51 protein-coding genes and 1 pseudogene (1 of these 52 running past the window's edge) are annotated in these 57671 nt (G+C 59.3%); 46 read left to right on the top strand and 6 right to left on the bottom strand.

What is annotated here, in order from left to right; translation table 11 throughout:
* The 6 genes and pseudogenes from ACIOZM_RS03905 to phhA form a co-directional block, all read right to left on the bottom strand.
* Positions 1-800 (bottom strand): annotated as a pseudogene (locus ACIOZM_RS03905) (MFS transporter) (it extends 387 nt beyond the left edge of the window).
* A gap of 115 nt (positions 801-915) precedes the next feature.
* Positions 916-1098 (bottom strand): hypothetical protein, encoded by a 183-nt coding sequence (locus tag ACIOZM_RS03900; protein ID WP_003222790.1) that lies wholly within the window; start codon positions 1096-1098, stop codon positions 916-918.
* 77 nt (positions 1099-1175) lie between these two features.
* The gene (locus tag ACIOZM_RS03895; protein WP_401209818.1) at positions 1176-1307 is read right to left on the bottom strand and encodes a hypothetical protein; all 132 of its coding nucleotides are present in this window, start codon (positions 1305-1307) and stop codon (positions 1176-1178) included.
* A 259-nt stretch (positions 1308-1566) separates the two neighbouring features.
* Positions 1567-2760: an amino acid aminotransferase gene (locus ACIOZM_RS03890; protein WP_401209815.1), complete on the bottom strand. Its 1194-nt coding sequence runs from the start codon at positions 2758-2760 to the stop codon at positions 1567-1569.
* Positions 2760-3116, bottom strand: a complete 357-nt coding sequence (locus ACIOZM_RS03885) for a 4a-hydroxytetrahydrobiopterin dehydratase (protein ID WP_003222798.1) — start codon at positions 3114-3116, stop codon at positions 2760-2762. Before ACIOZM_RS03885 ends, ACIOZM_RS03890 begins: the two co-directional genes overlap by 1 nt.
* A 69-nt stretch (positions 3117-3185) precedes the next feature.
* Positions 3186-3977, bottom strand: a complete 792-nt coding sequence (gene phhA, locus ACIOZM_RS03880; protein ID WP_401209813.1) for a phenylalanine 4-monooxygenase — start codon at positions 3975-3977, stop codon at positions 3186-3188.
* A 391-nt stretch (positions 3978-4368) separates the two neighbouring features.
* On the opposite strand from phhA, the gene ACIOZM_RS03875 reads away from it, so the two are divergent.
* The 46 genes from ACIOZM_RS03875 to ACIOZM_RS03650 form a co-directional block, all read left to right on the top strand.
* A complete protein-coding gene (locus ACIOZM_RS03875; protein ID WP_401209811.1) occupies positions 4369-5931 on the top strand; it encodes a sigma-54-dependent transcriptional regulator in 1563 nt (520 codons plus the stop codon).
* A gap of 271 nt (positions 5932-6202) precedes the next feature.
* On the top strand, positions 6203-6943 hold the full coding sequence (locus ACIOZM_RS03870; RefSeq protein ID WP_401209808.1) for a flagellar basal body rod protein FlgF: 741 nt from the start codon (positions 6203-6205) through the stop codon (positions 6941-6943).
* A 45-nt stretch (positions 6944-6988) separates the two neighbouring features.
* Positions 6989-7774, top strand: coding sequence for a flagellar basal-body rod protein FlgG (gene flgG / locus ACIOZM_RS03865; protein WP_129390828.1), 786 nt, complete (start codon positions 6989-6991; stop codon positions 7772-7774).
* A gap of 51 nt (positions 7775-7825) precedes the next feature.
* Entirely contained in the window at positions 7826-8521 is a 696-nt protein-coding gene (gene flgH, locus ACIOZM_RS03860) for a flagellar basal body L-ring protein FlgH (RefSeq protein WP_401209805.1), read from the top strand.
* A gap of 27 nt (positions 8522-8548) precedes the next feature.
* Positions 8549-9637: a flagellar basal body P-ring protein FlgI gene (locus ACIOZM_RS03855; RefSeq protein ID WP_401209920.1), complete on the top strand. Its 1089-nt coding sequence runs from the start codon at positions 8549-8551 to the stop codon at positions 9635-9637.
* An 11-nt stretch (positions 9638-9648) separates the two neighbouring features.
* Complete coding sequence (flgJ, locus tag ACIOZM_RS03850) at positions 9649-10926, top strand: flagellar assembly peptidoglycan hydrolase FlgJ (protein ID WP_401209802.1); 1278 nt, start codon at positions 9649-9651, stop codon at positions 10924-10926.
* Between the two features lie 24 nt (positions 10927-10950).
* On the top strand, positions 10951-12996 hold the full coding sequence (gene flgK / locus ACIOZM_RS03845; RefSeq protein WP_401209799.1) for a flagellar hook-associated protein FlgK: 2046 nt from the start codon (positions 10951-10953) through the stop codon (positions 12994-12996).
* A gap of 13 nt (positions 12997-13009) precedes the next feature.
* Entirely contained in the window at positions 13010-14578 is a 1569-nt protein-coding gene (locus ACIOZM_RS03840) for a flagellar hook-associated protein 3 (RefSeq protein ID WP_401209796.1), read from the top strand.
* Between the two features lie 117 nt (positions 14579-14695).
* The gene (locus ACIOZM_RS03835) at positions 14696-18289 is read left to right on the top strand and encodes a glycosyltransferase (protein WP_401209794.1); all 3594 of its coding nucleotides are present in this window, start codon (positions 14696-14698) and stop codon (positions 18287-18289) included.
* A gap of 242 nt (positions 18290-18531) precedes the next feature.
* Positions 18532-20469: a calcium-binding protein gene (locus ACIOZM_RS03830; protein WP_401209792.1), complete on the top strand. Its 1938-nt coding sequence runs from the start codon at positions 18532-18534 to the stop codon at positions 20467-20469.
* Positions 20470-20713: 244 nt separating this feature from the next.
* The gene (gene rfbF / locus ACIOZM_RS03825) at positions 20714-21487 is read left to right on the top strand and encodes a glucose-1-phosphate cytidylyltransferase (RefSeq protein ID WP_401209789.1); all 774 of its coding nucleotides are present in this window, start codon (positions 20714-20716) and stop codon (positions 21485-21487) included.
* A complete protein-coding gene (rfbG, locus tag ACIOZM_RS03820; protein ID WP_401209786.1) occupies positions 21469-22551 on the top strand; it encodes a CDP-glucose 4,6-dehydratase in 1083 nt (360 codons plus the stop codon). The genes rfbF and rfbG overlap by 19 nt, the downstream gene beginning before the upstream one ends.
* Positions 22548-23108 (top strand): dTDP-4-dehydrorhamnose 3,5-epimerase, encoded by a 561-nt coding sequence (rfbC, locus tag ACIOZM_RS03815; protein WP_401209784.1) that lies wholly within the window; start codon positions 22548-22550, stop codon positions 23106-23108. The genes rfbG and rfbC overlap by 4 nt, the downstream gene beginning before the upstream one ends.
* Positions 23105-24331 (top strand): methyltransferase domain-containing protein, encoded by a 1227-nt coding sequence (locus ACIOZM_RS03810; RefSeq protein WP_401209781.1) that lies wholly within the window; start codon positions 23105-23107, stop codon positions 24329-24331. The genes rfbC and ACIOZM_RS03810 overlap by 4 nt, the downstream gene beginning before the upstream one ends.
* Positions 24328-25179, top strand: coding sequence for an NAD-dependent epimerase/dehydratase family protein (locus tag ACIOZM_RS03805; RefSeq protein ID WP_401209779.1), 852 nt, complete (start codon positions 24328-24330; stop codon positions 25177-25179). The genes ACIOZM_RS03810 and ACIOZM_RS03805 overlap by 4 nt, the downstream gene beginning before the upstream one ends.
* Complete coding sequence (locus ACIOZM_RS03800; RefSeq protein ID WP_401209776.1) at positions 25176-26246, top strand: class I SAM-dependent methyltransferase; 1071 nt, start codon at positions 25176-25178, stop codon at positions 26244-26246. Before ACIOZM_RS03805 ends, ACIOZM_RS03800 begins: the two co-directional genes overlap by 4 nt.
* 17 nt (positions 26247-26263) lie before the next feature.
* Positions 26264-27001, top strand: a complete 738-nt coding sequence (locus ACIOZM_RS03795; protein WP_093439633.1) for a cephalosporin hydroxylase family protein — start codon at positions 26264-26266, stop codon at positions 26999-27001.
* A 55-nt stretch (positions 27002-27056) separates the two neighbouring features.
* Complete coding sequence (locus tag ACIOZM_RS03790; RefSeq protein WP_401209773.1) at positions 27057-29972, top strand: TIGR00180 family glycosyltransferase; 2916 nt, start codon at positions 27057-27059, stop codon at positions 29970-29972.
* 30 nt (positions 29973-30002) lie between these two features.
* On the top strand, positions 30003-31004 hold the full coding sequence (gene pseB, locus ACIOZM_RS03785; RefSeq protein ID WP_401209769.1) for a UDP-N-acetylglucosamine 4,6-dehydratase (inverting): 1002 nt from the start codon (positions 30003-30005) through the stop codon (positions 31002-31004).
* Entirely contained in the window at positions 31001-32158 is a 1158-nt protein-coding gene (pseC, locus tag ACIOZM_RS03780; protein WP_401209767.1) for a UDP-4-amino-4,6-dideoxy-N-acetyl-beta-L-altrosamine transaminase, read from the top strand. Before pseB ends, pseC begins: the two co-directional genes overlap by 4 nt.
* A 31-nt stretch (positions 32159-32189) precedes the next feature.
* On the top strand, positions 32190-32810 hold the full coding sequence (locus tag ACIOZM_RS03775; RefSeq protein WP_283437256.1) for a pseudaminic acid biosynthesis-associated methylase: 621 nt from the start codon (positions 32190-32192) through the stop codon (positions 32808-32810).
* Positions 32807-33502 carry a pseudaminic acid cytidylyltransferase gene (gene pseF, locus ACIOZM_RS03770; protein ID WP_401209763.1) on the top strand — a complete coding sequence of 232 codons (696 nt, stop codon included), beginning with the start codon at positions 32807-32809 and terminating at the stop codon, positions 33500-33502. The genes ACIOZM_RS03775 and pseF overlap by 4 nt, the downstream gene beginning before the upstream one ends.
* Positions 33499-35001, top strand: a complete 1503-nt coding sequence (pseG, locus tag ACIOZM_RS03765) for a UDP-2,4-diacetamido-2,4,6-trideoxy-beta-L-altropyranose hydrolase (protein ID WP_401209760.1) — start codon at positions 33499-33501, stop codon at positions 34999-35001. Before pseF ends, pseG begins: the two co-directional genes overlap by 4 nt.
* Positions 34998-36050 (top strand): pseudaminic acid synthase, encoded by a 1053-nt coding sequence (gene pseI / locus ACIOZM_RS03760; RefSeq protein ID WP_401209757.1) that lies wholly within the window; start codon positions 34998-35000, stop codon positions 36048-36050. The genes pseG and pseI overlap by 4 nt, the downstream gene beginning before the upstream one ends.
* 226 nt (positions 36051-36276) lie before the next feature.
* Positions 36277-37203 carry a ketoacyl-ACP synthase III gene (locus tag ACIOZM_RS03755; protein WP_401209754.1) on the top strand — a complete coding sequence of 309 codons (927 nt, stop codon included), beginning with the start codon at positions 36277-36279 and terminating at the stop codon, positions 37201-37203.
* 86 nt (positions 37204-37289) lie between these two features.
* Positions 37290-38582: a motility associated factor glycosyltransferase family protein gene (locus ACIOZM_RS03750; protein WP_401209751.1), complete on the top strand. Its 1293-nt coding sequence runs from the start codon at positions 37290-37292 to the stop codon at positions 38580-38582.
* Positions 38579-38845: a hypothetical protein gene (locus ACIOZM_RS03745; protein ID WP_401209749.1), complete on the top strand. Its 267-nt coding sequence runs from the start codon at positions 38579-38581 to the stop codon at positions 38843-38845. Before ACIOZM_RS03750 ends, ACIOZM_RS03745 begins: the two co-directional genes overlap by 4 nt.
* Positions 38846-39087: 242 nt before the next feature.
* Positions 39088-39948 carry a flagellin domain-containing protein gene (locus ACIOZM_RS03740; RefSeq protein WP_283437249.1) on the top strand — a complete coding sequence of 287 codons (861 nt, stop codon included), beginning with the start codon at positions 39088-39090 and terminating at the stop codon, positions 39946-39948.
* A gap of 74 nt (positions 39949-40022) precedes the next feature.
* On the top strand, positions 40023-40379 hold the full coding sequence (locus ACIOZM_RS03735) for a flagellar protein FlaG (protein ID WP_283437248.1): 357 nt from the start codon (positions 40023-40025) through the stop codon (positions 40377-40379).
* An 82-nt stretch (positions 40380-40461) separates the two neighbouring features.
* The gene (gene fliD, locus ACIOZM_RS03730) at positions 40462-41913 is read left to right on the top strand and encodes a flagellar filament capping protein FliD (RefSeq protein ID WP_401209746.1); all 1452 of its coding nucleotides are present in this window, start codon (positions 40462-40464) and stop codon (positions 41911-41913) included.
* Positions 41914-42043: 130 nt separating this feature from the next.
* Positions 42044-42439 (top strand): flagellar export chaperone FliS, encoded by a 396-nt coding sequence (gene fliS, locus ACIOZM_RS03725; RefSeq protein ID WP_401209743.1) that lies wholly within the window; start codon positions 42044-42046, stop codon positions 42437-42439.
* A gap of 11 nt (positions 42440-42450) precedes the next feature.
* The gene (locus tag ACIOZM_RS03720; protein WP_401209741.1) at positions 42451-42747 is read left to right on the top strand and encodes a flagellar protein FliT; all 297 of its coding nucleotides are present in this window, start codon (positions 42451-42453) and stop codon (positions 42745-42747) included.
* Between the two features lie 172 nt (positions 42748-42919).
* Complete coding sequence (locus ACIOZM_RS03715; protein WP_401209738.1) at positions 42920-44395, top strand: sigma-54 dependent transcriptional regulator; 1476 nt, start codon at positions 42920-42922, stop codon at positions 44393-44395.
* Between the two features lie 110 nt (positions 44396-44505).
* Entirely contained in the window at positions 44506-45717 is a 1212-nt protein-coding gene (locus tag ACIOZM_RS03710; protein ID WP_401209736.1) for a sensor histidine kinase, read from the top strand.
* Positions 45718-45722: 5 nt separating this feature from the next.
* A complete protein-coding gene (locus tag ACIOZM_RS03705; RefSeq protein ID WP_401209917.1) occupies positions 45723-47114 on the top strand; it encodes a sigma-54-dependent transcriptional regulator in 1392 nt (463 codons plus the stop codon).
* A 175-nt stretch (positions 47115-47289) separates the two neighbouring features.
* Positions 47290-47571, top strand: coding sequence for a flagellar hook-basal body complex protein FliE (gene fliE, locus ACIOZM_RS03700; RefSeq protein WP_401209915.1), 282 nt, complete (start codon positions 47290-47292; stop codon positions 47569-47571).
* 15 nt (positions 47572-47586) lie between these two features.
* Positions 47587-49374 carry a flagellar basal-body MS-ring/collar protein FliF gene (gene fliF, locus ACIOZM_RS03695; protein WP_401209733.1) on the top strand — a complete coding sequence of 596 codons (1788 nt, stop codon included), beginning with the start codon at positions 47587-47589 and terminating at the stop codon, positions 49372-49374.
* The gene (fliG, locus tag ACIOZM_RS03690) at positions 49367-50386 is read left to right on the top strand and encodes a flagellar motor switch protein FliG (protein WP_007920042.1); all 1020 of its coding nucleotides are present in this window, start codon (positions 49367-49369) and stop codon (positions 50384-50386) included. The genes fliF and fliG overlap by 8 nt, the downstream gene beginning before the upstream one ends.
* A gap of 4 nt (positions 50387-50390) precedes the next feature.
* Positions 50391-51197, top strand: a complete 807-nt coding sequence (fliH, locus tag ACIOZM_RS03685; RefSeq protein ID WP_401209730.1) for a flagellar assembly protein FliH — start codon at positions 50391-50393, stop codon at positions 51195-51197.
* On the top strand, positions 51187-52545 hold the full coding sequence (gene fliI, locus ACIOZM_RS03680) for a flagellar protein export ATPase FliI (RefSeq protein ID WP_401209727.1): 1359 nt from the start codon (positions 51187-51189) through the stop codon (positions 52543-52545). The genes fliH and fliI overlap by 11 nt, the downstream gene beginning before the upstream one ends.
* 6 nt (positions 52546-52551) lie before the next feature.
* Positions 52552-53001: a flagellar export protein FliJ gene (fliJ, locus tag ACIOZM_RS03675; RefSeq protein ID WP_401209724.1), complete on the top strand. Its 450-nt coding sequence runs from the start codon at positions 52552-52554 to the stop codon at positions 52999-53001.
* Between the two features lie 158 nt (positions 53002-53159).
* Positions 53160-53465, top strand: coding sequence for an STAS domain-containing protein (locus ACIOZM_RS03670; protein WP_401209721.1), 306 nt, complete (start codon positions 53160-53162; stop codon positions 53463-53465).
* A 5-nt stretch (positions 53466-53470) separates the two neighbouring features.
* On the top strand, positions 53471-55174 hold the full coding sequence (locus ACIOZM_RS03665) for a SpoIIE family protein phosphatase (protein WP_401209718.1): 1704 nt from the start codon (positions 53471-53473) through the stop codon (positions 55172-55174).
* Between the two features lie 30 nt (positions 55175-55204).
* Complete coding sequence (locus ACIOZM_RS03660; RefSeq protein WP_401209716.1) at positions 55205-55552, top strand: Hpt domain-containing protein; 348 nt, start codon at positions 55205-55207, stop codon at positions 55550-55552.
* 105 nt (positions 55553-55657) lie between these two features.
* A complete protein-coding gene (locus tag ACIOZM_RS03655) occupies positions 55658-57022 on the top strand; it encodes a flagellar hook-length control protein FliK (protein ID WP_401209714.1) in 1365 nt (454 codons plus the stop codon).
* A gap of 209 nt (positions 57023-57231) precedes the next feature.
* Positions 57232-57671: flagellar basal body-associated protein FliL (locus tag ACIOZM_RS03650; protein ID WP_401209711.1), on the top strand; the 440-nt coding region annotated here is incomplete at its 3' end.

Below are 57671 nucleotides of genomic sequence, written 5' to 3'. Positions count from 1 at the left end.
GCCGAACAACAGCCGCGCACCAATGAAGCTGGCACCGAACAGGCTCAGACAGAGCACGGCGTTTTCCCAGTGCTGCGTGGCGTAATACAGAGTGATGAAGGTCGCGATGGTGCCGAAACCAATCGAGCCCAGCGCCAGCCCGCAGCCGTGCGGGAATACCCGTCCGAGGACGTGCATGAATGGCAGGCGCTCACCGACCACAATCGGCGCGGCGGTTTTCGGCCACGCCAGCAGCAGGCCCAGCACCGCCAGCAGAACAATGCTGACGCCCATGCTCCACAGCCCAGATGGTTGACCAGCAACACACCCAATGGCGCGCCAACGGCCAGTGCGCCGTAGCTGGCGATACCGTTCCAGGAAATCACTTTGGCGGTGTTCGCCGCGCCGACCCGGCCGATGCCCCAGCCGATCGAGCCGGAACCGACCAGACTTTCTGCGCTGCCCAGCACCAGTCGGCCAACCAACAGGCTGATCAGGCTGAGCATCGGCAGGCTCTGGGTGAACGCCGAAATCAGCATGAACACGCCACTCAAACCGCAACCGGCCAGGCCATACATCACCGCCAGTTTGCTGCCCTTGTTGTCGATGATCTTGCCGGCATACGGACGGCTGAGCAGGGTGGCGAGGTATTGCACGCTGATCACTAGCCCGGCGATCACCGCACCGAAACCGAGGTCACTGTGGACATAGCCCGGCAGCACCGCGAGCGGAATGCCGATGTTCAGGTAACCGATAAAGGTGAAAAGGACGATGGAAACGACTTGCAGCGTGACCGCCAGGGGGCGCTGGGATTCTGGCATAGAGGGCGACATGGGCAACGGTCCACGGAAAAGCAGGATTAGATAGGCTGCTTATGATACCGGCGCGGGTGAATCAGGGGAGGTTAAAAGTAAAACTATTTGCTGGATGGCGAATTCAGGGCTTGGCCGGCGCGACCAGTTGGGTGGTGACCAATGCGGCGAGGGCGTTTTCTTCGCTGCCGAAGCGGGCGAGCAGGGCGGCCTGTTTCTCGGGGGAGAGGCGGTTCCAGATCTCGATCATTTTCTCGGTGGCGCCGATCAGTACGGCAGCTTGGCTTTCGGAGAATTCGTCGGTCATGGCGGGCTCGGTTTCAGGCAGTGTGGAAAGCGCATCTTAGCGCTTTCCACACGGTCTGTACGGCGGGGTGTTGCAGGTTACTCGTCGCGGTCGGCCTGGCGGCTGTCAGCGGCTTCTTTCGGCTCGGGCTGTTGGGCGCCGGCTTGTTGCGTGGTCGTCTGCTCAGGTTCGTGCAGGCTTGGGAAGGGGAGATTAGGAATCTCGTGCATGGTTGCGCTCCTCGCTAAGTCTGTTGATAGATCTGGTAGATCCGCGCTTTTACAAAGCTTGCGCAGGATACAGCAGGAAAAATGACAATCAGACTTTTAATTCGAATTATTGCGACAAAAGGCCGCAGGGAGCGCAAAAAGCTAAAGATCACCGCAAAGCAAATGTAGGAGCTGCCGGAGGCTGCGATCTTTTGATTCTGTTTTAAAAACAAGATCAAAAGATCGCAGCCTTCGGCAGCTCCTACAGGGTTTTGTGGTGTTACTTGCAGACGTTGGCGATGGCTTCGGCCAGCAGCGCCAGGCGCGTTGCATCGATGCCGGCGACGTTTGCCCGGCCCGAGCTGACCATGTACACGCCGTGATGATCGCGCAGGTTTTTCAGTTGTTCCGGCGACAGGCCGGTGTAGGAGAACATCCCGCGTTGCTCACCAATGTGCGCAAAACGTTCACGCAAACCGTGCGGCTCCAGCGCTTCAACCAGACCACTGCGCAACTGAGCGATGCGCTGACGCATGGCTTCCACTTCGTCGGCCCAGCGGCGTTTCAGCTCCGGGTCGGCGAGGATGGTGGCGACAACAGCGGCGCCGTGATCCGGTGGCGTTGACCACAGGTTGCGGGCGATGTTGGCCAGTTGGCTGCGGATGTCGATCAGCTTGTCAGCGGTTTTCGCGCAGACAATCAGCGCACCGGTACGGTCGCGATACAGGCCGAAGTTTTTCGAGCAAGAGCTAGTGATCAGCAGTTCCGGCAGTTCAGCCGCGAACAGTCGGGTCGACCACGCATCCTGCTCCAGACCGTCGCCAAAACCCTGGTAGGCAAAGTCGATCAGCGGCAGCAGATCACGCTGGCGGACAACATCCAGCACGCGCTGCCAGTCGTCGTGGCTCAGATCAAAACCGGTCGGGTTGTGGCAGCAGGCGTGCAGCAGCACCACATCACCTTTCGGCGCTTGGTTGAGCACGGCGAGCATCGCTTCGACGTCGAGGCGATTGTCGCTGCCCACGTACGGGTAGTGACTGACCTTGATCCCGGCCGTGGCGAAAATGGTTTCGTGGATCGGCCAGGTCGGATTGCTCAGCCACACGCCTTTGCCCGGCAGGCATTGGGCAATGAAGTCGGCCGCCAGACGCAGGGCGCCAGTGCCGCCCGGCGTCTGGGTAGCGCCGGCGCGTTGTTCGGCGATCAGTTTCGAGTCGGCGCCCAGCACCAGTTCGTTGATGACCTTGCCGAACAGCGGATTGCCGTGGCCACCGATGTAGGTCTTGGTGTCCTGGCTTTCAACCAGTCGCGCCTCGGCGATTTTTACCGCCTCGGGGATCGACGTCAGGCCCTGTGCGTCCTTGTAGACGCCAACGCCCAGGTCGAATTTGCGCGGGTTAGTGTCCTGCGCATAAGCCTCCATCAAGCCGAGGATCGGGTCGCCGGGTACCCGGCCGATGGCGTCGAAGTGCATTACTTGCGTCCTTCTGCGGTCTTGGCCACTTCGTCAGTGCGCGCGGCCATGATGAAGTCGTTGCGGTGCAGGCCTTTGATCGAGTGGCTCCACCAGGTCACGGTGACTTTGCCCCACTCGGTCAGCAGACCCGGGTGGTGACCTTCGGCTTCGGAGATCTCGCCAACGGCGTTGGTGAACGCCAGTGCGTGCTTGAAATTCTTGAACAGGAAGACTTTTTCCAGCTGCATGATGCTGTCGCGAACTTCGATGTTCCAGTCAGGGATCTGCTTGATCAGGATCGGCAGTTCTTCGTCGCTGACTTGCGGGGCATCGGCGCGGCAGGCTTCGCAGTGGGCTTGGTTCAATGTGGACATGGTGTATTCCTGAATTCGATTCTTGTTGGAAATTACTATCTTTGCGCGCAAGTCGCGAGCGGGTTCTGCTCAGGCCGCTTTCGGCTTGGGCGGAAATTTCGGCGCATGCAGACCCAACTGCATGCCTTGTCTGACCATGGCCATGATGTCTTCATGGGCCACATCGAACAGGCGCTTGAGGTTCGGCAGAACAAAGTACAGCGGCTGGAGGATGTCGATGCGGTACGGCGTGCGCATGGCTTCCAGCGGATCGAAGAGCTGATGCTCGGGCTCGTCCGACAGCGAGTAAACGGATTCTTTCGGCGAAGACAGAATGCCGCCACCGTAGATGCGCTTGCCTTGCGGGGTGTCGACCAGACCAAACTCGATGGTCATCCAGTACAGCCGCGCCAGATACACGCGTTCTTCCTTGGTGGCTTGCAGGCCGAGCTTGCCGTAGGTGTGGGTGAATTCGGCAAACCAAGGGTTGGTCAGCAGCGGGCAGTGGCCAAAAATCTCGTGGAAAATGTCCGGCTCTTGCAGATAGTCCAGCTCTTCGCGGGTACGAATGAACGTGGCCACCGGGAAGCGTTTGCTGGCGAGCAACTCAAAGAAGGTTTGAAACGGAATCAGCGCCGGGACGCGAGCGACCTGCCAACCGGTGGTTTCGCCGAGCACCTTGTTGATTTCGCCAAGTTGCGGGATGCGGTCGTGGGGCAGACCGAGTTTTTCGATACCGTCCAGGTATTCCTGGCACGCCCGACCCTCGATCACTTTCAACTGGCGAGTGATCAGCGTGTTCCACACCGCGTGTTCTTCGGCGGGGTAATCGATAAAACCTTGCGCATCGGGCTCGCGGGCCACGTATTGCGTCTGCTTCATGCTGCTCTCCTGCTAAGGGGAATTCGTTCTTGTTATGTCCAGCGATGGACCTAGAAATAACGCAGGACGTTGCCGGTTGCAGCAGGTGATTGCGAGGGGGATGTAGGAAGAATCATTGATATTCGTAAAGTAATCGTTACGGATTTGCCCTTAACTCGGGATTGCGGTGATTTTCGGGTTTGAAAAGGGCTGTAGGTGTCACATAATCTTGACGGTTATCTGCGTGCCTCAGCAGAAAAGTACGGCACGTTCCCCTGTAGGAGTGAGCCTGCTCGCGATAGCAGTGTGTCAGTTCACATCAATTTGCCTGACACACTGCTATCGCCAGCAGGCTGGCTCCCACAGGTAATTCACTGTCTTCAGGTCTCTCTTTGTTTCTCGGGTCTTATATATGCGCATCAAAGTCCATTGTCAGAACCGCATCGGCATCCTGCGCGACATCCTCAATCTGTTGGTCGAGTACGGGATCAACGTCGCGCGCGGTGAGGTCGGCGGCGAGCATGGCAATGCGATCTATCTGCACTGCCCGAACCTGATCAACATCCAGTTCCAGGCGCTGCGTCCCAAGTTCGAGGCGATTGCCGGGGTGTTTGGCGTCAAACGGGTCGGCTTGATGCCGAGCGAGCGGCGACACATGGAGCTGAATGCGTTGCTTGGCGCCCTGGAGTTTCCGGTGCTGTCGATCGACATGGGCGGCTCCATTGTGGCGGCCAACCGTGCGGCGGCGCAGTTGCTCGGGGTGCGGGTTGATGAGGTGCCGGGGATTCCGCTGTCTCGATACGCCGAAGATTTCGATCTGCCGGAGCTGGTGCGCGCCAATAAATCGCGAATCAACGGCATGCGCGTGAAGGTCAAGGGTGACGTCTTTCTGGCTGACATCGCGCCGCTGCAATCGGAACACGACGACAGCGAAGCCATGGCCGGTGCGGTGCTGACGCTGCATCGAGCGGACCGGGTCGGTGAGCGCATCTACAACGTGCGCAAACAGGAGCTGCGCGGCTTCGACAGCATCTTCCAGAGTTCGAAAGTCATGGCCGCAGTGGTGCGCGAAGCGCGACGCATGGCGCCGCTGGATGCGCCGCTATTGATAGAAGGTGAAACCGGCACCGGCAAAGAACTGCTGGCGCGTGCCTGCCACCTCGCCAGTCCGCGTGGGCAGTCGCCGTTGATGGCGCTCAACTGCGCGGGGCTGCCAGAGTCGATGGCCGAGACCGAGTTGTTCGGTTACGGGCCGGGTGCTTTTGAAGGGGCGCGGGCCGAAGGCAAGCTCGGCCTGCTGGAGTTGACGGCGGGCGGCACCTTGTTTCTCGATGGCGTCGGTGAGATGAGCCCGCGCTTGCAGGTGAAGTTGCTGCGCTTTTTGCAGGATGGCTGCTTCCGGCGTGTGGGCAGTGACGAGGAGGTCTATCTGGATGTGCGGGTGATCTGCGCGACTCAGGTTGATCTGTCGGAACTGTGCTCCCGGGGTGAATTTCGTCAGGATTTGTACCATCGCTTGAACGTGCTTTCGCTGCATATTCCGCCGCTGCGTGAATGCCTCGATGGTTTGGCACCACTGGTCGAGCACTTCCTCGATCAGGCCAGTCGACAGATCGGTTGCCCGCTGCCGAAACTGGCGCCGGCAGCGATGGACCGGCTCAGTCATTACCACTGGCCGGGCAACGTGCGGCAATTGGAGAACGTGCTGTTTCAGGCGGTTTCGCTGTGTGAGGGCGGGACGGTCAAAGCTGAACATATTCGCCTGCCGGATTATGGCGTGCGTCAGCCGCTTGGCGATTTTTCGCTGGAGGGCGGGTTGGACGAGATTGTCGGGCGCTTCGAGAAAGCGGTGCTGGAGCGTTTGTACTCAGAGCATCCGAGCAGTCGACAACTGGGCAAGCGACTCGGGGTTTCACATACAACAATCGCCAATAAACTGCGCGAGTATGAGGTGGGTAAAGACACTGAAGCTTAAGATCAAAAGATCGCAGCGTGCCGCAGCTCCTACAGGGGAATGTATTTCAAGGTAGGAGCTGCGGCACGCTGCGATCTTTTGATCTGTTGCCGCCAAGCGGCATTCCACCGCCGGTTTTTCGACTTCGATACATTTCAGATTTCCCCTCGCTTTCCCTCAAGTCCTTTGTTTACCGGGCTCTCGGCCGCCAAATAAAAGTTGGTCTGCAAATTGCTTATGGCTCAGCAGTACAGCGGTGGGCGGCAAACGTCCGGCATGCAGAGGAAAGAGTGTGGACAAGTACCTTTATGTGGCAATGACCGGCGCCAGCCAGAATGCACTGGCGCAGAAGGCTCATGCGAACAACCTGGCGAACATCTCCACCAACGGTTTCCAGAAAGACCTGGAGCAGGCGCGTTCGATGCCGGTGTTTGGTGACAGCTTTCCGGCGCGTGCGTTTGCCATGAGCGAACGCCCGGCCACCGACTTCTCGCCGGGCTCGCTGGTGCAGACCGGACGTGACCTCGACGTCGCCGTGACCGGCAACGGTTTTATCGCCGTGCAGAACCCGAACGGCGGTGAAAGCTACGTGCGCACCGGCAGCCTCAACATCGACGCCCTCGGCGTATTGCGCGCCGGCAACGGCATGGCCGTGATGGGCAATGGCGGGCCGATTGCCGTGCCGCCAGAGCAGCAGGTCGAAGTCGGTGAAGACGGCACCATCAGTATTCGTGCGATGGGCGAAGGCCCGCGCGTCATGGCGGAAGTCGACCGGATCAAACTGGTCAACCCGGACATCAAGAACATGAACAAGGGCCTCGACGGCTCGATCTACACCAAGGACGGCCAGCCTGCGCCGGCCGATGCCAACGTCAAACTGGTGTCGGGTTTCCTGGAGTCGAGCAACGTCAATGCCGTGGAAGAAATGACATCGGTACTGGCTCTGTCCAAGCAGTTCGAATTGCACATCAAGATGATGAACACCGCCAAAGACGACGACCAGGCCATGGCTCGGGTCTTGCAGATCAGCTAATTATCAGAACGTCGCGCCGTAAAACAGGCGCACGAGGAGAATCGAATGCTTCCGGCTCTATGGGTTGCCAAAACAGGTCTGTCCGCCCAGGACACCAACCTGACCACCATCTCCAACAACCTGGCGAACGTGTCGACCACGGGTTTCAAACGTGATCGCGCCGAGTTCCAGGACTTGCTGTATCAAATCAAGCGTCAGCCTGGCGCCCAGTCGACTCAGGACAGCGAACTGCCGTCCGGTCTGCAACTGGGTACCGGTGTGCGCATTGTCGGCACGCAGAAAAACTTCACCGCCGGCAGCCTGCAAACCACCGAGCAGCCGTTGGACCTGGCCGTCGACGGTCGCGGTTTCTTCCAGATCCTGCAACCGGACGGCACCACGTCCTACACCCGTGACGGTACTTTCCACCTCGATTCCAATGGCCAGATCGTCAACGCCAGTGGTTTCGCTCTGGAACCAGCCATCGTCATCCCGAACAACGCCCAGAGCTTCACCGTCGGTACCGACGGCACAGTGTCCATCACTGTTCCAGGTAACCCGGCCGCTCAGGTGATCGGCAACCTGCAAACCGCCGACTTCATCAACCCGGCCGGTCTGCAAGCCGTGGGCAACAACCTGTTCCTGGAAACTGCTGCTTCGGGCGCACCGCAAATCGGTACCCCGGGCCTGAACGGTTTCGGCACCACGTTGCAGAACACTCTGGAAGGTTCCAACGTCAGCACCGTTGAAGAGATGGTCAACATGATCACCACTCAGCGCGCTTACGAGATGAACTCCAAGGTGATCTCCACCGCCGACCAGATGCTCTCGTTCGTAACGCAGAATCTGTAATCAGTCTATGAGGCGGCCATGAGGCTGCCTGCAACACCGTGAGGTAGGGTCATGAAACGCTTCGTATCTGTTCTGGCATTGGGTGGGGTCGTCTCGCTCGCGGGCTGCGTCGCACCGACGCCCAAGCCCAATGACCCTTACTACGCTCCGGTGTTGCCGCGCACGCCGTTGCCGGCAGCCGCCAATAACGGCTCGATCTATCAGGCCGGTTTCGAGCAGAACCTGTACAGCGACCGCAAGGCATTCCGGGTCGGTGACATCATCACCATCACCCTGAACGAGAAAACCCAGGCCAGCAAAAACGCCAACTCGCAAGTGGCCAAGAACAGCAAGACCGGCATCGGCCTGACTTCGCTGTTCGGCGGCAGTGGCACCACCAACAATCCGTTGGGCGGTAATGACCTGAGTCTGGATGTCGGCTACAGCGGCGACCGTGCGACCAAGGGTGACAGCAAGGCTGCGCAGGGCAACACCCTGACCGGCTCGGTCACCGTGACCGTCGCCGACGTCTTGCCCAACGGCATCATCGCCGTGCGTGGCGAGAAGTGGATGACCCTCAACACTGGCGACGAGCTGGTGCGGATTGCCGGTCTGGTACGTGCCGATGACATCGCCACCGACAACACCGTTTCGTCGACCCGGGTCGCCGATGCGCGCATTACCTATTCGGGTACCGGTTCGTTTGCCGATGCGAGTCAGCCAGGCTGGTTCGACCGTTTCTTCCTCAGCCCGCTGTTCCCTTTCTAGGTGGCTACTTTGAAGTTCAAGAGCCTCATGCTGGCTGCGGCATTGATGTCCGCAGCCTTTGGCGCCCACGCCGAGCGGTTGAAAGACATCGCCAGTATTTCCGGCGTGCGTTCCAACCAGTTGATCGGTTACGGCCTGGTGGTCGGGCTTAACGGCACCGGTGACCAGACGACGCAAACCCCGTTCACCCTGCAGACCTTCAACAACATGCTCTCGCAGTTCGGCATCAAAGTGCCGCCGGGTTCGGGCAACGTGCAGTTGAAAAACGTCGCAGCGGTATCGGTGAGTGCCGATCTGCCGGCGTTCGCCAAACCGGGTCAGCAAGTCGACATCACCGTGTCCTCGATCGGTAACTCCAAGAGCCTGCGTGGCGGCACATTGTTGCTGACCCCGCTCAAGGGTATCGACGGCAACGTCTACGCCATCGCTCAGGGCAATTTGGTGGTCGGCGGTTTTGATGCTGAAGGTCGTGACGGTTCGAAGATCACCGTCAACGTTCCGTCGGCCGGTCGCATCCCTGGCGGTGCGTCGGTGGAGCGTTCGGTGCCGAGTGGTTTCAACCAGGGCAACAGCCTGACGCTGAACCTCAACCGTTCCGACTTCACCACGGCCAAGCGCATCGTCGACAAGATCAACGACATGCTCGGCCCTGGCGTGGCTCAGGCCATCGACGGCGGCTCGATCCGGGTCAGCGCGCCGCTCGATCCGAGCCAGCGTGTCGACTATCTGTCGATCCTCGAAAACCTTGAAGTCGATCCGGGTCAGGCGGTGGCGAAAGTCATCATCAACTCGCGCACCGGCACCATCGTTATCGGCCAGAACGTGAAAGTCTCGCCAGCCGCCGTGACCCACGGCAGCCTGACCGTGACCATCACCGAAGATCCTATCGTCAGCCAGCCGGGCCCGCTGTCCAATGGTCAGACTGCCGTGGTGCCGCGTTCACGAGTGAATGCCCAGCAGGAAGCCAAACCGATGTTCAAGTTCGGCCCGGGCACTACCCTCGACGAGATCGTGCGTGCGGTGAACCAGGTCGGCGCGGCACCGGGTGACTTGATGGCCATTCTCGAAGCACTGAAGCAGGCCGGCGCGTTGCAAGCCGACCTGATCGTGATCTGAGGACGGCGAACATGGATATGCGCAAAGGCAGTCTGGTCGATACCGGCGATTCGGGTTCCTATTCCGACCTTAATCGTCTGAACCAGCTCAAGGTCGGCGACAAGAACAGCGATGCGAACATGCGCAAGGTTGCGCAGGAATTCGAATCGCTGTTCCTTGGTGAAATGCTCAAGTCGATGCGTTCGGCCACCGAGGCATTGGGCAAAGACAACCCGATGAACACCCCGGCTGCCAAGCAGTATCAGGAAATGTACGACCAGCAACTGGCGGTCTCGATGTCCCGCGAAGGCGGTGGTATCGGTCTGGCCGACGTGTTGCTCAAGCAGATGTCGAAGAACAAACCGCTGGCGCCGGGCGAGGCTGCGGCCGCATCCGCCGCCAAGCAGGAAGCGGCGAAAGCCGCAGCGGTACCGACGCCGATTGCCGCTGGCACGGTGGGCACCGGGCCGTTGTCGCGCCTCAATGGCGAGCGTCCGTTGTGGGCATCGCGCGCGCTGCATGCGCCGAACACCCAGCTTGCGCACAGCAACGACATGGAAATGATCAATAAGCGTCGCCTGGCGTTGCCGCCGAAACTGGCTGATCGCTTGCTTGCGGGTCTGGTGCCTTCGGCTACGCCGGCAGCTTCCACCCAATTGCCCACGCGCGGTACCACCGTCACCGGTTCCGGCCCGCTGTACAACGGCGACTGGCTGGCGCGGGCCGAGGCGGACAAATCCTCCGACGGCCAGATGCAGATTTACGGTCGTGCCATGGCGCAGATTCCGCTGGCGCCGGCGAAACGTGCGTTCAGTTCTGCCGACCAGTTCGTCAACACCATGCTGCCGATGGCCAAAGAAGCCGCCGCGCGTATCGGTGTCGATCCGCGTTACCTGGTGGCGCAAGCCGCACTGGAAACCGGCTGGGGCAAATCGGTCATGCGCGCTCAGGATGGCAGCAGCAGCCACAACCTGTTCGGCATCAAGGCGAGCAGCAACTGGAAGGGCGATTCGGCCCGGGCGATCACCAGCGAATTCCGCGATGGGCAGATGGTCAAGGAGACGGCCGAGTTCCGTTCCTACGCCTCGTACAAGGACAGTTTCCACGATCTGGTGACTTTGCTGCAGACCAACAATCGCTATCAAGATGTTGTGAAGTCGGCCGATAACCCAGAACAGTTTGTACGCGAGTTGCAAAAGGCCGGTTACGCGACCGACCCGAACTACGCGACAAAGATTTCGCAGATAGCCAAGCAGATGAACAGTTTCCAAAACTACGCTGCGGCGGGTGTATCCACCACGCCTTTATAAGGCACAAGGTATAAGGTCTGAACCATGAGTTTGCTCAATATCGGAATGTCGGGTCTGGCGGCTAGCCAGTCCTCTCTGGCAACGACAGGCAACAACATTGCCAACGTCGACACCGCCGGTTATTCACGCCAGCAAACCGTGCAGGGCACCAAGTCCTCGCAGCAGTTCGGCACCGTTTTCATCGGCACGGGCACCACCCTGGCCGACGTGCGTCGGGTGTACAACTCCTACCTGGAAACCCAGTTGCATACGGCGACTTCGCTCGACAGCGAATCGGCCGCGTATCTGGCTCAGACCACGCCACTGGATGCCACGCTGTCCGACACCAACACCGGTCTGACCGGCGTGTTGCAGAAGTTCTTCACCTCGATGCAGGGCGTATCGACCTCGGCGACCGACGACACTTCCCGTCAATCGGTGCTGACGGGCGCGCAGGCGCTCACCAACCGCTTCAATACCATTTCCAAGCAGTTGAATGACCAGAACACCACGATCAACGGCAGCCTTGGCGACATGGCGGCCCAGGTGAATAAGCTGGCCACCTCGATTGCTACGCTGAACCAGAAAATCGGTGAGATCTCCACCAGCGGCGGCCAGCCGAACGACCTGCTCGACAGTCGTAACGAAGCCGTGCGCCAGTTGTCCGAACTGACCGGCACTCAAGTCGTCGAGCGCGGCACCAGTTTCGACGTCTACATCGGCAGCGGCCAGCCGCTGGTGATCGGCAACACCACTAACACGCTGAGCACCGTGGCTCTCAAGGGCGACCCGTCGCGCGTGGGCATCCAGATGGATCGCGGTTCGAGCACCATCGATATCACTTCGGCGATGAGCGGTGGTGAAATCGGTGGCCTGCTGACTTATCGCAGCGATGTGCTTGATCCTTCGCTTAACGAATTGGGTCGTGTCGCGCTGGTCATTGCGGATCAGATCAACAGCCAGCAAGCCCAGGGCATCGACAAGAACGGTGACTTTGGCGCAGCGATTTTCAACAATATCAATAGTGCCGCTCTGGTCAGCCAGCGCAGCATCGCGCAGTCAGGCAACAGCACCGGTTCGGGCAATCTTGATGTGACCATCAAGGACACCGGCAAGCTGACCAGCAGCGACTATCAGGTGACGTTCACCAGCGCGACCGACTACAGCGTCAAGCGCTCCGACGGCACCGACATGGGCTCCTTCAGCACCACGACCACGCCACCTCCAGTGATCGACGGCTTCAGCCTCTCACTCAATGGCGGCGCGTTGAGTGCGGGCGACAGCTTCAAGGTGACCCCGACCCGCAATGCGGCAGCGAGCATTCAGACTGTACTCACCGACCCGAAGAAAATTGCTGCGGCAGGTCCGCTGACCGGTGTGGCCAGCGCCAGCAACTCTGGCACTTACACCCAGCCGACGCTCAGCGACACGATCAATATCTACGACCCGGCTTCTCAGGCCGAGATGCAGGCGGCGCTGAAGAATTCGACGCCGGTCAAACTGGTGTTCGGTGCGGCGAGCGGTGGCAGTCAGACCTACAACATGGTTGATGCCAAGGGGTTCACCATTGGCTCCGGCGTCATCGTTCCGGGCCAGGCCAACACCCTGAATCTGAAAGTCGGTATGGTCGATGCCAGCGGCAACCCGGTCATGGACACGACTGTTACGCCGAATGTGCAGAAGACCTTCACCGTGCAGACCACGGTCGGCGGCACACCAAAAACCGGCGAAACCTTCACCATGAACCTGACCGGTGCGGCGTCTTCGGACAACCGCAACGCCCAAGCGCTGGTCGGCCTGCAAACCAAACAAACCGTGGATACCGGTTCGGCGAGCAAAGGCATCAGCCTGACCGACGCCTATAACAAACTGGTGACCAACGTCGGTACCAAGGCTGCTCAAGGCAAGTCCGACAGCGCCGCCACCACGGCAATCCTGGCACAGGCACAGGGCGCGCGTGATTCGTTGTCCGGGGTCAACCTGGATGAAGAAACCGGCAACCTGGTCAAGTATCAGCAGTACTACACAGCGTCTTCGCAGATCATCAAAGCTGCGCAGGAAACTTTCGCCACGCTGATCAACAGCCTTTAAGGAGTCGTAATTCATGCGCATTTCCACCGCCCAGTATTACGGAACGCAAGCTTCGGACTATCAGCGTAACTTCAACAAGGCTGTCGCCACCGCGAGCGAGGCGAGCAGCCTGACGCGCATCAATACCGCAGCGGATGATCCTATCGGCGCCGGGCGTTTGCTGCAGCTGGGTCAGCAGGCGGCAATGCTCGATCAGTACACCACCAACATCAGCAGCACCAAGAGTGCGCTGACGGTGCAGGAAACCACGCTGGATTCCATCACCACGGCGTTGCAGAGTGCCAAGGAAATCTCCCTGGCCGCCAACAACGGCAACCTTACCGACAAGGACCGCCAGGCTTACGCTGCGCAACTGTCGCAGATCCAGCAACAAGTCCTGGGCCTGATGAACTCCAAGGATGCCGACGGCAACTACCTGTTTTCCGGTTCGAAAACCGATACCGCGCCGTACTCGCAAAACAACGACGGCACTTACAGCTACAACGGTGACCAGACCACCATCAATCTGGGCATTGGCGACGGTACGTCGGTTGGTACCAACACTACCGGCTGGGACGCGTTCCAGCAGACCATCAACACCGCTCGCACCAACACCACCATGACCGCTCCACCGGTTGACGACGGTCGTGTCGTGCTGTCCAACGGTACGGTCGGAACGGCTGCCACCTACAACGCCAAATTTGCCGGCGGCGAGCCTTACACCGTCAGCTTCCTCAGCAGTACGCAGCTGAAAATCACCGATGCGCTGGGTAATGATGTTACGGCTGAAGCAACCCAGAATGGTTTGATCAGCAACAGCAGCGGTGCCAACCAGACGGTCAGCTTCCGTGGTGTCGACATGAAGTTGAACATCAACCTCAAGGCGGGTGACACCAACCCCGACGCGGTTATCGCCGGGCACAGCTTCCAATTGTCGGCCACGCCTGACTCGTTCACTACCGCGCGTAGCCCGGGCAACCCGTCGACCGCCGTTATCACCGGTTCGAACATCACTGATCCTGTGGCTTACAACAACGCCTTCCCGCAGGGCGGTGCAGTCCTCAAGTTCACCAGCGCCACTGCTTTTGATTTGTATGCGGCGCCTGTCACTGCCGACAGCAAACCAGTGTCCTCGGGTACTGTCGCTGGCGGTAACGCAACCGCTGCGGGCGTGACCTTTGCATTGGGCAACACTCCTGCAGCCGGTGATCAGTTTTCGATCCAGTCGAACAACCATCAGACGCAGAATATCCTCGATACGCTGGGTCAGATGGTGACCGCGCTGAATGCGCCGATCGATGGCAATGACGTCGCCAAGCAAAAATTCCAGGGCATCATGGAAGCGGGGCTTGGTAACATCGATAGCGCTTCCAATCAGGTCGGCGCCGCTGTCACTTCAATCGGTGCTCGTGGCCAATCGCTGGATATGCAAACCATCACCAATCAGAGCCTGAGCACCGCCAATACCACGACTCAAGGCTCGATCCGTGATTCGGACCCGGCAGAAGTCATGACGCGTCTGACTCTGCAACAAACCATGCTGCAAGCGGCGCAACTGGCATTCAGCAAGATCAGCCAGTTGGGCCTGTTCAACAAGATCTGACGGTAACCGGGCGCGCAAGCGCCCGTTTGTTTTGGCTCTTGAGTATCTAATGTCTTTTTTTGCGGTATCCAGAGGGCTCGCTGTTCCGGGCGGGCTCCCGCCGCTTGCGAGTCTGCCGTGAATTCACTTCCCCTTGTCAGTCTGGTCATTCCTGCCTTCAATCCACGATATTTCGAGAAGGCCCTGCGCAGTGCCGTCGGGCAAGGCTATGGCAATCTTGAAATCATTGTGTGCGATGACAGTCGCGGCAGCACAATCGAGGAAATCGTTGCCGCGGTAGTCGAGCAGACGGGTGTGGTTGTGCGCTATGTGCGCAACCCGCAGACGCTGGGAATGGTCGGCAATTTGAAGGTCTGCCTGAGTCAGGCGCAGGGCGAATTCATCAAGTTTCTGTGTGACGATGACCTGCTCTATTCGAATTGTATCGAGCAGCAGGCCCATGAAATGTTGCGCGAGGAGGTCAGTCTGGTGACGGCCCAGCGACTGCTCTGGGATGCCAACGACATCATCTTGCCCGGGCGTCTGGAAAACACCTCTTTGTCACCTTACAGCGGCTTGCTCAAGGGTGACGATCTGCTGGGTATATTTGAAAAATTCCCGGTCAACGTTCTCGGCGGATTCAGCAACGCCTTGTTCCGGCGTGCCGATATCGTCGAGCTGCTGCCGGCATTGACTGAAGAGGGTTGCTGCTTCGTGGCGACCCTGGATTTTGCCCTGTATGTCTGTCTGTTACGGCGCGGCAATCTGGCGGTGTCCAACAATGTGCTGAGCGCCGAGCGACTCTATCCAGAGCGACTGAGCGCGCAACAGCGGATGAAGGATGCGGTTGAGGTCGAGCGAGAGTGGATCTCGCAAATGCTCAAGGTTCGAAGCGGTGAGTCCGCGCCTGCACAGGGATGGGTTCGCTACATTCCCTTGACCAAGGCTGATGAATTACCGAGGGTTTGGGAAGAACTTCCCCTGAGCCGCACTCTGGGTTCCAAGCAAAGTCGTCAGGAATGGGCGGTCGGTGTCGACAGCTTCAGTTTTGCTGAACTTTATGCGCAGTGGCTGGAGTGTCGGGTGCTCACCGAAGGGCAGCGCAAGTTGCTGCCGGAAACCCTTGCCGGTTGGTCGCACCAACCCCGAATCGTACCGATCATCATTGATGGGTTGGGCAGACAGGATGGTCTCGAACGCACGCTGGAAGCGCTGGCTGCCCAGGATTATTTGCCTGAGCTGATTCTGGTGTTGTCCGCTTCCTGTACTGAGGCGCAACTGGATGGGCGAGTGTTCCGCATGCCGTTGCAGGATGACGGCCTGGAGCAGATCAACGCACTGTTGCCGCAGTTGGAGGGCGCGGACTGGTTCTACCTGTTGCAGGCCGGCGATCGCCCGGTAGTGCCGGCATTGTTGGTCATGGCCGAGCGAATTGCCCGTTTCTCATCGCTGACGTGTCTGTACAGCGATGAAGGCAGCCTGCGTGGCGGCGAATCGGTAGAGCCTGCATTCAAGCCGGATTTCAATCTGGATCTGATGCGCAGTTATCCTTATGTCGGACGTGCCTTGGCGTTCAAGCGCGAGCAGTTTCTGGCGCTCGGCGGGTTTGATCCTGCGTTCGCCGAGCTGGCCCCCCATGATGTGTTGTTGCGCATGGTCGAGAGCGAGGGCATACAGGTCATCGGTCACATCGCCGAAGTGTTGCTGGAATCGAAATTCGATCTGTCCGCGTGGCTGGCCGAACCCGGTGTGGTGGCGCAAAACCCACGCGTGCTCGAAGCGCATTTGCAGCGTCTGGGCATTGCCCACGAGATTCGTCGCGGTAGCACTGAGCTGCTCAATCGTGTCGACTATCATCATGCCCTGCGGCCGCTGGTCTCGGTCATTATTACCGCCCGGGATCAGACCGCCGCCTTGCAGCGCTGTGTCGAAACCCTGTTGGAGAAGACGGCCTACACCGAATATGAATTGGTGTTGGTCGACAATGGCAGTGAAAGCGCTGAAGCGTTGGCGTGGCTGGATGGCATGGCGCAGTTGGGCGGCGACCGGATTCGCGTTTTGAGCTTCCCGCAAAAAGGTAATGCGGCGGCCTTGTACAATTTTGCGGTAGGCCAGGCACGCGGCGAATATGTGGTGATGCTTAATTCTTTTGCGGTGATCACCCAGGCGGACTGGCTGGACGAACTGCTCAATCATGCGCAGCGCCCTGAGGTCGGTGTGGTGGGTGCGAGGTTGTTCAACCCGGATGGATGTGTGCTGCACGCCGGTCTGATTCTTGGATTGCAAGGGCCGGTGGGGCTGCCATTTTATGGTCAGCCGATGCAGTCTGACGGCTACATGTTCCGCCTGCAGGCGGTACATGATCTGAGCGCAGTGGGCGGTGACTGCCTGATGGTCCGCAAGACGGTCTTCGAGGCTGTCGGGAAACTCGACGAGCAGCACCTCAAACAATCGCTCAATATCGCGGATCTATGTCTGCGAGTCGGCCAGGAAGGTTATCTGGTGGTATGGAATCCCTATGCCACGCTTGCAGTAGGCGCGCGGCCTAGCTCGGCGGCGACGCAGGAAGATGAGCAAGTGCACGTCGAGGAACTGGACACGTTTTACCAGCGCTGGCTGCCACTTATAGCGCGTGATCCAGCCTATAACGTCAACCTGGCATTACAGGGTGTTGGTGCAACCTGCTTCAGTATTGAGCCGGGTCTGCGTACCGGTTGGAGTCCGTTTTCCAAGGCGCGGCTGCCCAATGTACTGGTCGTGCCAATCAATGCCTCGGCCATTGGTCATTACCGCATGAGCCAGCCGATGATCGAGCTGGAGGCGGCAAACAGAATTGAAGGGCGCATTTGCTACGGTTTGCCATCGATCATTGATATCGAGCGCCAGTCCCCCGATGTGATTGTTCTGCAAGGCCGTTATTCGGAACTCGCCATCGATGAAATTCCACCGCTGAAAAAATACTTCAGCGCGCGGCGAATCTACGAACTCGATGACTATGTCATCGACGTCCCGCATCGCAATGCGCACATCCGCAACATGCCGAGCAAGCAGGACATGGAGCGCATGGTGCGTCGCGCAATCGGGCTGTGTGATCGCGTGGTCGTTTCCACTCAGCCGCTGGCCAACGTCCTGTCGGACATGCATCACGACATTCGTGTCGTGCCGAACATGTTGGCCAAGGATTTGTGGAGCAACTTGCGCAGTCAGCGTCGTACCTCGAAAAAGCCGCGAGTTGGCTGGGGTGGAGGCACCAGTCATCACGGTGACCTGGCGGTAATCGCTGATGTCGTCCGCGAACTGGCCAATGAGGTCGACTGGGTATTTTTTGGCATGTGCCCGGATGATCTGCGGCCATACATGCACGAGTTCCACGGGGTGATCCCGCTCGACGTGTATCCGGCGAAACTGGCAAGCCTCAACCTTGACCTGGCGCTGGCACCGCTTGAGTTCCACATATTCAACGACTGCAAGAGCAACCTGCGCCTGCTTGAGTACGGTGCTTGTGGTTTTCCGGTGGTTTGTACCGACACTGAGGCGTATCGCGGCTACCTGCCGTGCACTCGCGTCAAGACCAACACCACGGATGAATGGTTGCAGGCAATTCGCATGCACCTGTCTGACCCGGATGCCAGCTATCGCATGGGGGATGATTTGCGGGAGGTGGTGCTGCGCGATTACGTGCTGCGCGGCGATAACCTGCGCTACTGGGAATATGGCTGGCTGGCCGACTGATCGGCTTCAGACGAATCAAAAAAGGCGACCTTTTCGGGTCGCCTTTTTTTGTACTTTGAAATACGTACTTACATCGATCAGCAGAGATTTCTCCCGCCAGCCTCAAGCTTTGGATTTCTTCAGTCGATACCCCGTTATTCGTTTGTTTGCCTGCGGGTGTATGGACGGGGCGGCGGTGCTGCCTCGGTTTGCATCGCCCCCATGGAAGATCCGGTTTCAACAACAACACAAGGAAGACGCAAATGGCTGTCGTAAATGGAACGAGTGAAGCGGATGTCCTGTTGGGCACCGACGATAATGACCAACTCTATGGACTGGAGTCGGATGATTTACTGCTGGGCAGCGCAGGATCAGACGTACTGGATGGCGGTGAAGGTTTTGACACGGCGAACTATTACGCAATGTCCTCGGGGATCAATGTCGAGTTTGGCGGCGGTGTGGCTACGGTCACCGGCCCCGATGGCAAGAGCGATACCCTGATTGGAGTGGAGAAAGTATTCGGTAGTTTTCATAACGATACGTTCACCAGTTCGGTGGCGGGTGTGACGCTGGAGGGCGGCGCCGGTGATGATGTTTACATCGTCGACGGCGAGGGCGTGACGATCATCGAGGAGGATCATCTTGGCTACGATGAGCTGCGCACCAGCCTCAATACCATCAAGATGGACCCGTTCATCGAGAAGCTGACTTTCACCGGTACCGGCGATTTCAACGGTTACGGCAATGCCAGTGACAACGAAATCATTGGCGGTGCCGGTAATGACTGGCTGTGGGGCGGCGCGGGTGCCGATCACTTTGTCGGTGGCGATGGCTTCGACACGGTCAGCTACAGCGACAGCCTTGAGGGTGTGCGGGTCGAGGACTTCAGCAACTTCGACGGTCTGACCATCGCTTATGGCGACACTTTCACTGGCATTGAAGCGATTCAGGGTTCGAACTTCGATGACGTGATTTATCGTCATCAAGGTTCGATGATCGTTGATGGTGCCGCTGGTTACGACACCGTCAATTATCGATCCGCCTTTGATTCCGTCAACCTGCTGATCGGCGGTGATGGCGTCAACGCAGAGGGCGACACACTGCGCAACGTGGAAAAAGTCATCGGTACATCGGGCGCTGACCACTACACCGTCAATGTCGCTGGCGTGACTGTCGCGGGTGGTGGCGGGGACGATATCTACACCATCAATAGCGCCGGAGTGACTATTGAGGAGGAGGGTGATTTCCGAGGCGGAACCGATCATCTGTACACCAGTCTGTCCGCGATGCACCTTGATCCGTTCATTGAAAACCTGACGTATACCGGGACTGCCGACTTCACCGGTTACGGCAATGACGAGAGCAACACCATCGTCTCCGGCGCCGGCAATGATGTGTTGTACGGTGGTGCGGGTGGTGATCATTTCGAAGGTGGTGCCGGTATCGACATCGTCAGCTACGGCGACAGCACTGAAGGTTTGAGCGCCTCGCTCAACTGGGGCCCGCAGAGCGGCATTGCTCTTTATGACGTTTACATTGATATCGAAGGCCTGCGCGGCAGTCAGTTCAATGACTCCCTTGAAGGCAATTCGGACGACAACATTCTGGAGGGCAGTGCGGGCGACGACCAGATTCAGGGCGGCGATGGCAATGACCATATCTACGGCGGTCTGGCGTCCGGGCAGGATGCTGCAGGGCAGTCGGATACGCTTTCAGGCGGCGCGGGCAATGATGTCATCGTCGCTGCCAGCAACGACCTGTTCACTTGGGCCAGTGGCGATGACGGCAATGACACGATCACGCTGGGAAGCGGGGTTGCCTTTGGCGGGCAGGGCGATGACCAGTTGATCATCAATTTCTCCAGCCAGGCGCTTTCCGGCGTCAGTGCTTATGGTGGATATGGCGATGATACCTACGTGGTGAACACCACCGGGCTGGTGACGATTCAGGATGAAGGGCTGGACATGAACGACACTCTGATCCTCAACACCATCGCCAATGCCGGTCAGTTGAGCGTGACCCGCATCGGTAACGACGCCTATCTGCACAGTGCCAATGACACCGGCAGTGGTGTGCCGGACAACGGCGTGAAACTGGCGGACTGGTACGCGGGCTTCAACACCATCGAGCATATCCAGACCGCCGACGGCCAGGTCTATGATCTGCCAACCAGTGGTGATGCGTTCGCCATGTTCGGGTAATCGTTCAACCCATTGATATGGCTCAATGAAAGGGATGAATCCGCTGAGGGATTCATCCCTTTTTTCATGTGCCTTTGTGCCCCGGACGCAGGGCTTGCCGAGCTGGCGCGTTTCCTGCAAGTACCCCTCAAATCGCCATAAAACGAGCGCTCAGCAGCGCCCGCAGCGGCAAAAGGTTTAGCCAGAAGGCTCGCACAGCTCAAGAAAGCCCTGCGCAGCCCTGTGACGAGCGAGAGGGGAGACGATGAAGGCAGTAATTTTGGCGGGTGGCCTCGGCACGCGCATCAGTGAAGAGTCGCACCTCAAGCCCAAACCGATGATCGAGATCGGCGGCAAGCCAATTCTCTGGCACATCATGAAGCAGTATTCCGCGCACGGAATTCACGACTTCGTGATCTGCCTGGGCTACAAGGGCTACGCGATCAAGGACTTCTTCGCCAACTACTTCCTGCACACTTCCGACGTCACGTTCGACATGCGCAACAACCGCATGGATGTGCACCAGAACTACAGCGAGCCGTGGAGCGTCACCCTCATCGACACCGGTGAGGAAACCATGACCGGTGGCCGCCTGCTGCGTGCCAGCCGTTATCTCAAGGATGAAGAGGCGTTCTGCTTCACCTACGGCGACGGCGTTTCCGATATCAACATCGCGCAACTGGTGGATTACCACAAAGCTCACGGCCGTCTGGCGACCGTCACCGCCGTGCAGCCACCGGGTCGGTATGGCGCCCTTGAACGTCAGGGCGATCAGGTGCTCGGTTTCACCGAAAAGCCTCGTGGTGATGGCGGCTGGATCAACGGTGGCTTCTTTGTGCTGTCGCCGAAAGTGTTGCCGTACATCGCTGGCGATGAAACCACCTGGGAAGCTGAACCCTTGGCGCAGTTGGCCCAGGATGAACAGTTGAAAGCTTTCGAACACGAAGGCTTCTGGCACCCGATGGACACCCTGCGCGACAAGAATCATCTCGAAGCGCTGTGGCTGAGCGGGGAGGCCCCATGGAAGCAATGGGCCTGAGTGCGGATTTCTGGCGCGGCAAACGCGTCCTCGTCACCGGACATACCGGTTTCAAAGGCAGTTGGCTGACCCTGTGGCTGCAAAGCCTCGGCGCGCAAGTCAGCGGTTTTTCCCTCGATCCTTCGACCGAGCCGAGCCTGTTCGAACTGGCGCGCGTACATGAAGGCATCAACGATCAGCGCGGCGATTTGCGTGATCTGGGCGCCTTGCTTGAGATCATCGCCGACACCGAGCCGGAGATCGTCCTGCATCTGGCGGCTCAACCGCTGGTGCGGGAAGGCTATCGCGATCCGCTCGGCACTTACTCCAGCAACGTCATGGGCACCCTGAATCTGCTTGAAGCGATTCGTCAGGTCGGCTGCGTGCGCGCCTGCGTATTGGTCACCACTGACAAGGTTTACGCCAACAAGGAATGGCTGTGGCCGTACCGCGAAGACGAAGCCCTCGGCGGACACGATCCTTACAGCAGCAGCAAGGCGTGCTGCGAACTATTGGCGCAGTCTTACGCGGCATCGTTTTTCCCGGCGGAGAAGTACGCCGAACACGGTCTGGCCCTGGCCACCGCCCGCGCCGGCAACGTGCTGGGCGGCGGTGACTTCGCCCCGGAACGCTTGATTCCCGATGTGCTGAAAGCCTGGTCCGCCGATGAACCGGTGACGCTGCGTTATCCGCAAGCCGTGCGCCCGTGGCAACACGCGCTGGAGCCGCTGGCCGGTTACCTGCAACTGGCCGCCGGTCTCTACGAACAAGGCCCGGAGTATGCGGGTGCGTGGAACTTCGGCCCGAGCGAGGCAGACATGTGCAGCGTCGGTGAAGTGGTCGAACTGCTCGCCAATCGCTGGCCGCAGGCCCGTGGTTTGCGCATCGAACCGAGTGAACTGCATGAGGCTGGCCTGCTGCGTCTGGACAGCAGCTGCGCCCGGCAACTGCTCGGCTGGCAAGCGCGCTGGTCGCTGGAACAATGTCTGACCCAGACCCTCGACTGGCATCTGGCGTGGCAGAACGGCGATGACATGCGCGCCGTGACCCTCGGCCAATTGAACCTGTATCGAGGCGCGCTGTGAGTGAGTTTTCCTTGCACGCGCTGCCGCTGGCCGGACTGTTCAGCGTCCAGCACAAGCGCTTCGAAGATCAGCGCGGGCACTTCGCCCGGCTGTTCTGCGAAGGCAGCCTGAGTGCGTTTGGCAGCGAGTTTCATATTTGCCAGATCAACCACTCCTGCACTCGCGAGAAGGGCAGCGTGCGCGGTCTGCATTATCAGAATGCCAACGCACCGGAAGCCAAACTGATCACCTGCCTGCGCGGTGAGGTGTGGGACGTGGCGGTGGATCTGCGTCCGGACTCTGCAACCTTTCTGCACTGGCACGCCGAGCACCTGAAGGCCGGCGACGGTCGCAGCCTGCTGATTCCGGCCGGGTTCGCCCACGGTTTTCAGACGCTGACCGAAGACGCCGAATTGCTCTATCTGCACAGCGCCGATTACGCGCCGGAGCACGAAGCCGGCCTGTCGGTGAACGATCCACGGCTGGCGATTGCCTGGCCGTTGCCTGTCAATAATTTGTCAGCGCGTGATTCCAGCCATCCTGCGCTCGATCAACACTTTGCTGGAGTGCGTCTATGAACTGCCGTGGGTGCGCCGCACCGCTGAGTCTGCCGCTGATTGACCTCGGGACTTCGCCGCCGTCCAACGCCTATGTGCATGCCGATCGTCTGGAGCAGGCCGAGCAATGGGTGCCGCTGAAGGTCGCCGTGTGTCAGCAATGCTGGCTGGTGCAGACCGAGGATTACACCAGTGCCGACAGCCTGTTCGACGCGGAGTACGCCTACTTCAGTTCGTTCTCCAGCACCTGGCTGGCGCATGCCGAGCGTTACGTCGCCGAGATGGTCGAGCGCTTCGGTCTGACCGCCGACAGCCGCGTGGTTGAAGTCGCCGCCAACGATGGTTACCTGTTGCAGTACGTCGCCGGGCGCGGCATTGCCTGTCTGGGCGTCGAGCCAACCCGCAGCACCGCACAAGCGGCGCGGGAAAAAGGCCTGGAGATTCGTGAGCTGTTCTTCGGTCGCGAGACTGCCGCGCAGCTCAAAAGCGAAGGCTGGGGCGCGGACTTGATGGCCGCCAATAACGTGCTCGCGCATGTGCCGGACATCAATGATTTCCTTGGCGGTTTCGCGACGTTGCTCAAACCGACTGGCGTAGCCACCTTCGAATTCCCGCAACTGCTGACGCTGATCGCGGGCGCGCAGTTCGACACGCTGTATCACGAGCACTATTCCTATCTGTCGCTGACCGCTGTGCAAACCCTGTGCGAGCGCAATGGTCTGGAAGTGTTCGACGTCAGCCAGTTGAGCACCCACGGTGGTTCGCTGCGGGTGTTCGTGCAGCGCAAGGACGGTGAACGCCGCGCCATTCAACCGGCAGTGCAGCAACAGTTGCAGGCTGAACTCGATGCCGGTGTGAAAACCCCCGAGTATTACGCGAGCCTCGCGCCTGCTGCCGAACGTATCAAACATGAGTTGCTGCGCTTTTTGTTGCAGGCCAAGGCCGACGGCAAACGTGTGGTCGGTTACGGCGCGGCGGCCAAGGGCAACACCTTGCTCAACTACGCCGGGGTCAAACCCGACTTGCTGGCATGGGTGGCCGATGCCAATCCGCACAAGCAAGGCAAGTTTCTGCCGGGCAGCCGCATTCCGATTGTGGCGCCTGCGCAGATCGATATCGAAAAACCGGATTACGTGCTGGTGTTGCCGTGGAACCTGCTGCACGAAGTCAGTCAGCAACTGGCGCAGGTACGTCAGTGGGACGGTCGCTTCGTGATCGCCGTGCCTGAGTTGAAAGTGCTGTGAAGGTTCTGGTAACCGGAGCCACAGGCTTCGTCGGTCGGCATCTGGTCGCGGCGTTGCTGGCGCGCGGCTGTGCGGTGCGAGCGGTGGCACGCAACGTCGAAACCGCGGCGAGCATGCCGTGGATCAATGACGTCGAATTCATCTCGGCGGATATTCACGCTGCCGATCTGGACGTGGCGGCGTTGACTGACGGTTGCGATGCGTTGGCTCATCTGGCCTGGCCAGGGTTGCCGAATTATCGGGCGCTGTTCCACTTCGAACACAACCTGATGGCTGATTACCGCTTTATCAAAAGCGCAGTCGAGGCGGGTGTAAAGCAAGTCCTGGTCACGGGCACCTGTTTCGAATATGGCATGCAGAGCGGCCCACTCAGCGAAAGCACTGAGCCACGGCCGAGCAATCCTTACGGTCTGGCCAAGCACACCTTGCATCTGTTTTTGCAGAACCTTGCGCAAGAGCAGCCGTTCACCCTGCAATGGGCGCGGCTGTTTTACCTGCATGGCGAAGGGCAGAATCCCAGCAGCCTGCTGGCGGCGCTGGACCGGGCAATCGATGCCGGCGAGCCGTCGTTCAACATGTCTGCCGGTGAGCAGTTGCGCGATTTTCTGGCGATTGAAACCGCTGCCGGTCATCTCGCCAGCATTCTTCAGCAGCGTGATTTCGCTGGCGTGATCAACTGCGCCAGCGGCCAACCGGTGTCGGTGCGTGCGCTGGTCGAACAGCGTCTGCGCGAACGCGGCGCGAGCCTGCATCTGAACCTCGGCCACTACCCGTATCCGACCCACGAACCGCTGGCGTTCTGGGCGGTGACCGAGCGCTTGCAACAGTTATTGGGAGAGTCGCAATGAGGCACGAGTTGTATCGGGTCACCGACCTGCCGGTGCTGCAGAACCGGACCTTTGCCGACGCGCAATCGGCGCAGGCCTCGGCCAGTGCCGACATGCTGCTGGTGCAGGACGAGCGCAGCGGCCTTATCTTCAATGCCGCGTTTGACGCCGACAAGCTCAGCTATGACGCTGACTATCAGAACGAGCAGGCGCATTCCGGCCAGTTCCAGAAGCATCTGAGCGACGTTGAAGGGATCATCGCCAGGCATTTCAAAGGCCAGGAGCTGATCGAAGTCGGCTGCGGCAAGGGCTACTTCCTTGAGTTGCTCAAAGGCCTTGGCTACTCGATCACCGGCATCGACCCGGCGTACGAAGGTGACAACGCCGATGTGATCAAGGCGCCGTTCACCCGTGGCCTCGGTCTGGCGGCGGACGCCATCGTCCTGCGCCATGTGCTGGAACATATTCAGGACCCGGTGAGTTTCCTCGCGGTAATCGCCGAAGCCAATCAGGGCGGGCAGATCTACATCGAAGTGCCGTGCTTCGACTGGATTCTCGAACACAAAGCCTGGTTCGACCTGTTCTACGAACACGTCAATTATTTCCGCCTCGATGACCTGCGCCGGATGTTCGGCACCGTGCATGAGGCCGGTCACCTGTTCGGTGGCCAGTACCTGTACATCGTTGCCGATCTGGCCACATTGCGCCTGACCCCGGAACAGCCGGTGCCACGCCTGACGCTGCCCGACGATTTCACTGCCAGTCTCGACCGGGCGGTGCAGATCATTCAGTCCGCACCCGGTCAGGGTTCGGCGATCTGGGGCGCTTCGTCCAAAGGCGTGATCTATTCGCTGTTCCTGCAACGCGCAGGCGTGGCGGTGGATCGGGTGGTGGACATCAACCCGGCCAAGCAAGGGCGTTATCTGCCGCTGAGTGGCGTGCGGGTGTCCTCGCCGCAAGAGGCGATGGACGCCTTGCCCGAAGGCGCCAACCTGTTTGTGATGAATTCCAATTACCTCGAAGAGATCAAGCGGATGACCGATGGACGTTATGTCTATCACGCCGTCGACAGCGCTTCGTTCCAGTGACCCTTGAGATTTTGAAAATGACCGACAACAGCATCAACCAAGCTTTCGAAGCCGAGTGCCGGGAACAGATTGCCCAGCAAGGTGACGACCAGAAACTCACCGGCCTGGCCCGTGATTTCTTCAATGAATCGGCCAAGCACAAATACAGCTACCACTTCTCGTGGATGGGCCGTCCGATCATCCAGCTGCCACAAGACATGATGGCGATGCAGGAGATCATCTGGCAGGTCAAGCCGGATCTGGTCATCGAGTGCGGCATCGCCCATGGCGGCTCGATCATCTATTACGCCTCGTTGCTGGAGCTGCAGGGCCACGGCGAAGTGCTGGGGATCGACCTCGATATTCGTCCGCACAACCGTGAAGCGATCGAAAGCCACCCGATGGCCAAACGCATCAAGATGATCGAAGGTTCGAGCATCGACGCCGGCATCGCCGCGCAGGTGCAGGCTGCGGCCAAAGGCAAGAAAGTCATTCTGGTACTCGACTCCAACCACACCCACGATCACGTCCTCGAAGAGCTGCGCCTTTACGCGCCGCTGGTTTCGGTCGACAGCTATTGCGTGGTGATGGACACCGTGGTCGAAGACATGCCGGCGGATTTCTTCCCGGATCGTCCATGGGGCCCGGGCGATAACCCGAAAACCGCGGTGTGGAAATACCTCGAAGAGAACCAGGATTTCGAGATCGACCAGCAGTTGCAGAACAAGCTGCTGATCACCGTGGCGCCGGACGGCTATCTGCGTCGCGTTCGTTAATTCGCAACATCATCAAAGCGTTATCTCGGCCAGTCGCCGGTTGTGGAGAGAAGTTATGCAAGGCAAGTACAGTTCTGAACAAGCGCTGCCGCTCAACGAGCTGTTGACCGTGGTGCTGTTTACTCATAACCGGCCTGCGTTTTTACGCCGGGCGGTAAAGTATTACAGCAGTTTGCCCTGCAAGATCATGGTGCTGGACTCTACTACCGAGCGGGCTGAAGGCGATTTTTCTTCAGTCGATTACCATCACGTTCCGCAGTTTGCTTACTGGGGAATGCAGGCCAAGCTGGCCTATGGTGTGGAACTGGTGACAACGCCGTATATGGTGCTGGCTGCCGACGACGACTTCATCCTGCACGACTCGCTGTTCGAGTCAGTGGGCTTCCTGCAGGCGAACCCGGACTACGGCATGTGTCACGGTTATTGCCTGATGTACCTGGCACTTGCCGGCAGCGTGAGTTACTACCGCCGGGACAAGAAGGTTCAGGAGGATTATTCGTCCGAGCGGGCTCAGGATCGAGTTGTCGATTACATGAGTCAGTACATTCCTCCGTTCTACGCGGTATGCCGTACCGATCTGATCAAGAAGTGGCACTCGTCGCTGCCGCCCGGGACCAGTTTTCAATGGCAGGAAATCGGTCACGTCTACTTCCTGCTGGCGAGCGCCAAGGCACGCATCCTGCCGATGCCTTATGTTGTGCGCGAGATCAACTACGGTGACTCCGAGCACAGCACTGAGGTGTATCACTCGCTGACTTATATCGACGCCAAGTCGGTCGCCGAGCGGGAAGGCTTTGCCGAATTCCTCGCATCATTGCCCACTGGCATTGAAGGGCTTGATGCGGAGCAGGGCAAAGCGTTTGCCCTGCAAAGTTTCGAGGCGATGGTCGACAGTCTGCAATCCGGGCGAGCCTTGACCGCAGAGCTGATTTTCCAGTCCACCTGGAATCAGTCGCTGAAAATCCCGGATCGTCGTTTCGGGCCGCTGCAATACGTTGAAATGCCGTTTTACAACCAGCCATTCTTTGATCGTCTCGAGCAGTTTGAATTCATGCTGCACGCCATGCCGGCCGGACGCATTCAGCTGGAAGGACTTGAAGGCATATGGACTCGCCAGGCGCACTTGCTGCAAGCGCGCAACAACGACACGCCGGAAAGCGTGCTGGACCGTTTGTGGCAGGCGCATGATCTGAATGCTTTCAACCGTACGGTTATCAATCGTCTGGCGGCTCAACTGGAGTCGCTGGGTGATGAGGACGAGGCGCAAGCGATGCACGAGTGGATCGCACGCCTCGCGACACTGACCGCCGATGATCACCACGCAGTGTTCGACAGGATGCAGTCCGGTCGCCTGCTCAAGTGGCTGGCAACACGCGAGCCTGCGGTTGAACACATCGAATCGATTGCCCGGCATCTGGCCGCCAACGGTGGCGGTCCGCACTTTGGTGTTTTCCTGCTGGATCTGGACAACGATATCGATAAGTTGCAGGTGACTCTGGACAGCTTGCTCGAGGGGCACTGCAAAGCGTTCAGGATTGTGGTTTTCACCACGGGTGAAGCGCCAGCGGCGACCACTGCGCAGAACACGTTGCACTTTGTTCGCGTCACGCCGGGTAATCTCGTCGACAAATTGAATCAGAGCGCCAGCCAGTCACCGTGCGACTGGCTGCTGCTGGCTCAGGCAGGTGATGAGTTCACTGCGGGCGGATTGTTGCGGGCGAGCCTTGAGCTGATGTCTGCCGAAGGCATTCGCGCGGTTGCTACCGATGAAATCCAGCGCACCGACAAGGGGGCACTGGTTGATATGTTCCGTCCGGGCTTCAACCTTGATCTGCTGCAAAGCGTTCCGTCCCTGATGGCTCGTCACTGGCTGATCCGTCGGGATGTTCTGCTTGAGGTCGGTGGTTATCAGGCGGACTTCAGCAAAGCCCTGGAATTCGATTTGCTCCTGCGCATCATTGAGCGTGGCGGGCTCGGCGGTCTGGCGCACCTCGACGAACCGTTGCTGATTTCCCAGGCGCCGGTGCTGGAGGAAAACGCTCATGAGCGTCAGGCGTTGTTACGCCATCTGGGTAATCGCGGCTACAAGGCCAAGGTCACTTCAGCGGTACCTGGCACCTATCAAGTCGACTACCGTCATGCCGAGCAACCTCTGGTCTCGATCGTCTTGCCTGCTGGCGACGATCTCCCGGCACTGCAACGTTGCCTGGAAGGCGTCCTGCTCAGAACCCGGTATACCCGCTATGAAGTATTGATCGCGGCAAATCCCAATCAGTCGGCTGACGTCAACGACTGGCTGGGTACATTGCAGAACACCAGGGTCCGTGTCCTGCATGCCGATAAACCGCTGACTGACGCGGCGCTGTTCAATGCTGCCAGCCAAGAGGCGAAAGGCGAATGCCTGGTGCTGATGGCTGCGGACAGTGAGGTGGTCAACCCGAACTGGATTGAATCGTTGCTCAATCATGCCTTGCGTCCGGAAGTAGGCATCGTGGGTGCGAAGCTGGTGGACCGCGACGGCAAAGTCTCGCAGGCCGGTTTGATTCTCGGGTTTGGTGATGGTGTAGGTTCGGCCTTCATCGGCGAGAAACATTCCGCCGAGGGATACATGCAGCGCCTGGCAGTCGAGCAGAACTATTCGGCTGTGTCGAAGGTGTGCCTGATGGTGCGCAAAGAACTGTTTGACGCGCTTGGCGGCCTGGACGAGGGAATCTTCGCCGACGCCTTCAGCGATGTAGATCTGTGCCTCAAGGCGGGACAGGCCGGTTACCTCACGGTGTGGACGCCGCAGGTGCAGGTGCTACATACCGGCGAGTTGCCGAAAGCGCCTGAGTCGCTGGCTGCATTGCGTGAAAAATGGAGCGCTGTTTTTGCGCAAGATGCGGCTTATAACGCCAATCTGGCCTCGACCGGCAAGGGTTTTACCTTGGGAGCAGACGCGCCGATCAACTGGTCACAGTTGCTCGCTTGAGTCAGTCGGACAGGGAACAGGAATCAGCACATGTTCAACGGTAAATCGATTTTCATCTCCGGCGGCACTGGCTCGTTCGGGCGCAACTTCATCCGTCGCTTGCTGGAGCAATACCAGCCCAAGCGCGTGGTGGTGTTCTCCCGCGATGAGCTCAAGCAATACGAAATGCAGCAGACGTTCAATGCGCCGTGCATGCGTTACTTCATCGGTGACGTGCGTGACGCTGACCGTCTGCGTCAGGCCATGCGTGGCATCGACTACGTGGTCCATGCAGCGGCGTTGAAGCAAGTGCCGGCGGCGGAATACAACCCGACCGAATGCATTCGCACCAACGTCAATGGCGCGGAGAACATCATCGCCGCCGCCATCGACAACGGCGTGAAAAAGGTTGTGGCGCTGTCCACCGACAAGGCCGCGAGCCCGATCAATCTGTACGGCGCGACCAAGTTGCTCTCGGACAAATTGTTCGTCGCCGCCAACAACATTGCCGGCGAGCAGCAAACCCGTTTTGCCGTGGTGCGCTACGGCAACGTCGCCGGCTCGCGCGGTTCTGTGGTGCCGTTCTTCAACAAGCTGATTGCTGACGGCGCCACTGAGTTGCCGATCACTGATGAGCGCATGACACGGTTCTGGATCACCCTGGATCACGGCGTGCAGTTCGTTCTCGACAGCTTTGCGCGGATGCACGGCGGCGAAGTGTTTGTGCCGAAAATTCCGTCGATTCGCATCGTCGATCTGGCGCTGGGCATGGCCGAGCATCTGCCGCATAAAAACGTCGGGATTCGTCCGGGCGAAAAACTGCATGAGCTGATGGTGCCGCTGGACGATGCGCGGATGACGCTGGAGTTCGAAGACCACTACACCATCCAGCCGTCGATCCGCTTCACCAGCGTCGATGTCGATTTTGCCGTCGACAAACTGGGGGAGCAGGGCCGGCCGGTGAGCGAAGATTTCGAATATCGCTCCGACACTAATCCGCAGTTCCTCTCGGTCGGGCAGATCGCCGACCTGCACGCGAATCTCTCGGCATGATTCCCTACGGTCGGCAAAGCCTTGATCAGGCCGATATCGACGCGGTGGTCGAGGTGTTGCAGTCCGACTGGTTGACCCAGGGGCCGACCATCGAACGCTTCGAGCAGGCGATGGCCGAACGTTGTCAGGCGGATTACGCCGTGGCGGTGTGCAATGCCACGGCGGCGCTGCACATTGCCTGCCTGGCGGCGGGCCTCGGTCCGGGCGACCGTTTGTGGACCACGCCAAATACCTTTCTGGCCTCGGCCAATTGCGGGCGTTACTGCGGCGCCAAAGTTGATTTTGTCGATATCGATCCGCTGACCTGGAACCTCGATGCGTTCGCCCTCGAAGCCAAACTCGATCAGGCTGAACAGGACGGCAAGCTGCCGAAAGTCTTGGTGGCGGTAGCGTTTTCCGGGCAGAGCTGCGACATGCGCAAAATCGCCGAGCTGGCCGAGCGCTACAACTTCACTGTGATCGAAGACGCCTCGCACGCGGTTGGCGCCAGTTACGCCGGGCGTCCGGTGGGCTGCGGCGAGTTCGCGGCGATGACCGTGTTCAGCTTTCATCCGGTGAAGATCATCACCAGCGCCGAAGGTGGCATGGTGCTGACCAATCGCCGCGAACTGGCCGAGCGTCTGCAACGCCTGCGCAGCCATGGCATGACCCGCGATCCGCAGCAGATGACCGAGCCCAGTCATGGCCCTTGGTATTACCAGCAGATCGAACTGGGCTTCAACTACCGGATCACCGATCTGCAAGCTGCGCTGGGTCTTTCACAGTTGAGCAAACTGGACGAGTTCATCGAGCGTCGACGTGAACTGGCAGCGCGTTACAACAGCCTGCTGACGTACTTGCCGCTGACGTTGCCCAGTCCTCAGCCAGAAGCCGATTCGGCGTGGCACCTGTACGTGGTGCGCTTGCAGACCGAACGCGTCAGCCTCAGTCACCGGCAGGTGTTCGAAGGCTTGCGTGCGGCCGGGGTCGGGGTGAATCTGCACTATATTCCGCTACATTTGCAGCCCTACTATCGTGACCTGGGTTTCGCCGAGGGAGACTTCCCCGAAGCCGAGCGTTATTACGCCGAAGCGATCAGCCTGCCGCTGTTTCCGTTGCTGAGCGATCAGCAGCAGGACTATGTGGTCGAGCAACTGCGACGGTTGACCGAGTAAATGCCGCTGCGGCGGTGGATGGAAAACGGCAATGCGTGATCTGAGCGAGCAGGAACAATTCTGGCAGGGCGATTTCGGCAACCAGTACGTTGACCGCAATATCGGCCAGCCGCTGGTCGCGGCCAATCTGGCGTTGTTCGCCAAGGCGCTGAGCCGGGCCGGGCGCATCGACAGTCTGGTGGAACTGGGCACCAATGCCGGCAATAACTTGCAGGCGTTGCATCAGTTGTTGCCGCAATGCGAGCTGTTCGGCGTCGAGATCAACGAAAGTGCCTGCGCCCAGGCGCGAGCGCTGGACATCGCGCAGATCTGGCACGGCTCGCTGTTCGACTTTCCCCGCGAGCGCAGCTACGACCTGACCCTGAGCAAAGGCGTGTTGATCCACTTGGCGCCTGAGTTGCTGCCGACCGCCTATGCGCAGCTTTATGAGCTGAGCCAGCGCTACATCCTGATCGCCGAGTATTACAACCCGGCGCCGGTCGAGGTGTCCTATCGCGGCAACAGCGGCAAGCTGTTCAAACGCGATTTCGCTGGTGAAATGCTTGATCGCTACGCTGATCTGCAACTGCTGGATTACGGCTTTGTGTATCACCGTGACCGGCAATTCCCGACGGATGACATCACCTGGTTTCTATTGGAAAAACGCCCTTGAGCCACGTCGCAATCATCCCGGCCCGTGGGGGCAGCAAACGCATCCCGCGCAAGAACCTGATGCCGTTCGACGGCGTGCCGATGATTGTCCGTTCGATTCGAATGGCGCTGGATTCAGGGCTGTTCGATCAAGTGGTGGTCAGCACCGACGACGAGGAAATCGCCGAGTTGGCGCAGGCGCATGGCGCGCAGGTGCCGTTTTTGCGTCCGGCGAATCTGGCCGATGATTTCACCGGCACTACGGCGGTGATCGTGCATGCCTTGCAGCAATTGCCGCCGTTCGACTATGCCTGCTGCATCTATGCCACGGCGCCGTTGTTGCAGGCGCGTTATTTGCGTCAGGGGCTGGAGTTGCTGGAACAGCATCCGCAGAAATCCTTTGCGTTCCCGGTGTGCAGTTTCGGCTTTCCGGTGCAGCGTGCACTGACCGTCGACGGGCAGGGCGCCCTGACCGCGTTGTATCCCGAATTTCGCAATACCCGCTCGCAGGATCTGCCCGAGGCGTTTCAGGATGCCGGCCAGTTTTACTGGGGCCGCAGTGACGCATGGCTGCGCGGCGACGTGCTGTATTCGCCTGCCAGCCTGCCGGTGATTTTGCCAAGGCATCTGGTGCAGGACATCGATACGCTGGAAGACTGGAAGCGTGCCGAATATCTTTACGCCGCGCTCAAGTCCGGTGGTGAATTGCAATGAGAGTGCTGATTCGCGCCGACGCCTCGCCGACTATTGGCAGTGGCCATATCGCCCGCTGCCTGACGCTGGCGCGGGTGTTGCGCGCACAGGGCAGTCATGTCGCGTTCGCTTGCCGGCGTTTGCCGGGGCATCGACTTGATGCGCTGAGCGCGGAAGGTTTCGAGACCTTTGCGCTGCCTGATTTCTACCCCGATGAAGACCCGCAGCAAGGCATCGAATCGATGCTGCCGTGGCAGGCGGACATCGACGCGCTGGCCTTGCAACTGGATGGCCATGCCGATTTCGACTGGATCATCGCCGACCATTACGGCCTCGATCATCACTGGCAGACCGCCGCGCGTCGCTGGGCACCACGTATCGCCGCCGTCGATGATCTGGCGACGCGACATTACAGCGTCGATCTGTTGCTCAATCAGAATTTGTCCGGCCTCAGTGAAAACTACGCGCCGCTGCTGCCCGACGGGTGCCGCACGCTGCTTGGGCCGCGCTATGCGATGTTGCGTGAAGAGTTCAACTGCCCGGCCATCGAGATCAAACCCCGAGCCCGGCGAGTGCTGGTGAATTTCGGCGGCTTCGATGCGGCGATGCAGACGCATCACGCAATGCTGGCGCTGGCAGACTTCTGCGCGCTGCAAGTGGATTTCGTTGCCGGTGCGGATAACCCGGCATGGGCGCAGATGCAGGCGCTGGCCGAGACGCGGCCGAATTGGCGGCTGCACAGTTTTGTCAGCGATTTTTATCAGCGCATGATCGAGGCTGATCTGTTTATCGGCGCCGGTGGCGGCACCAGTTGGGAGCGTGCGGCAATGGGGCTGCCGACGATTTGCATCGCGGTGTCGAATAATCAGCAGAACAACGGCGAGGACATGGCGGCAGCCGGTGCTCATGTGTTCATGGGCGCCCGTGAGCAGGTCAGCGTTGAGCAATTGCGTGACGCCATCGGTTTTGTCGTCGACAACGTCTATCTGCGGCAAAGTCTGGCGGAGCGCTCGCGGCAACTGGTTGATGGACGCGGTGCGTTGCGGGTCGCGGCGGCAATGGCCGGGGCAGTGCTCAAACTGCGGGTGGCGACGCTTGACGATGCGCAATTGCTGTTCGACGGACGCAACGCTGAAGCGGTGCGGCGCTGGTCGCAGCAAAGCGCGGTGATCGAGTGGTCGCAACATCTCAACTGGCTGACCGCGAGCCTGCGCAATCCCCAGCGTCTGCTGCTGATTGCCGAGGCCGATGACGGCGCGGTCGGTGTCTTGCGCTACGACTTGCGCGGCTTTGAAGCCGAAGTCTCGCTGTATCTGCTGGAAGGGCGTTTCGGCCTGGGCTGGGGCAGGGCACTGCTGGCGCGGGGTGAAGAGTTTGTCGCCGCGCACTGGCCGCAACTGACTGCCATCAGTGCTCAGGTGTTGCCGGCCAATCGTGCCTCATTGAATGTATTTCGTGACGCCGGGTACATTCAAAGTGCCTGCGCGTTCACCCGGGTTTTGAAGGAACATCGCACATGAGCAGTTTCAAGATTGGCGACCGCTTGATCGGTGCCGATGCGCCGCCATTCATCATTGCCGAGATGAGCGGCAATCATAACCAGTCGCTCGATGTGGCCCTGCAAATCGTCGAAGCCGCGGCGAAGGCCGGGGCGCACGCCTTGAAGCTGCAAACCTACACCGCCGAGACCATGACCCTGGATTTGTCGGAAGGTGAATTCTTTATCAAGGACCCCGGCAGCCTGTGGGCGGGCACCTCGCTCTACGACTTGTATGAGCAAGCTCATACGCCGTGGGAATGGCACGCGCCGATTTTTGCCCGGGCCAAAGAACTGGGGATGCTGGCGTTTTCCACGCCGTTCGATGACAGCGCCGTGGACTTTCTTGAAAGCCTTGATGTGCCGGCCTACAAGATCGCCAGTTTCGAGAACACCGATCTGCCACTGATTCGCCGCGTCGCTGCTACCGGCAAACCGCTGATCATTTCCACCGGCATGGCCAGCATCGCCGAGCTTGATGAGGCTGTGCGCGCTGCCCGCGAGGCCGGCTGCAAGGATCTGGTGTTGCTCAAGTGCACCAGCACCTATCCCGCCACTCCGCTGAACAGCAATGTGCGCACGATCCCGCATCTGCGCGAATTGTTTGGCTGCGAAGTCGGTTTGTCCGATCACTCAATGGGCGTCGGCGTATCCGTAGCCGCCGTGGCGCTGGGGGCGACGGTGGTGGAAAAACACTTCACCCTCGACCGCGCTGCCGGTGGCGTGGACGCCAGCTTCTCGCTGGAGCCGGCGGAAATGGCCAGTCTGGTACTGGAAACCGAGCGTGCCTGGCAGGCCATGGGTCAGGTGCATTACGGCGTGACTGAGGCTGAACGCAAGTCGCTGGTCTATCGCCGTTCGCTGTACATCACCGCCGACATGGCCGCGGGTGACCCGTTTACCGGGGACAACCTGCGAGCCATTCGTCCTGGCCTCGGTCTGCCGCCCAAGCACACCGAAGCCGTCCTCGGCCGCCGTGCCCGGCAGGCAATCAAACGCGGCACGCCGCTGGACTGGTCGCTGGTCGAATAATCCGATCTGCAACCGATTCGGCAAAATAGCGTGACCTGTGAGTCATAACGCGCATCTTCACTGTATTGTATTAATCGGGGAGATGGCGCCTGGCCGGTAATCGGTTCCAGTGATAGCCCTTTGCGCTCCCCGTGGCTGCCCGTTGTGGCGGCCGTTTTCTGTTGGTCGGCGCCCCTCGAATCCTTGCGAGCGGTGGTATTGGGCTGTTTTTTATTGGGAAGCCGTAATGATTGGCATAAAAAGCATTGCGAGCTACGTTCCTGTAGCCGGCGTGGACAATTACGCACAAGGTGCAAAATTCGAGAAGGATGAAGAATTCATCCTCGGCAAGATCGGTTCGGCCTTCCTGCCGCGCAAAGACGCTGATCAGGAAACATCGGATCTGTGCGTTGAAGCGGCCAATGCGCTGTTTGCCAGCAATCCTCAACTGAAACGTGAATCGATCGACGCGCTGATCGTCGTCACCCAGAACGGTGACGAAGAAGGCTTGCCGCACACCGCAGCCATCGTCCAGGACAAGCTCGGCCTGCCGACCAATGTCGCCGCGTTCGATATCTCGCTGGGTTGCTCCGGTTACGTCTACGGCATCTACGCGATCAAGGGCTTCATGGAAGCTGCCGGTCTGAAAAACGGACTGCTGATCACCGCCGACCCGTACTCGAAGATCGTTGATCCGGAAGACCGCAACACCACCATGCTGTTCGGCGATGCCGCTACCGCCACCTGGATGGGCGAAGATCCGGCCTGGGCGCTGGGCAAGGCCAAGTTCGGCACCGACGGTTCCGGCGCACCGCACTTGAAAGTCACCGATGGCGTGTTCTTCATGAACGGCCGTCAGGTGTTCAACTTCGCGTTGCTCAAAGTTCCGGCGCACCTGCACGAGTTGCTCGACGACTCGAACCTCAAGGCTGACGATATCGACGCTTTCTGCATCCACCAGGGCAGTGCGGCGATTGTCGATGCTGTGGCGCGACGCTTTGAAGACAAGCCGGAGAAGTTTCTCAAGGACATGGTCGAGACCGGCAACACCGTGTCGTCGAGCATTCCGTTGCTGCTTGAGAAGCACGTACTCGATTCCGACTGGCAGCGCATCGCGATCAGCGGTTTCGGTGTCGGTCTGTCGTGGGGTTCGGCGATCATCTTCCGTCCTTGAGTCGGATCAAAAACGCCTGATACAAAAATAGCGTTCAAGGTTAACCTTGAGCGCTATTTTTTTGCCTGAATGGAGCGCGAGGCGGCATGAGCGAATTTTTCCAAGCCAACGTCGAAGTCATCCAGCAGCGCTGGCCGGCGCTGTTCGAGCGTCTGATAGCCGAAGACAGTACGGCGGTGCAAGCCGAGTTGACGCAAGGGTTGGGCTCAACGCTGAGCGTGGCCGGGATTCAGCTCACCAGTCGCCATGATCGCGACCACGAAGCACGCATCCAGGCCGCCAGCCTGCCGCAGGACAAGCCGCGCTTACATGTTTATGGCACTGGTCTCGGCGACCTGCCGACGGTTTTGCTGGAGCGCGCAGAACTTGAGCGTTTGTATGTGCACATCCTCAATGGCGCGTTGTTCGCGCTGGTGCTGCAACTGATCGATCAGCGCCAATGGCTGCAAGACCCGCGAGTGGAGTTGCTCTACGCCGGTGATCTGGCGGACATCTGCACGCCGTTTTTTGCCCTGCCTGCCGAAATGCTGCTGGCCGATGACTTCAACGCGAAGATCCGCGATCGGCTGGTCAGCGAAGTGCATCTGAGTTTCAACAACCGAGAATTCGATCCGCAGTTGCCGTTCATCAAGCAGCGTTTGCAGGACTGCTTGCCGGTGCTGCTGGCCGACGATGATGTGGCGCAGTTGTTCGGCACCTGCGCCGGGCGCGAAATCTATGTGATTGGCACCGGTCCGACACTGGAGAGTCAATTTGCGCGACTGGCGGCAGTGCGGGCTCAAGCAGAGCGCCCGCTGTTCATTTGTGTCGATACTGCCTACCGGCCACTGCGTGAACACGGGATCGTGCCTGACATCGTGGTGAGCATCGATCAGCGCATCAGCTTCCGTCATCTGCCGTGCGAAGAGTCTGACGGCATAACGCTGGTGTATTTGCCGATGAGCGATCCTGCGCTGTTGCAGGCCTGGAAAGGCAAGCGCTATGGCGGCTACTCGGCCAGTCCGGTCTACGCCGCATTGCGTGAACAGTATCCGCGAGCGCAATTGCACGTCGGCGGCAGCGTGATTCATCCGGCCACTGATCTGGCGGTAAAAATGGGTGCGGCGCGTATCACGCTGTTCGGCGCCGATTTCGCCTTCCCGATGAACAAGACTCACGCTGGCTGGGACGATGGCGAGTTGGGCCCCGGCGTGAGTCAAGCCCGGCACTGGGTGCTGGACGGCAGCGGCCAGCGGGTCGCCACGCAACTTAACTTCCGAGGCTATTTGTGTGTGCTGGAGCGTTACATCGCCAGTCAGCCACAGGTCGAGTTCTTTAACAGCAGTCGGGCGGGGGCGCTGATCGTCGGGACGCATTTCAATCAGGAGTTCGTGCAATGACCGCGATTGATAAATGCATGGACGAATGCCGCGAGTGCGCCGGGTTGTTTCGGTTGGGGCGTGACGTCGAGGCTGCGCTGGAGATGGTCGATGTGTTTGAGGGGGCGCAACAGTCATTGTTGTCGGCATCGGCAGATGTTCAGCAATCCTGGGCTGCGCTGCTGACACAAATGCTCGCGTGTCAGGAGCGTCAGGACTGGCTGGGTCTGGCCGACTTCATGGAATACGAGTTGATCGAACTGCTGCAAAATGCACGATTGTGAAAATCGCGACAGCACTGGCCTGCGGCTTTGCGCCGAGGTCGGTTTTATGACGTCATTTTTTCGCGGTTGAGGATGGGCTAAGCCCTTGTTTTCTCGGGGGTGGCAGGGTGATGGCAAATTTTTTTTAAAAAGCCCTCAAGCAACCTGCCAATCCGACGATAACTATTACGAAGGTTCTCTAGGCCATACCCGGCGGTTGCCAGGGCCGGAAGCCGCAGTACCCAACCAACGAGGAATTCGTCATGGCTTTAACAGTAAACACCAACACTACGTCGTTGAACGTTCAGAAAAACCTGAACCGCGCTTCCGACGCTCTGTCGACTTCGATGCAGCGCCTGTCTTCCGGCCTGAAAATCAACAGCGCTAAAGACGACGCCGCTGGCCTGCAAATCTCCAACCGTATGGCTTCGCAGATCCGTGGTGGCAACCAGGCTATCCAGAACGCCAACGACGGTATCTCCGTTGCTCAGGCAGCTGAAGGTGGCCTGCAAGCTACTACCGACATCCTGCAGCGTATGCGTGAACTGGCTGTTAAAGCACGTAACGGTACCAACGGCACTGCTGACCAGACCGCTACCAACTCCGAATTCGCTCAGATGTCCGACGAGATCACTCGTATCTCGGCTTCGACCAACCTGAACGGCAAAAACCTGCTGGACGGTACCGCTGGTACTGTAACTCTGCAAGTTGGCGCAAACACCGGTTCGGCTAACCACATCGACCTGGTACTGAGCTCCAAGTTCGACGCCGTCAGCCTGTCGGTTGGTAGCGGTACTGTAGTTCTGACTGGTGCTTCGGGTACTGGTGCTGGTTCTGCTTCGCAGAACATCGACAACGCTATCACTGCAATCGATGCCGCTATCGCTGCAATCGGTGCACAGCGCGCCAGCCTGGGTGCTTCGCAAAACCGTCTGACCAGCACCATCTCCAACCTGCAAAACATCGTTGAGAACACCACTGCTGCACAGGGTCGTGTACAAGACACCGACTTCGCCGCAGAAACTGCTAACCTGACCAAGCAGCAAACTCTGCAGCAGGCTTCGACCTCCGTACTGGCTCAAGCCAACCAACTGCCTTCCGCTGTACTGAAGCTGCTTCAGTAATTTCGGAATGAGTTTAGGCGGGGGAGTGCGCTGGTCGCGCTCTCTCGCTTTTTTAGTTTATGGAGGTGATCGGTATGGACATGAGCGTAAAGCTTAACGTCTCCTATCCGGCTCCCAAGCCAGTAACGCCAGTTGCTGACAAGCCGTCAGAGGCGCCTAAAGTTGCCAAGGCTGATGCTCCGGTCGCTGCCAAGAGCCAGGATACGGACGATGCCAAGTTGAAATTGGCAGTGCAGGAGATCGAAAAGTTCGTACAGTCGATCAAGCGCAATCTGGAATTCTCCATTGATGAGCATTCCGGAAAGGTTATCGTCAAAGTGATAGCAAGCGAGACGGGTGAAGTCGTTCGACAGATTCCCTCCGCAGAAGCCCTCAAGCTGGCAGACAGCCTCGCCAATGCGAGCCACGTGTTGTTCGACGCCAAAGTCTGATAGCTGGCATGAATAGTGTTTGTACGTTCTCAGGACGCGGGTAACGGTCAAAAGAATGGCAACAATCTGAAGGGAGATGCACATGGCAAGTCCAATTTTGCCGGGTTCGGGACTGGGTTCCGGTCTGGACATCGGTTCGATCGTGACCGCGCTGGTCAATGCCGACAAGTCGGCCAAGCAGACGCAGATCGATACTCAGACAAAAACCAACTCATTGAAGATTTCCGGTGTTGGCTCGCTGAAAAGCGCGCTCGCGGCGTTCCAGAAATCGATGACCGATCTTGGGCAGGCGACGAACCCTGCATTTGCCGGTTATACCGCGACGTCGGACACTCCGACTGTCCTCGGCGCTACCTCCAACAGCACGGCTGTGCCTGGCAGCTATAGCGTTGTCGTGAAGAATCTGGCAACCGGCTCGAAAGTAGCCAGTGCCGCATTCGCTGGCGGCGCAACCAGTGCCATTCCGAGTGGTACTCTGAAAATCAGTCAGAATGGCATTGATTACAATGTCGCGATTCCGGCCAATGCCACCTTGCAGAGCACTCGGGATGCGATCAACACCGCGCAGGCCAGCAACGGTATTTCTGCCAACATCGTGACCGACGCCACTGGTGCCTCGCGTCTGGTGCTGAGTTCGAGCAAGACCGGTGCCGGCATGGACATGCAGGTCAGCGGTATTGCCGGCCTGGAAATCGACGGTACCCAGCCAATGGGTGGGAGTCCTGCACCGGGTGCCTCGGGCGCTGTGGGTGGGTTGGCTCAGGATGCCCAGATCACCATTGACGGACTGCTCGTCACCAGCAAAAGCAATACGGTGTCGGGTGCAATCAGCGGCATGACGCTGAACCTCACTTCGGTGAGCCCTAAAGACGCCGCTGGAGTCCAGACCGCCGCGACTGTCACCGTCGCCACCAACACTACGGGTATCCAGACGTCGCTTCAGTCGTTTATGGATTCCTACAACACTCTGAAGAGAACCATCGACACCTTGTCCAATGCGACAGCGGATGAAAATGGCAATCTGACCGTTTCTGCTGCGTTTACCGGTGACTCGCTGCCACGCTCGCTGATGGCGGATATTCGTTCGCAGCTGACCATGAGCAGCTCCGGTAGCGGTAGCCTGGCCGTGCTGGCGCAGATGGGCGTCCTGACTGACAAGGAAACCGGTGAGCTGACGCTGGACACCAAGGTGTTCAATGATCGTATGAGCACACCCGGGATGGCGGGTCAGGTTCAGCAGTTGTTCTCCGGCACCACGTCCACTAACGGTTTGCTGGCGCGCATGAAGAGCGCTGTCGATCCCTACGTCAAGCCGGGTACGGGGCTGCTGGATCAGCGCAGCAGCAATCTGACCAGTTCGGCTGCGAGCCTGAAAAGTCAGCAGACCGCACTCGACATACACGTGGCGAGCCTGACGGCGACATTGACCGCCAAGTACAACGCCATGGACCTGTTGGTCGGTCAGATGAAAGCGACGGCGAGTAACATTACCTCGTTCTTCGCTTCGCTGGACGCGCAGAAGTCCGCCAGCTAGTCATGACCTGACGACAAAAACCCGGCTACGCTTTATCGGCGTGCGCCGGGTTTTTGTCTTTTCATCTAAAGTTTTGTGGCTCGCTGGCGATACACTGGTTATACGAGTCATTGTGGCAATGAGGTAGAACATGAACCCAATGTTAGCCCTTCGGCAATATCAGAAAGTCGGCGCACACGCCCAGACATCCGAAGCGAGCCCGCACCGCCTGGTGCAAATGTTGATGGAAGGCGGCCTGGAGCGTATCGCTCAGGCCAAAGGCGCCATCGAGCGCAAGGATATTCCGGGCAAAGGCACTGCCATCAGCAAGGCCGTTGGCATCATCGGTGGCTTGTGTGAAGGTCTCGATCTGGAAAACAACGCCGATTCGGTGGCTGATCTCAACCAGCTCTACATCTACATGATGAAGCGCCTGGCGCAGGCCAACATCGACAGTGATCCACTGATTCTCGATGAGGTCGCCGGGCTGCTGCGCACCGTGAAGGAAGGCTGGGACGGTATTGCTCCGCCAGGTCCTCAGTTTTAAAGGAGATCACCATGAGTCTTGTACTGCAGCGAATAGCCGATACCCGTGAAGCGTTGGCCAGTGCCTTGGCGGAGCGTAATTGGGAGGTAGTAGGCGAGCTGGATCTGGCTTGTCGTTCCTGCATGGAAGACGTCATGGCGGAAGCCACGCTTGACGAGGTCGCGTTGCGCGCAAGTCTTGAGGAGTTGCTGCACGTCTACAAGCAACTGCTTGAGGCGGCCATGGGGGAGCGTCAGGCGATAGCCAACGAGATGTCGCAGATCACCAATGCGCAGAAAGCGGCAAAGGTTTACCATCTGTTTGGTTAATTAATCCCCGGTTAATCCAGAGATGTGCGCCATAAATTTGACTGTGCACGGTTTTTTGACTTAACTAGTGGCTGTTTTCAGATTTCAGGCGTCTACAGGCACATAGTGTCCTGCAAGCGTCTCGCTTGCCCCATTTTTCGGGCATTGAGTTGACTAGGGAAGTTGCTATTGCATGTGGCGTGAAACCAAAATTCTGCTGATCGATGACGATAGCGTCCGCCGCCGCGACTTGGCGGTGATCTTGAATTTTCTCGGCGAAGAAAATTTACCCTGCGGCAGCCATGACTGGCAGCAGGCTGTCGGCTCTTTGTCATCAAGTCGTGAAGTCATTTGCGTGCTGATCGGGACGGTCAATGCTCCGGGTGCGCTATTGGGCTTGTTAAAGACACTCTCAACCTGGGATGAGTTCCTTCCGGTTTTGTTGATGGGCGATAATTCTTCCGTCGACTTGCCTGAAGACCAGCGCCGCCGAGTGCTTTCGACCCTCGAAATGCCGCCCAGCTACAGCAAATTGCTCGACTCCCTGCACCGCGCCCAGGTCTATCGCGAAATGTACGATCAGGCCCGCGAACGCGGCCGTCATCGCGAACCCAACCTTTTCCGCAGTCTCGTCGGCACCAGCCGAGCGATCCAGCACGTGCGCCAGATGATGCAGCAAGTGGCCGACACCGACGCCAGCGTGCTGATCCTCGGCGAGTCCGGCACTGGCAAGGAAGTGGTTGCGCGCAACCTGCATTACCATTCCAAGCGCCGCGACGCGCCGTTCGTGCCGGTTAACTGCGGGGCGATCCCGGCAGAGCTGCTGGAAAGCGAATTGTTCGGTCACGAGAAGGGTGCCTTCACCGGCGCAATCACCAGCCGTGCCGGGCGTTTCGAACTGGCCAACGGCGGTACGCTGTTCCTCGACGAAATCGGCGACATGCCACTGCCGATGCAGGTCAAGTTGCTGCGCGTGTTGCAGGAGCGCACCTTCGAGCGCGTGGGCAGCAACAAGACCCAGAGTGTCGACGTGCGCATCATCGCTGCGACGCACAAGAATCTTGAAAGCATGATCGAGATCGGTACCTTCCGCGAAGATCTCTACTATCGCCTGAACGTGTTCCCGATCGAGATGGCGCCGCTGCGTGAGCGCGTCGAAGACATCCCGCTACTGATGAACGAGCTGATCTCGCGCATGGAGCACGAGAAACGCGGTTCGATCCGTTTCAACTCGGCGGCGATCATGTCGCTGTGCCGCCACGCCTGGCCGGGCAACGTCCGCGAGCTGGCCAACCTGGTGGAGCGCATGGCGATCATGCATCCGTACGGGGTGATCGGCGTGGTCGAATTGCCGAAGAAATTCCGCTACGTCGACGACGAAGACGAGCAACTGGTTGACAGCCTGCGCAGCGATCTTGAAGAACGGGTGGCGATCAATGGCCACACCCCGGACTTCACCGCCAACGCCATGTTGCCGCCGGAAGGCCTGGACTTGAAGGACTACCTCGGTGGTCTGGAGCAGGGGCTGATTCAGCAGGCGCTCGATGATGCCAATGGGATTGTTGCGCGTGCCGCTGAACGTCTGCGCATTCGTCGCACCACACTGGTCGAGAAGATGCGCAAATACGGCATGAGCCGGCGTGAAGGTGATGAACAGGCGGATGATTGACGCCTGTTTTTCAACTCATTCATTTATAAGCAGTTTTTTTTAGGCACGGGTATTGCTACATCCCTCGCAACGTTCCGTTTCACTGACGGTCAGCCAAGCGAGAGAGCACAATGCCCCAAGCCTCCCAGATGTCTTCTGCCTCCAGTCCCGAGGGGCAACCTTCGTCCGTAGAGCAGGCAAGCCGTCAGGGTCTTGAGCAGGCGTTTGCGCTGTTCAATCAGATGTCGAGCCAGTTGACTGACTCCTACAGCATGCTTGAGGCCCGGGTCACTGAGCTCAAGGGCGAACTCGCCGTAGTCAGTGCCCAGCGCATGCAGGAACTGGCCGAAAAAGAACGCCTGGCCAACCGTCTGCAGAACCTCCTCGACCTGTTGCCTGGTGGCGTCATCGTGATCGACGGTCACGGCATCGTCCGCGAAGCCAACCCGGCTGCCTGCGAGCTGCTCGGTCTGCCGCTGGAAGGTGAGTTGTGGCGCCATGTAATTGCCCGCTGCTTCGCCCCGCGTGAAGACGATGGCCACGAAGTGTCCCTGACCACTGGTCGACGCCTGTCGATTGCCACTCGCTCACTGGACGCCGAGCCGGGGCAACTGGTGTTGCTCAACGACTTGACTGAAACCCGACATCTGCAAGATCAACTGGCGCGCCACGAGCGCTTGTCGTCGCTGGGGCGCATGGTGGCCTCGCTGGCTCACCAGATTCGTACGCCGCTGTCCGCTGCGCTGCTGTACGCCAGTCATTTGACTGAGCAGGAATTGCCGGTCGCCACCCAGCAGCGTTTTGCCGGTCGGCTCAAGGAGCGCCTGCACGAACTGGAACATCAAGTCCGCGACATGCTGGTGTTTGCCCGTGGCGAGCTGCCGCTGACCGACCGCATCACCCCGAATGCCTTGATGCAGTCGCTGCAAGCGGCTGCGTTGACTCATGTGCAGGATCTGCCAATTCGCTGGCAGTGCGACAGCCATGCCGGCGAGTTGCTGTGCAACCGCGACACGCTGGTCGGGGCAATTCTGAATCTGATCGAAAACGCGATTCAGGCCAGCAACGCTGATGTGCGCCTGAAAGTACATTGCTACACCCGCGACAACAGCCTGCGGTTGTGTGTCAGCGACAGCGGCGGCGGTATTGATCCGGTCGTGCTCACGCGGCTCGGCGATCCATTTTTCACCACCAAAGTCACCGGTACCGGCCTTGGCCTGACCGTGGTCAAAGCCGTGGCCCGGGCACATCAGGGAGAATTGCAGCTGCGCTCGCGAGTCGGGCGCGGTACGTGCGCGCAGGTCATCCTGCCGCTGTTTTCTGCTGTACAGGGAGCTGAGTGAAAGACATGGGCATCAAGGTTTTGCTGGTCGAGGATGACCGCTCGTTGCGCGAAGCGCTGGCCGACACGTTGCTGCTGGCCGGTCACGATTTCCGTGCCGTTGGTTCGGCGGAAGAGGCGTTGACGGCGGTCGAGCGCGAAGCGTTCAGTCTGGTGGTCAGTGACGTCAACATGCCAGGCATGGATGGCCACCAATTGCTCGCGCTGCTGCGCTCGCGACAGCCGCAATTGCCGGTGTTGCTGATGACTGCGCATGGCGCGGTCGAGCGTGCTGTCGATGCGATGCGCCAGGGCGCCGCCGATTATCTGGTCAAGCCATTCGAACCCAAGGCCTTGCTGGATCTGGTGGCGCGCCATGCGCTTGGCAGCATCAGTGCCAGTGACAGCGAAGGCCCGATAGCGGTCGAGCCTGCCAGTGCGCAGTTGCTTGAGCTGGCGGCGCGGGTTGCGCGCAGCGATTCCACGGTATTGATCTCCGGCGAGTCCGGCACCGGTAAAGAAGTGCTGGCACGTTACATCCACCAGCAATCGCACCGTTCCAGCCAGCCGTTCATTGCGATCAACTGCGCGGCAATCCCCGACAACATGCTTGAAGCGACGCTTTTCGGTCACGAGAAGGGTTCGTTCACCGGCGCTATCGCGGCGCAGGCAGGCAAGTTCGAACAGGCGGATGGCGGCACTATTCTGCTCGACGAAATCTCTGAAATGCCTCTCGGCCTGCAAGCCAAACTGCTGCGCGTGTTGCAGGAGCGTGAAGTTGAGCGCGTGGGTGCGCGCAAGCCGATCACCCTGGACATTCGCGTAGTCGCCACCACCAACCGTGATCTGGCGGGAGAAGTGGCGGCGGGGCGCTTCCGTGAAGATCTTTTTTACCGACTGTCGGTTTTTCCGCTCGCATGGCGTCCACTTCGCGAACGCACTGCCGATATCCTGCCGTTGGCTGAGCGGTTGCTGGCCAAACACGTCAATAAAATGAAGCACGCGGCGGCGAAGCTTTCGCCTGACGCACAACAGTGCCTGACGAATTATCCGTGGCCGGGCAATGTGCGTGAGCTGGATAACGCGATTCAGCGCGCATTGATCTTGCAGCAGGGCGGTTTGATCCAGCCGCAGGATTTCTGTCTGACCGGTGCGGTGACCTTTACCGCTGCGCCTGTCGCTGCACCGGTGCAGCCACTGGTGCGTGAGGTCGAAGTCGAGGCCGAATCCGCCGGGGCGCTGGGCGATGACCTGCGCCGCCGCGAGTTCCAGATGATCATCGACACCCTGCGCACCGAGCGCGGGCGACGCAAGGAGGCAGCGGAAAAGCTCGGCATCAGCCCGCGGACCTTGCGCTACAAACTGGCGCAGATGCGGGACGCCGGAATGGACGTCGAAGGTTATCTGTTCGCCACCTGATTCACCGCGCCAAAGTTTGCAAACGCTTTTCTGAAAGGCTGCCCGATAGCTGGCACCCTTGTTGCTAACACCTGTGTACCCGCCGAGTGAGTGTCAAAAAATTGCGGGCCGCCCAAGAGAGTAGATCATGAGCCAAGGTATTGAATTCAATCGGTTGATCATGGATATGAACGCCATGAAAATAGACGCCATGTCTGCGCCGAAATCGACCGCCGTCGTGCCTGAAATGGCCGGCAGCAGCTTTTCCGACATGCTCGGTCAGGCCATCAACAAAGTCAGCGATACCCAACAGGCGTCGACTCAATTGGCCAACGCATTTGAAATCGGTAAAAGCGGCGTCGATCTGACTGACGTGATGATTTCCTCTCAGAAAGCCAGTGTTTCGTTCCAGGCATTGACCCAGGTGCGTAACAAGCTGGTTCAGGCGTATCAAGACATCATGCAGATGCCGGTTTAAGGACGAGATTGAGTCATGGCAGAAGCAGTCGCCGATAACGTTCCGGCCAAGGCCACCCCGATAGACGGCAAACCGCCGCTCTTCGGCCTGTCCTTCCTGGAAAACCTCTCCGAGATGACCATGCTGCGTCAGGTGGGCCTGTTGGTCGGCCTTGCTGCGAGCGTGGCGATTGGCTTTGCCGTGGTGTTGTGGTCACAGCAACCGGACTACCGGCCTCTGTACGGCAGCCTTGCCGGTATGGACGCCAAGCAGGTCATGGAAACCCTGGCCGCCGCCGATATCCCTTACAACGTCGAACCGAATTCCGGCGCCTTGCTGGTCAAGGCCGATGACCTGTCCCGTGCGCGGATGAAACTCGCTGCTGCTGGTGTCACTCCCAGCGACGGCAACATCGGTTTCGAAATCCTCGACAAGGAACAGGGTCTGGGCACCAGTCAGTTCATGGAAGCGACGCGTTATCGTCGCGGCCTCGAAGGTGAACTGGCGCGGACCATTTCCAGCCTGAACAACGTCAAGGGTGCCCGCGTGCATCTGGCGATTCCGAAAAGCTCGGTGTTCGTCCGTGACGAACGCAAGCCAAGCGCTTCGGTGCTGGTCGAGTTGTATTCCGGTCGTTCGCTGGAGCCAGGTCAGGTGATTGCCATCATCAACCTGGTGGCCACTTCCGTTCCCGAACTGAGCAAATCGCAGATCACCGTCGTCGACCAGAAGGGCACGCTGCTCTCTGATCAGGCGGAAAACTCCGAAATGACCATGGCCGGCAAGCAGTTCGATTACAGCCGCCGCATGGAAAGCATGCTCACCCAGCGTGTACACAACATTCTGCAACCGGTATTGGGCAACGATCGCTACAAGGCGGAAGTGTCGGCCGATATCGATTTCAACGCCGTCGAGTCCACCGCCGAGCAGTTCAACCCGGATCAACCGGCGTTGCGCAGCGAGCAGTCGGTCAATGAACAACGTACCGCCAGCAATGGCCCGCAAGGTGTGCCGGGTGCCCTGAGCAACCAGCCGCCAGCGCCAGCCTCGGCACCGCAGACCACCGCGGGTGCCGCAGCACCTGCCGGGATGATTCAGCCAGGTCAGCCACTGGTTGATGCCAACGGTCAGCAGATCATGGACCCGGCCACCGGCCAGCCAATGCTCGCGCCGTACCCGGCAGACAAGCGTCAACAATCCACCAAGAACTTCGAGCTCGACCGTTCCATCAGCCACACCAAACAGCAGCAGGGTCGCCTGAATCGTCTGTCGGTGTCGGTCGTGGTCGATGATCAGGTCAAGGTCAACGCAGCCAACGGTGAAACCACCCGCGCCCCGTGGAGCGCCGACGAATTGGCGCGCTTCACCCGTCTGGTGCAGGACGCCGTCGGTTTCGACGCCAGCCGTGGCGACAGCGTCAGCGTAATCAACATGCCGTTCTCCGCCGAGCGCGGAGAAGTGATCGCCGATATTCCGTTTTATTCCACTCCGTGGTTCTGGGACATCGTCAAACAAGTGCTGGGTGTGTTGTTCATCCTGGTGCTGGTGTTCGGCGTGTTGCGTCCGGTGCTCAACAACATCACCGGCGGCGGTAAAGGTAAGGAACTCGCCGGGCTCGGCAGCGATGTCGAACTCGGTGGCATGGGCGGCCTGGATGGCGAGTTGGGTAACGACCGTGTAAGTCTCGGTGGTCCGCAGAGCATTCTGCTGCCAAGCCCGAGCGAGGGTTATGACGCTCAATTGAACGCAATCAAGAGCCTGGTGGCCGAAGATCCGGGTCGCGTGGCCCAGGTCGTGAAAGAGTGGATTAACGCAGATGAGTGATAACCGAGCCGCTACCGTCAAACTCAACAAGGTCGACAAAGCCGCGATTCTGCTGCTGTCCCTTGGTTCGACCGACGCTGCGCAAGTGCTGCGCCACATGGGCCCGAAAGAGGTCCAGCGTGTCGGCGTGGCCATGGCGCAGATGGGCAATGTCCATCGCGAGCAGGTCGAGCAGGTCATGAGTGAATTCGTCGACATCGTCGGCGACCAGACCAGTCTGGGCGTCGGTTCCGACGACTACGTGCGCAAAATGCTCACCCAGGCACTGGGCGAAGACAAGGCCAACGGCCTGATCGACCGCATCCTGCTCGGTGGCAACACCAGCGGCCTCGACAGCCTGAAATGGATGGAGCCGCGCGCCGTTGCCGACGTGATCCGCTACGAACACCCGCAGATTCAGGCGATCGTGGTGGCGTACCTCGATCCGGATCAGGCCGGTGAAGTGCTCGGTAACTTCGACCACAAGGTGCGTCTGGACATCATCCTGCGTGTCTCGTCGTTGAACACCGTGCAGCCAGCCGCGCTGAAAGAGCTGAACCAGATTCTCGAGAAGCAGTTCTCCGGCAACTCGAATGCCTCGCGCACCACCCTGGGTGGCATCAAGCGTGCGGCGGACATCATGAACTTCCTCGACAGTTCGATCGAAGGCCAGCTCATGGATTCGATTCGCGAAGTCGACGAAGACCTGTCCGGTCAGATCGAAGACCTCATGTTCGTGTTCAACAACCTGGCCGATGTCGACGACCGCGGAATCCAGGCGCTGTTGCGCGAAGTGTCTTCCGACGTGCTGGTACTGGCCCTCAAGGGTTCGGACGAAGGCGTCAAAGAGAAGATCTTCAAGAACATGTCCAAACGTGCCGCCGAACTGTTGCGCGACGACCTCGAGGCCAAAGGCCCGGTACGCGTCAGCGACGTCGAAACTGCGCAGAAGGAAATCCTCACCATCGCCCGCCGTATGGCCGAAGCCGGAGAAATCGTGCTCGGTGGCAAGGGTGGCGAGGAAATGATCTAAGCCCATGGACAAGCATGACGAGTCTGTGACAGATCTGATCCGCGCCCGGGATGTCCGTGGCTTCGATACCTGGACAATGCCCAGCTTCGATCCGCCGAAACCTGAACCCGAGCCGGAGCCCGAACCCGAGCCGCCGGAGATGGAGGAAGTGCCGCTGGAGGAAGTCCAGCCACTGACTCTGGAAGAACTCGAAAGCATCCGTCAGGAGGCTTACAACGAGGGTTTCGGCATTGGCGAGAAAGAAGGTTTTCACAGCGCCACGCTCAAGGTGCGTCAGGAAGCGGAAGTCGCTCTGACGGCGAAAATCGCCAGCCTTGAGCAGTTGATGAGCAACCTGTTCGAGCCTATCGCCGAGCAGGACACGCAAATCGAAAAATCGCTGGTCGACCTCGTGCAACACATCACCAAACAAGTGATCAAGCGCGAACTGGCCATCGATTCGAGCCAGATCGAACACGTCATGCGCGACGCGCTCAAGCTGTTGCCGCTGGGCGTGGAAAACGTGCGCCTGTACGTCAATCCGCAGGACTTCGAACAAGCCAAAGCCTTGCGCGAACGCCATGAAGAAACCTGGCGCATCGTCGAGGACGAGGCCCTGTTGCCGGGCGGTTGCCGGGTTGAAACCGAGCATAGCCGCATCGATGCGAGTATTGAATCGCGCGTCAGTCAGGTCATGGCCAAGCTGTTCGACCAGTTGCACGAACAGGCCTTGCATCCAGCCGCGCCGGATCTGACCCTCGACCTGCCGGAAACGCCGAAGCCTGAACCCATCGCTGAAGAGCCGCTCGCGGACGCCCCCGATGCGCCTTGAACGCACCAGTTTCGCCAAGCGTCTCGGTAAATATGCCGAGGCCGTCGAGATTGCCGGGGCGCCGATTCTTGAAGGCCGCCTGCTGCGCATGGTCGGCCTGACACTCGAAGCCGAAGGCCTGCGCGCCGCCATGGGCACGCGCTGCATGGTGATCAATGACGACAGCTATCACCCGTCGCAGGTTGAAGCGGAAGTCATGGGTTTCTCCGGCAGCAAAGTCTTTCTGATGCCGGTCGGCAGCGTCGCCGGCATCGCGCCCGGCGCCCGTGTAGTGCCGCTGGCCGATACTGGTCGTTTGCCGATGGGCATGAGCATGCTCGGTCGTGTCCTTGACGGTGCCGGTCGTGCGCTGGACGGCAAGGGCGGGATGAAAGCCGAAGACTGGGTGCCGATGGACGGCCCGACGATCAACCCGCTCAACCGTGACCCGATCAGCGAACCGCTGGACGTGGGCATCCGTTGCATCAACGGTTTGTTGACGGTCGGCCGGGGTCAGCGTCTTGGTCTGTTCGCCGGTACAGGTGTCGGTAAATCGGTACTGCTGGGCATGATGACCCGCTTCACCGAGGCCGACATCATCGTCGTTGGCCTGATCGGTGAGCGGGGTCGAGAGGTCAAGGAATTCATCGAGCACATCCTCGGTGAAGAAGGCCTCAAGCGTTCGGTGGTGGTTGCATCCCCAGCCGACGACGCGCCACTGATGCGTCTGCGCGCTGCGATGTACTGCACGCGGATCGCCGAGTATTTCCGCGACAAGGGCAAAAACGTTCTGTTGCTGATGGATTCGCTGACCCGTTTCGCCCAGGCGCAGCGGGAAATCGCCTTGGCCATTGGTGAGCCACCGGCCACCAAAGGCTACCCGCCGTCGGTGTTCGCCAAGTTGCCAAAACTGGTGGAGCGCGCCGGTAATGCGGAGAAGGGCGGTGGTTCGATCACTGCGTTCTACACCGTATTGTCCGAAGGCGATGACCAGCAGGACCCGATTGCCGACTCGGCGCGAGGCGTGCTCGACGGGCACATCGTGCTGTCCCGGCGTCTGGCCGAGGAAGGGCATTATCCGGCCATCGATATCGAAGCCTCGATCAGCCGGGTGATGCCGGCGGTGGTCTCGCCGGAACACATGCAACGCGCCCAGTATTTCAAGCAGTTGTGGTCGCGCTATCAACAGAGTCGAGACTTGATCAGCGTCGGCGCTTACGTCGCCGGCGGCGACCGCGAGACGGACTTGGCGATTTCCCTGCAAGCGCAACTGGTTCGATACCAGCGTCAGGGTCTGAACGACAAAATCAACATGGGCGAAAGCCAGGCCTATCTGGAAACCCTGTTAGCCCCTGTGACGGGCGGGTAAGCGCTCATGGCTGTCAGCCGAGCCGCGCGTCTGGCGCCGGTGGTGGACATGGCCGAAAAGGCCGAGAAAACCGCCGTGCAGCGTCTGGGATACTTTCAGGGCCATGTGAAAGTGGCTGAAAGCAAACTCGCCGACCTTGATGCCTTTCGTCTGGATTATCAGGAACAGTGGGTCATGCGCGGCCGCGACGGCGTGTCCGGGCAATGGCTGTTGGGTTATCACGGTTTTCTTGCACAACTCGACACGGCAATCGATCAGCAGCGTCAAAGCCTGGCCTGGCACCAGAAGAATCTGGATAACGCCCGCGATGCCTGGCAGCAGGCGTTCGCCAAGGTCGAAGGTTTGCGCAAACTGGTGCAGCGCTACCGCGAAGAGGCACAACGCCTCGAAGACAAGCGCGAGCAGAAGTTGCTGGATGAGTTGTCGCAGCGATTACCCCGCCACGATCCTTTCTAAAAAAAGATCAAAAGATCGCAGCCTTCGGCAGCTCCTACGGGTAATCGGTGTAGGAGCTGCCGAAGGCTGCGATCTTTTGATCTTGCCCTGCGCCTTGCCCCAACCCATCCCAGATGCTAAACCTTGTACAAGTTCGTCAATGACAAGGAAGCCAGTCAATGTCAGTCGTTACAGAAGTCTCTCCGGATGGGAAAAAGCTAATCATCTCGGTCAAGGGGCGTTTTGATTTCGGTAAGCATCAAGAATTCCGCAACTCCTATGAGAGGGTTGACCCCGAGCCGAACTCTTATGAGCTGGATCTGAAAGAGACCACTTACCTCGACAGCTCTGCGCTAGGCATGCTGCTTCTTCTGCGCGATCACGCTGGCGGTGATAAATCTGATATTCGTGTTGTAAACAGCAGCTCGGACGTACGAAAGATCCTCGCCATCTCCAACTTCGACAAGCTTTTCGACATCAGTTGACGGCCATGCAGGCGCAAGAGCCGCTAACGATCCTGATCGCCGAAGACAGCGCTGCCGACCGCTTGCTGCTCTCGACCATCGTCCGCCGTCAGGGCCATGAAGTGCTGACGGCGGCCAACGGTGCCGAAGCGGTCGAGGTTTTCGCCCGGCAGCAACCGCATCTGGTGTTGATGGACGCGATGATGCCGGTGATGGACGGCTTCGAAGCGGCGCGACAGATCAAGGCACTGGCGGGGGAAACCCTGGTGCCGATCATCTTCCTCACCTCGCTCACCGAAAGCGAAGCGCTGGCCCGCTGTCTGGACGCTGGTGGTGACGACTTTCTGGCGAAACCCTACAACCAGGTGATCCTCGCCGCCAAAATCAAGGCGATGGATCGTTTGCGGCGCTTGCAGGCGACAGTCCTGCAGCAGCGCGATCTGATCGCCAAACATCACGATTACCTGCTCAACGAACAACGCGTGGCCAAAGCGGTGTTCGACAAGGTCGCGCACTCGGGTTGCCTGAGCGCGCCGAACATTCGCTATCTGCAATCGCCTTACGCACTGTTCAACGGCGACTTGTTGCTGGCAGCGTATACCCCGGCGGGCGACATGCATGTGTTGCTCGGCGATTTCACCGGTCACGGTCTGCCGGCAGCGGTTGGCGCGATGCCACTGGCCGAAGTGTTCTATGGCATGACCGCCAAAGGCTATGGCCTGGCGGAAACGCTGCGGGAAATGAACGCCAAGCTCAAACGCATCCTGCCGGTGGACATGTTCTGCTGCGCGACGCTGCTGTGTCTGAGTTTTCAACGTCGCTCGGTAGAGGTGTGGAACGGCGGCATGCCGGATGGCTATCTGCATCGGGTCGAGACCGGTGAGCGGGTGCCGCTGCCGGCGCGGCATTTACCGTTGGGCGTACTCAGTCCGCAGGCGTTCGATGACCGTACCGAAGTGCAGACCATGGCCGTCGGTGACCGGGTGTTCCTGTTGTCCGACGGGGTGATCGATACCACTGATGCTGAAGAGCGTTTGTTCGGCGTCGAGCGTTTGCAGCAACTGTTTGCCGCCAACCGTCAGCCGGACGACCTGTTTGTCGAGATTGAGCGAGCCCTGGAGGAATTTCGCGGTGAGCCGCGTGACGATGTGAGCATGGTCGAAGTCAGCCTGCTCGACGCGACGCAGATCACGCCGTCGCCGCCGGTGTATTCCGACAGCGGCCAATCGTCGCCACTGGACTGGTCGGTGAGCTTTGAATACAGAGGCGCAACCCTCAAGCGCTTCAATCCGCTGCCTTACCTGCTGCAATTGCTGCAAGAGGTTCACGGACTGCGCGCGCAAAGCGGCGCCTTGTACAGCGTGCTCGCCGAGTTGTATTCCAATGCGCTGGAGCATGGAGTGCTGGGTCTGGATTCAAGTCTCAAGCGTGATGCTTCAGGGTTCGCGCGTTACTACGAACAGCGCAATTCGCGGCTGGAGGCTCTGCAGGATGGTTACGTGCGCGTGCATCTGGACGTTAAACCGCGAGAAAAGGGTGGTTGCCTGATCATTCGGGTCGAGGACAGCGGCAAGGGTTTTGATGTGTCGCGAGTGATGAATCGACCGCTTGAGGATGTCCGTCTGTCGGGACGTGGTGTGAGTCTGGTCCGGCAATTAGGGCGTAACGCCTCTTGGTCCGACGATGGTCGCAGTGCTCGCGTGGAGTTTTTTTGGGAGATTGAGGCATAATCCGCGAATTCTTGATCAAGGAGTGAGCAAGTGAGAGACATTCATGTGGATCACGAGGCACTGGGCGCATTGCGCGAAGTGATGGAAGACGGTTATCCGGATTTGTTGGATACCTTCCTGGCGGATTCTGAAATTCGTCTGCAAGAGCTGCAAAAAACCGCCGATGCCAAAGTTCTGTCCGAAGTTGCGCATAGCCTCAAGGGCAGCGCCAGCAACATGGGGGCGATTCGCCTGACCGAACTGTGTCAGGAGCTGGAGTCGTACGCCAAAGATAAAAGCCCCGCGGAAATCGTCAAACTGGTCGCTGATATCAGCAGCGAGTTTGATCAGGTACGTCCCGTCTATGAAGATGAGCGACAGCACGCGCTCATTCACTAAGTCAGCCGCCCGGCGCTTTTCGCAAGCGTCGGGCAAAACTGGCCCGGCACTTGCAGTCATCTCGCTCAACTGTACCTACGATCCCAGTGCAGCGGAGACCGTGTAATGCCTGCGACCCCCAACATTTTTCTTCAGACCGCCGCCCAGGCCAAGGCTCAAGCCGCCTCGGCCAAAGCGCCGGCAATGGCCGCAGAGCCTGTAGACAAAGCCTCAAGCTTCGCCAAGGTGTTCGCCGATCAAGGTCCGAACAAGCCTTCGGCTGTTGCTGATAACCAGGCGAAATCGACATCCGCCAAGGTCGCTGACAACAGCGGCAAGAAGGACGTCGGCAAGGATCAGTCTGCCGCTGCGCAGACGACGGTTGCCGATAGCGGCAATGCCTTGCCCGCCGACCCGTCGGCAACGTCTGCCACTGATGACAAGACCGCTGACGACGATTCGACGGATACCACGCAAACACCAGTGGCCGACGCTACGGTAACTGACCCGGTGCTCGATCCGGCACTGGCGCAGGTGGTGCAGCCAGCGGTTGCCGCACCTGTGGTGCCAGCTCCGGTTGTCGAAGCGGCGCAGCCTAAAGTCGAAACCCCGGCAGTAGCCGTGTTGCCAGCAGTCAAAGACCCGGCAGCGACAACCGACAGCGATTTCGATCCGGCGTCCGATCCGCTCGACGCATTGCCGGCACTGCGCATGGCGATGGAGCAGGGCGGGCATATCTCCGCTTCCAGCCAGGCTCAACCCAAGGCCGCACCGGCTCAGACTCAGGCTGACGGTGAATTGACCTCGGCGCAGACCTTTGCCGCCGGCATGGCCAGCATGCTCGACGTGCAGGCCGACAAGGACAGCACCAGTCAAGGCGACAAGGCCTTCAGTGGTTTGATCGACGATGGCCTGAAAGACCTGAAAACCGCCACCAGCGATACCCGGGTCGATGACTTCGCCAACCGTCTGGCGGCGCTGACTCAGGCGGCAACGCCGAAAACCGCCAACGCGGTGCCGGTGAATCAGCCGATCGCCATGCATCAGAGCGGTTGGACTGAGGAAGTGGTCAACCGCGTCATGTACCTGTCGAGCGCCAATCTGAAGGCGGCGGACATTCAGTTGCAGCCTGCCGAACTGGGGCGTCTGGATATCCGCGTCAACATGGTCCCGGACCAGCAGACCCAAGTGACGTTCATGAGCGCGCATCCAAGTGTGCGTGAAGCGCTCGATGGGCAGATGCATCGTCTGCGCGAGATGTTCAACCAGCAGGGCATGGGCCAGGTGGACGTCAACGTCTCCGACCAGAGCCGTGGCTGGCAGGGTCAGCAAGGTCAGGAGCAGGCGCAGCAGGGCCAGAGTGGCCGGACCAGCGCTGCCGGTGGTCGTCTGGATTCGGCCGATGAAGAACTGGCTGCGGCCAGCATCGCCGAAGCAGCTGCGCAAACCACCAGCGTGATCGGCTCCAGCGCCGTCGACTACTACGCCTGATACAACGCATAAACCTGTGGGAGCCAGCCTGCTGGCGATGAGGCCATGGCAGTCAATATCTCTGTTGACTGGTATATCGCCATCGCCAGCAGGCTGGCTCCCACAGTGGTTTCGTGGTGCTCTCCAATACGCTCCGACACTTCTGGCATAACACTTGCTCTTGCCTTGCCGTGCGACTGTGAAAACCCGAATAGTGACGGATTATTGGCATGGCGAAGAGCGAAGCAGCAGCTGTAAAAGACCCCGCAACCAAAGGCAAACTCAAGCTGATCATTGTGATCGTGCTCGCGTTGCTGTTGGCCATTGGTGCATCCGTGGGGGCGACCTGGTTCTTCATGCACAGTGCCCAGAGCAAGCCTGCCGCTGCAGCCGAGACCGCTCCGGTCGGCAAGCAGCCAGCGATCTTCGAGCCCATGGCGCCGGCGTTTGTCGCCAACTACAACCAGAACGGCCGTCAGCGCTACATGCAGGTGAGCATCACCATGCTGGCGCGTAATCAGGCCGATCTGGAAGCGCTCAAAGTGCACATGCCGGTGATCCGCAACAACCTGGTGATGCTCTTCTCCGGTCAGGACTTCGCCACATTGGCGACGCCGGTCGGTCAGGAGATGTTGCGCCAGAAGGCCACGGCCAGCGTCCAGGAAGTGGC

The organism is Pseudomonas sp. NPDC087346 (genome assembly GCF_044744235.1).
GTDB lineage: Bacteria > Pseudomonadota > Gammaproteobacteria > Pseudomonadales > Pseudomonadaceae > Aquipseudomonas.
The sequence above is the reverse complement of the archived record's forward strand: the minus strand, read 5'-3'. Positions and strand labels throughout refer to the sequence as shown.

Bases quoted from the DNA above. Each gene is read 5' to 3' on its own strand.
- ACIOZM_RS03900 (WP_003222790.1), bottom strand. From the start codon at position 1,098: ATGACCGACGAATTCTCCGAAAGCCAAGCTGCCGTACTGATCGGCGCC.
- ACIOZM_RS03895 (WP_401209818.1), bottom strand. From the start codon at position 1,307: ATGCACGAGATTCCTAATCTCCCCTTCCCAAGCCTGCACGAACCTGAG.
- ACIOZM_RS03890 (WP_401209815.1), bottom strand. From the start codon at position 2,760: ATGCACTTCGACGCCATCGGCCGGGTACCCGGCGACCCGATCCTCGGC.
- ACIOZM_RS03885 (WP_003222798.1), bottom strand. From the start codon at position 3,116: ATGTCCACATTGAACCAAGCCCACTGCGAAGCCTGCCGCGCCGATGCC.
- phhA (WP_401209813.1), bottom strand. From the start codon at position 3,977: ATGAAGCAGACGCAATACGTGGCCCGCGAGCCCGATGCGCAAGGTTTT.
- ACIOZM_RS03875 (WP_401209811.1), top strand. From the start codon at position 4,369: ATGCGCATCAAAGTCCATTGTCAGAACCGCATCGGCATCCTGCGCGAC.
- flgG (WP_129390828.1), top strand. From the start codon at position 6,989: ATGCTTCCGGCTCTATGGGTTGCCAAAACAGGTCTGTCCGCCCAGGAC.
- flgH (WP_401209805.1), top strand. From the start codon at position 7,826: ATGAAACGCTTCGTATCTGTTCTGGCATTGGGTGGGGTCGTCTCGCTC.
- ACIOZM_RS03855 (WP_401209920.1), top strand. From the start codon at position 8,549: ATGCTGGCTGCGGCATTGATGTCCGCAGCCTTTGGCGCCCACGCCGAG.
- flgJ (WP_401209802.1), top strand. From the start codon at position 9,649: ATGGATATGCGCAAAGGCAGTCTGGTCGATACCGGCGATTCGGGTTCC.
- flgK (WP_401209799.1), top strand. From the start codon at position 10,951: ATGAGTTTGCTCAATATCGGAATGTCGGGTCTGGCGGCTAGCCAGTCC.
- ACIOZM_RS03840 (WP_401209796.1), top strand. From the start codon at position 13,010: ATGCGCATTTCCACCGCCCAGTATTACGGAACGCAAGCTTCGGACTAT.
- ACIOZM_RS03830 (WP_401209792.1), top strand. From the start codon at position 18,532: ATGGCTGTCGTAAATGGAACGAGTGAAGCGGATGTCCTGTTGGGCACC.
- rfbF (WP_401209789.1), top strand. From the start codon at position 20,714: ATGAAGGCAGTAATTTTGGCGGGTGGCCTCGGCACGCGCATCAGTGAA.
- rfbG (WP_401209786.1), top strand. From the start codon at position 21,469: ATGGAAGCAATGGGCCTGAGTGCGGATTTCTGGCGCGGCAAACGCGTC.
- ACIOZM_RS03810 (WP_401209781.1), top strand. From the start codon at position 23,105: ATGAACTGCCGTGGGTGCGCCGCACCGCTGAGTCTGCCGCTGATTGAC.
- ACIOZM_RS03800 (WP_401209776.1), top strand. From the start codon at position 25,176: ATGAGGCACGAGTTGTATCGGGTCACCGACCTGCCGGTGCTGCAGAAC.
- ACIOZM_RS03795 (WP_093439633.1), top strand. From the start codon at position 26,264: ATGACCGACAACAGCATCAACCAAGCTTTCGAAGCCGAGTGCCGGGAA.
- ACIOZM_RS03790 (WP_401209773.1), top strand. From the start codon at position 27,057: ATGCAAGGCAAGTACAGTTCTGAACAAGCGCTGCCGCTCAACGAGCTG.
- pseB (WP_401209769.1), top strand. From the start codon at position 30,003: ATGTTCAACGGTAAATCGATTTTCATCTCCGGCGGCACTGGCTCGTTC.
- pseC (WP_401209767.1), top strand. From the start codon at position 31,001: ATGATTCCCTACGGTCGGCAAAGCCTTGATCAGGCCGATATCGACGCG.
- ACIOZM_RS03775 (WP_283437256.1), top strand. From the start codon at position 32,190: ATGCGTGATCTGAGCGAGCAGGAACAATTCTGGCAGGGCGATTTCGGC.
- pseG (WP_401209760.1), top strand. From the start codon at position 33,499: ATGAGAGTGCTGATTCGCGCCGACGCCTCGCCGACTATTGGCAGTGGC.
- pseI (WP_401209757.1), top strand. From the start codon at position 34,998: ATGAGCAGTTTCAAGATTGGCGACCGCTTGATCGGTGCCGATGCGCCG.
- ACIOZM_RS03755 (WP_401209754.1), top strand. From the start codon at position 36,277: ATGATTGGCATAAAAAGCATTGCGAGCTACGTTCCTGTAGCCGGCGTG.
- ACIOZM_RS03750 (WP_401209751.1), top strand. From the start codon at position 37,290: ATGAGCGAATTTTTCCAAGCCAACGTCGAAGTCATCCAGCAGCGCTGG.
- ACIOZM_RS03745 (WP_401209749.1), top strand. From the start codon at position 38,579: ATGACCGCGATTGATAAATGCATGGACGAATGCCGCGAGTGCGCCGGG.
- ACIOZM_RS03740 (WP_283437249.1), top strand. From the start codon at position 39,088: ATGGCTTTAACAGTAAACACCAACACTACGTCGTTGAACGTTCAGAAA.
- ACIOZM_RS03735 (WP_283437248.1), top strand. From the start codon at position 40,023: ATGGACATGAGCGTAAAGCTTAACGTCTCCTATCCGGCTCCCAAGCCA.
- fliD (WP_401209746.1), top strand. From the start codon at position 40,462: ATGGCAAGTCCAATTTTGCCGGGTTCGGGACTGGGTTCCGGTCTGGAC.
- fliS (WP_401209743.1), top strand. From the start codon at position 42,044: ATGAACCCAATGTTAGCCCTTCGGCAATATCAGAAAGTCGGCGCACAC.
- ACIOZM_RS03720 (WP_401209741.1), top strand. From the start codon at position 42,451: ATGAGTCTTGTACTGCAGCGAATAGCCGATACCCGTGAAGCGTTGGCC.
- ACIOZM_RS03715 (WP_401209738.1), top strand. From the start codon at position 42,920: ATGTGGCGTGAAACCAAAATTCTGCTGATCGATGACGATAGCGTCCGC.
- ACIOZM_RS03710 (WP_401209736.1), top strand. From the start codon at position 44,506: ATGCCCCAAGCCTCCCAGATGTCTTCTGCCTCCAGTCCCGAGGGGCAA.
- ACIOZM_RS03705 (WP_401209917.1), top strand. From the start codon at position 45,723: ATGGGCATCAAGGTTTTGCTGGTCGAGGATGACCGCTCGTTGCGCGAA.
- fliE (WP_401209915.1), top strand. From the start codon at position 47,290: ATGAAAATAGACGCCATGTCTGCGCCGAAATCGACCGCCGTCGTGCCT.
- fliF (WP_401209733.1), top strand. From the start codon at position 47,587: ATGGCAGAAGCAGTCGCCGATAACGTTCCGGCCAAGGCCACCCCGATA.
- fliG (WP_007920042.1), top strand. From the start codon at position 49,367: ATGAGTGATAACCGAGCCGCTACCGTCAAACTCAACAAGGTCGACAAA.
- fliH (WP_401209730.1), top strand. From the start codon at position 50,391: ATGGACAAGCATGACGAGTCTGTGACAGATCTGATCCGCGCCCGGGAT.
- fliI (WP_401209727.1), top strand. From the start codon at position 51,187: ATGCGCCTTGAACGCACCAGTTTCGCCAAGCGTCTCGGTAAATATGCC.
- fliJ (WP_401209724.1), top strand. From the start codon at position 52,552: ATGGCTGTCAGCCGAGCCGCGCGTCTGGCGCCGGTGGTGGACATGGCC.
- ACIOZM_RS03670 (WP_401209721.1), top strand. From the start codon at position 53,160: ATGTCAGTCGTTACAGAAGTCTCTCCGGATGGGAAAAAGCTAATCATC.
- ACIOZM_RS03665 (WP_401209718.1), top strand. From the start codon at position 53,471: ATGCAGGCGCAAGAGCCGCTAACGATCCTGATCGCCGAAGACAGCGCT.
- ACIOZM_RS03655 (WP_401209714.1), top strand. From the start codon at position 55,658: ATGCCTGCGACCCCCAACATTTTTCTTCAGACCGCCGCCCAGGCCAAG.